Genomic DNA, 56,241 nt, shown 5'->3' on the forward strand with positions numbered 1-56,241 from the left:
AAGCGCGAAATCCGCGCCCGCCATCAACCCAGCGCCACGCCGCCAGGTGGTTCCCTTTTGCACGCCGATAGTGGGTCCCGTTTGGACGCCGATTGACAACTTGGCCTGCCGGCATTGACCCTGCATCTGCCGATAGTGGTGCCAAAGCCGAAAAAATCTCAGTCTTTACATTGTCTGGGACGAGCTCACTTTCGAGGTTGGGTAGATATCCAGAGATACCCGTATAACCAGAAGTGCTTTTGTTGCTTGATCTCCTTACGACGGCTTGTTCGATAGCGCGAGGCAGGCTGTGCGGCCAATCTCGCAGCAGGTTTGCCACTTGTGATAGGGCTTTGGTGTAGGCTTTGCGATCTGTGACGGTAGGCTGGTAACCCCGTTTAAGATGATATGGATCAGGGACAATTTTCAGCAGAAGCAACGCAAGTTCGAACGCCAAGCCTCCGTTCCAATCGGACAAGGGAGTGGGAAGCTGTGACATTGCAGTTTTGTTCGTCTCATCATCGGGATCGATAAGGCCAAGCACTAACGACAGGTCCTCACGGAGTTCTTTTTCGACCGGTGTTCCCTCAAGCAAATCAAGACGTCGGTTGCATCGGTTGCAACGATCGAGTCTGAAGGTTCCTCTCCATTTTTGCACGGTGCCACACTCACAGGTGTCGACCAGATATTGCCAAGTTTCGGTGCAGCAGGGCACCATTTTCAAAGACCACATAGCCCGTAGATGTCGACTGCGACTGGACAAAGGCGATGCCTAAAGAATGATGTATATGTACTTTGGACTTGATGGCGGCACAGAGCGCGAAGAGACCATAAAGACTTCGACAAGTTGTCTGGCAGGCCCGATCGGTTGAGTCCGTTTGCCGTGGATTTTTTGCTCGAAAACCATCGTCAATCTAACTGTTGACGGACCTCAGAGTGCACGCCGGTCACTACGTGCGCCTTCGCGAACCGGGTCTGGCACGGGTCACTTTAACCGATTCAATAAGGCCAAAGAACTTTAACCTTAGTCGCGACCTAACACGGGTGCAGGACAACTTGGGGCAGGGCTGGGGCACTTACAAACTTGGTCCAAGTCAATCACCGACATCCTTGAAAACACTCGCATTTATTGCTAATGATAATCACTTTCGTAATGATGGGGTCAGAGGTTCGAATCCTCTAAGCGGCACCACCTTTTTAAGGTGCTTTCCCTAGCAAAATCATGGGCTTCCTTCGCAAAGGCTTTGGCTTTGAAGGGGGATTTTGTCTGCTGAAAGACGAATAGCTGCACCCCGCCGATATTCAGAATGCCAGTAAGCGACCGTTGCGTCAGCGGGTTGGTCACTAGGGTCAGGACCTATTAATCCCGCCTTCGAGGCGCCGGAATGGCGAACATATCGGGCGGATAGGTGCGCCGGGAAGGCTGGTTGCCTTTCCAAGCAAAAACCTCGAAGGCGGGATTAATAGGTCCTGACCCTAGCTCATAGTAGTAACCATTTTGCGACAAAAGTTAGTGAATTTATCCCTAATGCCGACGTAGTTGGCGCAGGAATCGTGGTATTTCGCGGTCACATTTGAATCGCCGCAGGGGTGCCTGTGTTTCCGGAGTGTCAAAATGGCTACTTTCTATAACCTGCTTGGCAGCCAGAGTTTAACAGGATCGAACCTGCAAGACCGGTTCTATGCGTTCACGTTTAATGATAATCTTGACAATATTCGTGCAGATGCGACGGTTTCGGCATTTAGTTCGGTCACCGCCATCAAAATTTCAGCCACGACTTTCTTTACGATCACCGGCTCTAACATTCAGACATCATCCGATTTCTTTGCGGGCGGCGAGAAGAATGACTTCATCTATGGGTCCAATCTGAATGACGCGATTTTCTTCAATAACGGCATAATAAGCGGGGGCATCGGAAGCTTTTCGTCCATCGAACAGATCGAGATGGGTGCAGGTGATGACATTGTTGATCTATCTGCACGCGGGCCCTCAGGTGTTGATTACGCGCGCAATGTTATCATCCGTGGTGATTCAGGCAATGATACCATCATAGGTGGTGCAGGCATGGACACCATTTATGGCGATAACGGCGATGATCTGATTTTTGGCTGGCGCGGTGCCGACGTTATTTACGGCGGTACGGGCAATGACATTCTTTATGGCGATGATCTCGGTTTCAACGGGATCGCTGGCGATGATTCCCTTTTTGGCCAAGCTGGAAACGACATCCTGTACGGCGGTGCAAGGAGCGACCGGCTTGATGGTGGAGACGGGAACGACACGCTTTACGGCGGTTTAGGCGGCGATGCTTTGTACGGCGGCGCTGATGACGATATCCTGTACGGTGATGACGTTGGTACGTCGGGCAATGACAGGCTTTTCGGCGATGCGGGCAATGACCAGCTCTATGGTGGCAGCGGCAACGATGAAATGCACGGCGGTACCGGCAACGATCTGGCCGATGGCGGTGAGGGCGTTGATGTAATCGACGGTGATAGTGGTGATGACACACTGGTTGGCGGCGCAGGCGACGACGTGCTTGATGGCGGATCCGAAGCCGACACCGCGGTCTATTCCGGTAATCTGAGGGACTATCTGATCGTTGAGAATATCGACGGTAGCTTCACAATCAGCGATACACGCAGCGGTTCTCCGGACGGTAGTGACACTGTCCGCAATGTTGAATTCTTTGCGTTTGCTGACGGGGTTGTTTCGGCAGGCGTCCCCAATAGCCTTCCGGTCATCACATCGGATGGCGGTGGGGCGTTTGCAGCGCTATCAGTCAACGAAAATTTGACTGCGGTTACAACGGTAACTGCAACAGACGCTGAAAGCGGTTCGGCATTGACCTATTCCATTTCTGGAGGCGCCGATGCCAGCCTGTTTACGATCGATCCTGTGACTGGCACGATCAGCTTCATCACTGCGCCAGACTTTGAGAATCCAACAGATTTGGGCGAAGATAATGTGTATGACGTTGTCGTGCGCGCAACCGATGCCAATGGCGGGTTTGACGAGCAAGCTTTGGCCGTTGCCGTAACCGATGTTACGGATGGCTCTTCGCCGGTCATCATCTCGAACGGAGGCGGTGCATCGGCAACCATTTCGGCCGCAGAAAATTCGACGTTTGTTGCAACGGTTGAGGCAAGTGACAGCGACAGCCCGACACTGACCTACTCAATAGTCGGTGGTGCAGATGCAACTTTGTTCAGCATTGATCCGCAAACCGGTGTGTTGAGTTTTGTCAGCGCGCCAGACTTTGAAAATCCAGCCGATTTCGGTCAAGACAACATATATGACGTGATTGTTCAGGCCAGCGATGGAAGCAATCTTGATCAGCAACAGATTGCGGTCGCGGTCAGCAATAGCAACGACAATACCCCGATTATCACGACGGGCGGCGGCGGTAGCACCGCTTCGCTATCGGTGACGGAAAATAGCATCGCGGCGGCTGCAATTGTCGCAACCGATGCGGATGGCGATGCTTTGACGTATTCGATTGTTGGTGGAGAAGATGCCGCCTTATTTACCATTGACCCGCTGACAGGCGCGCTGCTGTTTGCAGCAGCGCCTGATTTTGAAACGCCTGGGGATTTGGACGGCAACAACATTTATGATGTCATTGTTCAGGCTAGTGACGGCACAACAGTGGATCAGCAGCAAATTGTGCTGACCGTCGTCAATGCAAACGACAATAGTCCCGTTATCACCAGCAACGGCGGAGGATTGGCAGCCGCAATCACCATCTTGGAAAATGCCGCAGCGGTTACTGTGGTTGCCGCGTCGGACCTTGATGGCAGCGTGCCGACTTATTCGATAGCCGGCGGCGCAGATGCTGCGTTGTTCAGCATCGATCCTCAATCCGGCGCTCTCATTTTTGCAAATGCACCAGATTTCGAGACCCCGCTCGATCAGGATGGCAACAATGTTTACGAAGTTGTTGTCCGAGCGACAGATGGCATAAACTCGGTCGATCAAACCCTCTATGTCACTGTCGAAGATGTGAACGAAGCTGGCCGGACGATTATCGGATCTTCCGGAAACAATACGATTTCGCCCACCGCCACCAACCTTTCGTTTCAAACCACTGCGCTCAACGACACAATACTGGCGCTTGCCGGCAACGATACAATCGATGGAGGGCTCGGTTCGGATCGCATGGAGGGCGGTCTGGGTAATGATATCTATATTGTCGATCAGTTCTCCGACGATGGAATCGCTGAAAACGACGACTTGGTAATTGAACTGGCTGGAGAGGGCACAGACCTCGTGAACAGCACGGTAAGCTATGTGCTGTCGGCAAATGTCGAAAACTTGACGCTGCTTGGCGCTGCCGCAATTAGCGGAACGGGCAATGATCTGGCCAACATTCTGACGGGCAACAGTGCAAGCAACACGCTCATCGGCGGTGCAGGCGCAGACCGGCTTGATGGCGCTGGTGGTGCCGACATTTTGATCGGTGGTGCCGACAATGATGTCTATTTCGTCGACACTTATTCGAACGACGGCGTTGCAAGCAACGATGATCAGGTCATTGAACTTGCCGGTGGCGGTGTCGACACGGTCAACGCATCTGTTTCATATGATCTTGGTGCCGAAGTCGAAAATCTGACGCTGACTGGGACCAGTTCGATCAACGGCACCGGCAATGGTTTGGCAAATACGCTCCTCGGCAATGCTGCCGCCAATTGGCTTCTCGGTCTTGATGGTAATGATACCATCAATGGAAATGCCGGCAATGATTACATCAGCGGCGGGAACGGCAACGACAGCATCAATGGCGGCAGCGATAACGATGAACTTTATGGCGACGGTGGAGCAGATGTCCTGCTTGGAGCCGCGGGTAATGATCTTTTGGTCGGGGGTGCCGGCAACGACAATCTGAGCGGTCAGGCGGGTGCTGACACGCTGATTGGCGGGCAGGGCCGCGATACCCTGGCAGGTGGAACGGAAAGCGATGTTTTCAGGTTCAATTTTGGCGACACCACCATCTCATCTTCAACCATTGATATCGTCACCGATTTTGTGACGGGTGTAGACAAACTCGACTTGGATTTTGTGCCGGGGGGATTGGCTGCAAATGCTTATTCCGAAGCGGCAATTGGCACCAACGTCTTTGCGGATGCTTATGGCCAGGCTCAATCCATGCTGACGGGCGGAACATCGGTTGTGTTTGTTGCAGGCGCGACGGACGGCTGGTTGTTCTGGGATGCCAACAACGATGCACTGATTGATCAAGCCATTTTGCTAAAGGGGTTGGCATCACCTGCTGCATTCGGATTGATGGATATCATTTAGAATGATCAGAGGCGGGTGCGTACCATGTGCGTTGATGCAAGCAGTCTCCAATTGCCAGATTCGAGGCTAAGTTGAGCAATATCAGAGCGTTGCCTTGGTGAAGCCCAAATAACCCGTTCTTTATTTTTTCCGGGTTAGATTGAGGCATGGAAAAGCAACCATCCTCCGCAGATGCGGCATTGCAGGCGATTGGCATTGCCTTTGGTCAATCGCTTCGGGAAGTGGGTGGTTGGACAGGTTTTTGGAAGCGGACGATCGTCTTCCTTGTATCGGCCTTTGCCTTGTTCATGCCGCCGGTCGCGCTGTACGAACTGTCGCGTGTCAAGGCTGTGCGAAGCTGGCAGACTGCTGAAATGGAACTGCTGGGCGTCGAACGGGTGGTGAACCGGTCGCGTCGGGGCGGTTCGAGTTGGGTCTGGTCGTTCCATGATCCGGCGAGTGGTCGAACCTTCGCGACGAGTGATCTTGAGCCAGGTGATATGCCTTCTTCGGGGCCCGGCTGGTCAACGCTTACGCGCGAAGCCATGGCGTGGCAGCGCCGGGTTGGTCAGCGTGTTGATGTATGGATTTCGCCGGATGGCAATGAAATCTACCCCAGGCAAGGCAGCAATGGCACAATGCTAACCGTGCTTGCTCTTTGCGGGCTATGGTGGGGAGGCCGCGGCATCAACCACTTGCGACGCCGCGTGACAGTTTCGGCCCGCTAACTTCGTCAAGCCAATCCGATCACAAGTGCCGTGGACAAAAAAAGGGCCAGCTTGCGCCGGCCCTTGGAAAGTTTGGGAGAGGATGCCTGAAAGGCAACGTCTGTGTCAGGCATCACGCATTTTGTTGCAAGTGCGAACAACGGCTTAACAATTGCGTTTTATGCAATTGGATGTGCCAACGGGAGGATGGTCCCGTATTTCCACACCCATCAAGCAGCGCGAAGGGTTTGGCGCTGGTGGTGATAGGCATTGTCGCTGGCATCGGTTTTGAACTGGCTGACCAGGTTGCGCAATTCATCGGCAGCGCGCGACAGGTGATGCGCTGCGGCATTGCTTTCTTCCACCATGGCGGCGTTCTGCTGGGTCACGGTGTCGAGCTGGCCGAACGAGCCACTGACGCGTGATAGCTGTGTGGACTGGCGGTCTGCGGCATCAGCAATGCCCGTGATCGCAACGCTGACCGTGCTGATCTGTTGCACGATATCGCCAAGCACGTCGCCGGTTTTGCCGACAAGTTGCACGCCTTGGGCCACTTGTTGTCCCGATGTCTGGATCAGGCTGCGAATGCTGCTGGCAGCGTCTGCGGATCGCTGGGCGAGCGCGCGCACTTCATTGGCGACGACGGCAAAGCCCCGGCCCGATTCACCCGCACGGGCAGCTTCCACCCCGGCGTTGAGCGCCAGCAAGTTGGTCTGGAACGCAATGCCATCGATCACGCTGATGATCTGGCCGATTTCGTTGGCAGACTTCTCGATCTCGGTCATCGCATCAACCGCGCGTGAGACGACGCAGCCGCCTGCTTCGGCAAATGTTTGCGTTTCTTCGATGGTCTTGCGGGTTCCGTTGGCGTCCGCTGCGGTCTTTTGAATGGCAACGGTCAGGTCGCGGGTGGTCGATGAATTTTGCTCCAGCGCGCTGGCCTGCTGTTCTGTCCGCGCCGCCAGATCATCGGATGCAGAACGAATTTCCGAAGCCCCTTGCGCAATTTGCGCGGTCACGGTGGAAACATTGGCAACCAACCGGTTAAGATCACCGGTCGCAGCGTTCATGCTATCGCGCAGCCTTGCATAAGCTGGTGGAAATGCCACGGAGATCGTCGCCGAAAGATCGCCCGCCGCCAGCAAATCGAGGCGGTTGGCCACCGCGTCCATCACCAGACGTTGTTCTTCGGCAACGCGCGCACGCTCGGCCTCAACAACCCGCTCTGCATCTTCTATGGCTGCGCGTGCTGCGGCCTGTTGGCCGATCATGTTCTCAAGCTGCGTGCTTAACAACACAAGCGCGGCGGTTTCGATGATGACAATCGCAGCGTGCAAGAGCACGCGCAGAATATCACCGTCGTCGCCATAGACAAACTGCGGCACGGCAAGGTTGCCAAGAAGGTGGTGCAGCGCGGTCAGGGTTGCTGCCGTTAATATCGCGCGCCAATCGGCCAGGACGACAACCACGGCCAGCATGGCGAAAAAGACCATGTGGAGGTCTATCATCCACGGGAAGCTGGCCCATTGATACAACAGGATCATGGGATATGTGATGACCGCGCCGGCCATTGCGCTTCTGGCCGCAGTGTCGCAACGACCTTGCAACGCCAGCGAAGCTGCGAGTGCTGCAATCACGGTGCTGGCAATGGCGGGCAAGATGCCCGAATTGGCAAAGGCAACCCCGGCCCAGATTATGATGGTGCCTGCCACGCAAACCATGGCCAATGCGCGCATTCCGACTGACCGGATTTTATGCAACTCGTCCATTTTAACGATCATTCCTCGGAGGGCTGATACATGCAGCCGCAGGGACAGATATAGCCAGCGCACCTGCTTTGAGTGCGTTGATGAAAATTTGATCGGGGGCGTGATCCAGAACGACCCCTCCGATAACCGAGCGCCCCAGAACGCGTGCGTCCTTGGCCAAAGCCCATTGCAGCGCACTTTGCCCTGACTGACCGGTTATCGGCAAAAGCAGCACGGCGCTGCCGACGCGCGGTGCAAAAACCGATGCAATGAATACCCCGGCGATGGCGATCGCCAGAATGGTGTCTGGCCGCCATGCGCGCGTTGGTTGAGAGGTGTTGCGGTTTTCCGACATGTGTCAGACTTAGCAAAACGATCTTTCGTTAAGCTTAGGCCCAACTGCGCATAAATACGTGAAGTGTTAGAGGAATAACGAAATTTCGGTCCGATATTAACAGCCAGAGCCCAAACTGTCGCAATTTGGAACATTGCAAAAGTGCAGGGTTCGAGTGGCCTAATCACTAAGGTTCAGTTATTGACTAATCGTCTGTTAACTGTAGAAAAATGCCAAGTGTCGGGAGTTTTGTCCAGGATTTGGGCATGCAGACCGGTTTCACCCAAGAAGTATCACGCGCAGTTTTTTACAGGGCAACGTTTATGCGGACCAACAATCTCCTACGCTTGGCAACGCGCCTGCGGGTATCGATGGCGGCACTTGTTGCGCTTGGCGTGGCGGGCACTTTTACTGAATCCGCAACGCGCGCCATGTTTCTGTTGCCCGATGCCCCGACTGCCGCTTTCGTCAGCGTGGGTGAACCTGCAGTCGCAGCATATTCCGCCGGTTATCTGGTTGAACGCAACCGCGCCAGACCCGGCAATCGTCGGCGTATCGCGCAACGCTCCATCCCCGGTGCTTTGCCAGCAGATGTCGTGACGCAAGACGCCCCTGTTTCAGTTGCTGCGCTGGCACCCAACAACCCTGTGGCCGATGCGGCCCCGGGGGCAGGTGCAGGTTTGGTAAGGCCCGAAACGAGCCCGCTCGCATCTTTGCGGACAATCCCTTCGGATGCGCGGCCTGGCACCTTTGCGGGCATTCCGACCCAAGGAGGAGGTGCCGTAACCCCCGAAACGCCTCCGCCCGCTGTGCCAGAACCACCGGCATGGATGCTGGCACTGGCTGGTTTGGGGCTGCTGGCGGCCTTCAAATATGGCAAGCAGCACCTTGCGTTCAAGCAAGGTCCGGCATTGGCCTAGAGCGCTTTCCGACCAATCTGGCTCACCGTGACGGAGCCGATTTTGGCCGAGTGCAAGGATTGAGGAGGGAGCCATGCCATCGCATAGTGACCGACGAAAGACGCAGCAGTCGGCCAAAAGGGGTCCGCCCCGGAGGGGTTGGCGCAGGAAGCCCCTCGGACAGCGTTACCTTGCTTGGACGGGCAACCAGCCCGCCCTGCACAATGTGCCTTGCCGAGGGGCTTCCTGCGTCAATCACGGTGATCCAGATTGGTCGGAAAGCGCTCTAATTGCCGGGTGATTGGCTTGGCATGCGAATGGTAAGCCGGTCACCTTCAATTTCGATCCGGCCCATATTGGCAAGCGTGTCCATGCCCAGCAGCGGGATGGACATGCCGCTGTTCTGTATTGCCACTGGCACATCTTGCAGCGTGATCCCGGCGGTCTTGAAAGATCTGATCGATGCAAGCTCTACGGTTTGCGGGCCACCCACGGTTGTCGCGGTGGCGTGACTGGTGGCAACGATCCCGGCTTGATCGGCAACGGGGCGCGGCAGGATAACCATGCTCGCGCCGGTATCGATCAGAAATCGGACGGTTGAGCCATTAATTGTCGCGGGCATATAAAAAAACCCGTCAGCCGACCGTTCTACCACCAGCGACCCTGAAGGGTTGGCGATTGGCGCGCTTTTTCCAGATGCGGGCCTTACCGTGTCGATGCCGTAATAATTCCCGACCGGCGCAGGCGACAGCGCGGCTCCGGCGCCAGCGGCAGCCATTATCAGCGCAATCAAGGACGGGAAATTCGACATTCCCAAGGTAATGCCAAAAATCCCCTTGTGAAATGATGCCGGAAACGGGTTAACGCGGGGTTAGTGATGTAAAATTTTGGCGGGCTGAACTGCTGATATTACAGCCTTTTTTGCAAAGGTCGCGCTGGCGCGCCAGCGCGTAGTCAATTGTTCCAGCCCCACGTAGACCACCATTCGGGCCGTCGTGACGCAGGTGAACCCTCTGGCTGGTCCTTCCAGATCAAATATTGGCGATGCAGGTGTTTGTACCAATACCGTTCGGCCATGCCGACAGCGAACATCAGCAAGGCGATAATGGCAAGGGTCCAAGCCGTCCGCACATAGGGCATCCGCACCGTGTCAATCGAGGCGACGATCAGCGTTGGCTTTTGCGCCATTCTGAAGCCTGCATTTCGGTAGAGGCTGATCAGCGGACCGGGCACCGCAGCCGATGCCGCGACGCCGCCGATCTTGCCATTGCGCACCGGTTCTGGCTGGCGAGCATCCACTTCAACAAGAAAACGGATGGGTTGGTTGGGGCCTGTTTGCAGTGGCGCCACTTTCAACGAACGGTCAAAAAACAGGGAGTCCGACCGGTACAGCGCAATCCGGTCCAGCCGCAGGGCGCCAGTCATTTGCACCCGTGTGCCTGATGGAATGGGGCCTTGCGCAGCGGTTGCGTTGAATTGCTTTCCAGTCACGGTCAGTCCGATTGTGCTGGCGTACAAACCCAAAACCAACGCGGAAAAACCGATTGCGGCCGCCACGAACAACAGTTCGCGATAGGCCAGTCTGGACCGGGTGAGCAAAGCTGTCGGCTCCTCAATCAAGAGGTATTCGGTCCGCGCTGACCTTGAGCGGGAAATCAGCACGATGATCAACGGGATTTCGATCAGCAGGGTGAGCAAGGCGATGGTCACCAGCGGGTAAAACCGGCCAAGATTGTTAAATTGCCATTCGGCCAGATAAGCCATCAAGCCGCGATATTCGAAAAGCTGCCATGACAGGCCAAGCGCGACGATAATCGCCAGCACAAGGGCAAAAGTGCCAATCGTATGCGTACGAATAAATCGGCGCTTCTTGCCAGATGGCTGTTGATTTTCCATCGCTATCCCCCCGTCTTCTCGACGCATTATTCTGCCCCAGGACCCATGCCCTGACTATACTTCACGGCGCTTTTTGACCTGCCCTCATTCAACAGGCGAACCATTTCAGCATTAATCTGCTCTTCCAGCCAAATCGCCCGCGCCAGACTTTCCTGCGCAGACGGGTCCAGTGCTGCTGCATTCCGGGCAACAACACGGTACGCTGCGCCATCAATGATGATGGGTTCGTCATCGCGCGAAACAAGCTTGACGAATTCCGCATCAAGCTGCGCTGTATCGATTGTTTTATCAGGTAGACCGCTTGCCTGTCCTGCAACTGGGCTCAGCCTGATTAGTTCCCGTTTGTCGAATGCCCATGGGCGGATGGCTACCAATTGGACCAGTTCGGCATCATTGGGTTTGCGCAGCGTGCGGATGATTTTGCGCCGCAGCGCTGCGACCAGCAACTCTTCGCGGCTACGGCGGAACGCGGCAAGGTATTCAGGATCAGCATCAAGATTTTGGGCATGAGCAGCCTGAACCAGCAACTTCCGGTCAATCACCCGTTCCAACAATGCTTGCGTGCTGATATCTGCCTGGCGTGGCTCTGCTGCAAGATCGCGGCGGGTGATTTCGGTACCACCCAGTTCTGCCAGAACCTGCCCGTCAGGTGCCGCAGGACTGCATCCCGCCAAGACCAAAGAAAGAGCGGCAGCAAGGGGTAGGGTGGGTGCCGGATGGTACATCATTCAGTTCCCAAAAAGTAAGCGGGCGGCGCTGGACGGCATTGTTGCGGCAGCATCTGAGGCAAATTTGCGCAATTGGGCGATCGCAGCCTCGCCCTCAAACTCTGTGGTAGATAGCCGGACGATTACGCCGTCTGACAATTTCCCGGAGAAGAAGCCTTTGAAGATTTGCCGGCGCACTTCCCATTGCGAACGCGGGAATGCATCGGCAACCCTTGTCCAGAACAGCACCGTCTCTTTGCGATTGCCGCGCTGCGCCACCATGATCCGCGCAGGGATGGCCCTGCCAGCAAGGGTGATCGCAATATCTGTAAGGCTGGTGATCGTGAAGCCTGAAGAGGGATAGCAAACTTCGGGACGATGCAATTGCAGCGAATAATTCTGGATCGAACCGTAGGCGATCAAGCAATACAGCGATTGGCCGCCAGCATTGCGATATCCCTTCATCACTTGCGCGTCGTAAATCGCGTTTTCCAGATTGCTGGCAACCGGCAGCACGAAATCAGGCAGGGTCACGCTTTGCCACGTGCCAATCCGGTCCGGCGCGGCCTCTGCAAGGTTGGCAGCCGATGCAGCCACGGCGCGTCGTTCCGGGCGGCTTATCCATGTAAGTCCGGCACCTGCGGTCAACGCAAGGCCAAGCAACATTTGCCGCCGGTCAAACTCCTTCATGCGCGTTTCCTGAGGATTATCGACAATAGGCGGTCGACGCCCAAGCTGAGCAACAATGCCACGACAAAGCTGATGAAGCCCGACATGGGATGGAAAAACGATCCGAGCACGCCAGTCCCGAACCAGTGCACGGCCAGCGCCAGCATCGCCACACGCATCAGGTTTGCGCCGAACGCAATTGGAAAGGCGAAGGCCAGTAACGCCGCGATCCTGATCGGGTTGTCCTTGTGCATCCAGCGTGCATACAAAACGCTGACGGCAACAAGGCTGATCGTGGAACTTAACCCGGCGCAAGCAAGTTCTACCGACAGTTCATATTGATCAACGTAAAGCATATTGCCGCGATAGGCGGCTTCAAACTGTGCCAGTTGCAAGAACCAGCACACATATTGCGCCAGGGCCGTGCCCAGCCAAGCGCCCGCCGAATAGGTCAGGCTATAGGGAAGGGGCAGGACGAGCAGCAGGTAGAGCAGTGAAAACCACAGCCTGCGCAGCACGTCCCAACCATAGAGCCAATATACCGCAGCAACCAGAACGATCCACGCCGCCGTTACCGCCAGTGTTGTAAAAGATACCGCAATCGCAAAGGCATAAACCACCAAGCCGGCCAACATGCCGCCTGCAAAGATAAAGTCGTTACCCTTGGCATAGTGGTCTTGCAGGGCGCGCAGTTCATGCCACAAAATGGCCAGACCAAGGATCAGCGTCAGTGGTCCGACGCTGCCCGCCTCGGTTTGCCAAGCTGTTTGGGCCAGCAGCGCAAACATGGGTGCCGCCCACACCAAAGCAGCGGCGATGACCAGCAGCCAAGGCAGGCGGCTTTTGAGCGTTAGCAATCCGCTATGTGCAAACTCGTGCGAATTCATACACTCCGACGTGTAAGGGCCAAGTTGGCCGTGGTCGGAACTCGCTTATAGGGTCAGTTGAATATTGCTAGTATCCCGATCACAATGCGCGCAAGAAAGAACCCAGAATTCAATCCATTATGCGCGATACTTTGACATAGGTAGCGCTGTTGGGATTAACCTGCCGATTCCAGTTTTTCGCCGGCCAGCATCCACGCTTCTTCGGCTTTTTCCAATTCCTGCGCCAACTTGCCACGACGTTGTGAAAGTTCACTCATTGGCAGTTTGGCAAGCGCGGGGATCGCGGCTGAGGGTTCAAACATCGCCCGGTCAACTTGCGCCAATTCGGCTTGTATTTTGTTGACCGCACTTTCAGCTTCGCTTTGCTTTTTCTTCAGCGCTTTGAATTCATCGCGCGCCATCGCGCGGGCCTTGCGGTCCTGTGATGTGCCTTTTTCCTTGGGCTGGCCTGATTGCCCCGTCTTGGGCTGGTTCCGACCAAGGATGAAGTCGATGTAATTCTCGATATCGCCGTCATAGGGCTTGGCTGTTCCGCCATCGACCAGCACCAGCCGGTCAGCCACCAGTTCCACCATATGCCGATCGTGGCTGATCAGAATGACCGCGCCCTGATAGGTGTTGAGCGCCTGCACCAAGGCTTCGCGCGCATCGATATCAAGGTGGTTGGTCGGCTCGTCGAGCACCAGCATATGCGGCGCATCCCGCGTGACGAGCGCCAGCGCCAGACGAGCGCGCTCTCCGCCCGAAAGCGTGCCAACTTGCGATGTGGCGCGCTGGCCGGAAAAGCCGAAGCGGCCCAGTTGCGCGCGCACCGCGCCGGGCGATTTGCCATCCATCGCGCGGGTCATCAGTTCCAGCGGGGTGGATGCGCCCGCCAGTTCTTCTACCTGATACTGCGTGAAATAGCCGACCTGCATCTTGCCGGTCGCCTGCATCTCCCCGTCCATCGGTGCCAGTTGCGCGGCGATCAGGCGGGCAAGCGTGGTCTTGCCGTTGCCGTTGCGGCCGAGCAGCGCGATGCGATCATCAGGGTCAATGCGCAAGTTCAGCCGTGACAGGATCGGCTTGCCGGGGGTGTAGCCCACCGATGCCAGATCAAGCGTGATCAACGGCGGACGCAGTTCTTCGGGATCGGGAAAATCGAAGCTGAGCGAAGGATCTTCGATCATCGCGGCAATGGGCTGCATCTTGGCCAGCATCTTGGCGCGCGATTGCGCTTGCTTGGCAGTGGATGCGCGCGCGCTGTTGCGGGCGATGTAGTCCTTCAGGCGGCCAGCTTGCGCTTCTTGCGCGGCGCGGGCGGCGGCCTGTTGGGCCAGACGTTCGTTGCGCTGGCGCTCAAAACTGTCATATCCGCCGGGGTACAACGTCAGCTTTCCGGCGTGCAGGTGGACTATGTGATCGACCACGTTGTTCAGCAGATCGCGCTCGTGGCTGATCACGATCAGCGTACCGGGGTACGACTTGAGGAAGTTCTCCAGCCACAGCGTCGCTTCCAGATCGAGGTGGTTCGACGGTTCGTCGAGCAGCATGACGTCTGGAGCCGAAAACAGCAGCGAGGCCAAAGCCACGCGCATTTTCCAGCCACCTGAAAAGCTATCGAGCGGGCGGGCCTGCATTTCTTCATCAAAGCCAAGGCCGATGAGGATGCGGGCGGCGCGTGATGGCGCGCTGTAGGCATCGATCGCCAGCAGCCGTTCATGCACATCGCCCAAGCGGTCAGGATCGGTGCAGACCTCTGATTCTGCTAGCAGTTCGGTGCGCTCGACATCGGATTCCAGCACCGTTTCAAACGGCGATTTAACCCCGTTCGGCGCTTCCTGCGCAATATAGCCAAGCTTGGTGCGGCGCGGCATTTCGACCGAGCCTTCATCCGGCTCGATCTCGCCAATGATCGCTTTGACCAGTGTGGATTTGCCAGCCCCATTGCGGCCGATCAGCCCGACTTTGGCGCGCGGCGGCACCGCCACAGTGGCCCCGGACAGGATATCGCGCCCGCCCAGACGCACGGTAATGCCATTAATCGTCAGCATGAAAGCGCCCAAATGTTGGCGGAAAGGAAGGTGGTGGGCCCGGCAGGATTTGAACCCGCGACCTAGCCGTTATGAGCGGCCAGCTCTAACCACTGAGCTACAGGCCCATCGCCGTCGCCGGTACACAGGCAAGGCCCGATTGGCAAGGCACCCATGGCGACTTTGGCGTCAGACTTGTGCCGCAGCCTTGATGTCGCGCACGCTCGCCGGTTTTACCCCGCGTTTGGCCAGATATGTGAATACGCCGCGCCACCAGTCGTAAAACGCGTCGAGTTCGGCCTCGTTGCGGACATAGGGGGTGTGGCCGGGACAGATTGACGGGCTGTGGAACGAGAAGACAAGGATCGGCAAACCATCATCGATGGCAATGTCGATGCCCTTGATCGCCTCGTCCAGCGTGATGCCTTCCGGGGTCAGCGCGATCCGTTCAAGCAAGCCCAGCCGCGCCAATGCGCCGCGAAGACGGGGTGCGCGCCACAGCGCAGGGTAAATCGCTTTGCCCTGTTGCCGTAGCAAACCCCAGAACACCGTCGTCAGCGGCATTTCCATCAGCCCTTTGGCTTTATCGATCCACCACGGGCGCAGCGGCAAATCACGGAAATTGACGCCGCCGTTATAGCTATAATCAAACCGGGCGCGGACAGACGTATCGATAGTTATTCCGCAATCAGACAGGATCGAAGCCGTGGCCGGGCCAACGCCATACCGTCCGGCCCGATAGATTTGCGGTGCCACGCCAAATGCCGCTTCGATAGTGTCACGCAGTTTGCAAAACTTCGCCCGTTCAAGCGGTTCGGGCAGATTTCCCGAAAAGCTGTTCTGCTCGCTGACCACCTCGTCAAATGGCGGGCTGACCCACGGGTGCAATTGCACGCCCACCTCGGCGCGTCCGGCTTTCACCGCTTCGCCCAGTGCCTCGACTGCCTCGGCAGAAGTGGCGATGGGGTAGTCGATCAGGTACACAGGAACGACGCCCAGCCCTTCGCAGAATTGCTGGAACCGGGCGATGTGCGGCACATGGTCCAGCCCGTGGCTGGTGCGGTCCAGCGGCTTGCTCCAATCGAATTCTTCTTCTGTGTCGACTGTCACCACAAATCGCGTGCCAAATGCCGCGTCAAACCGGACGAAGTCGGCTTCGCTCGGCATGTCGGTGATGTTCGCTTGTTCGCCCAACGTACCCTCCGATCAGCCAGCAAACAAATGCTGGTCGGGAGCCGCATGGGTCTGGGCGGCATGATCAGCGGCCGAATAGGGAAGGCCGATCAACAGGTGGTTATCATCGCGCCGCAACGCGCCGCCACCCGCTTCCAGTTCGGCCCGCGCCAGCCGCAGGGTAAAGCCATTGCCCAGCATTGCCGATGTGGCAAACGCACCCGCACTTGCCGTGGCATCGGGCGCAAACAGCGCGGTATCATCCAGCCGCTGCAACGATGCGGGCAGGGTCAGCGTCAGGGCTGCCAGATCCGGCTGCGCCTCGAACGTAATGGACAAGCGTTCACCGGGGGCAACGCTGGACGCGATGACCGAAAGCACGCGCCAAACCGAACGCTCAACTTCATCGGCGGCAAATGACACGGTGACCGGCTCGGACGGCAGGGTTACGTTCAGCCGAACATTGCGGGCGGCCAGGACAGGCGTCACCTGTTCCACCATTTGCGCAATGATGGCGGCAGCATCAGCTTCGCCAGTGTCGATGGTAAGCGCGCGGCTTTCCAGTTTTACCAAGCGCTCAACCTCTTCAAAGCCTGCCAGCATTTGTGCGGCGTCCGATGCAATGCTGGCGGCCATGGCGCGATATTGATGCGGTGTCTGGCCAAACACCTGCTGCTGGATAACCTCGGCAAAGCCCTGAATGGCGTTGATCGGGGTGCGCAGTTCGTGCAGTAACTGGCGCAGCCGGTCCGCTTCGAATTCGGGCGTGATTTGCGGGGCGGCAGGCGCGGTGAATGCCAAAGCGATGGGGCGGCGCAGGCGAAGCAAGTAGCCGGTAAAGCTGCTGCTATCGCGTGAAAAGCTTGGCGTACCATCGGCCTGCCATTGGCCTGCCACATGGTCGGCCCCGGCAATGGCAAGGCGTCCTGCCGTGATCGGTTGGCGCTTGCGGAATGCGGACGCCATGTCCTCATCGCAGTTTACCGGCGCTGATGGATCAGTGGCAAACAGGCGGCTGCCCACCAGCATTCCAGCCGGATCAACCCCGGCATGAATTACCACGCCTTCAGCATCGGTGCGCATATCAATGAATAGCGGTGGCTTGCGGGCAGGGGTGTGTACGTCACCAAACGGCAGCAGCGGGGCAACGCCATCGGTACGCGGCGGCGGGGACTGGGCATCGCGCTCCTCGCGCTTGCGGCGGAACGCTTCAATTCTGCGGACAATAGCGCCAATGCCCTCTTCCTTGGCCTGTCCTGGGGCCTGTTCTGGCACAACAGGAACAGCGCTTTGCGGTTCAAGTAGTCCCTCAGCCTCGGGAGCAGCGGCAGCCGGTGCAGCCACTTGCAAGGGCGCGTCAGCTTCCGGTTCGGGCAGCAAAAAGTCATTCACGCCAAGCCGCGACAGCACTTCGCGCACCCGTTCGCCCAGATCGGTGCGGTGGCGCAAGAAGCCCCGTGCCGTGGTGGGCAAGCGCGGGATCAGCGCGATCCAGTCATCTTCGGGCAGGCGGGCAGATGATATGATCGCAGACGCAGATCGCGGGCTACCCTGGGCAAAATGATAGACCAGAACGGCGGATCGGTGCGTTGTGCCACGCAATACCGCCGCGCATTCCTCGTCCGAGAGCATCCCGGCCAGCGAATCGATTCGCTCAAGCGCCGTTGCGTGCTGCGTTGACCATGCCGATAATGGCACCCCTCCAACCAGATCGATGAGCTGCCGCAATTGTGTGCGGCCCGCCATTTTTCCGGCCGCGTGGGTGCGCAGCACGGTTTCAAGGCGGTCATCAACGATCATCAAAGTTCCGAAGGTCCATTCCACGAGAGGCCAAAGCGCAACGCCTTGGATGGCCATACCTGACCGAACGGCTTGTTTAACCTACCTAAAGCTAACAAATCGTGGCTGCGGGCAAAAGGTCGCAATCCACTGCGTTGCAATATGAGACGATTGCGATATGAAACAACATTATTAGCGTCGCGTGTTCGATTTTGTGCGGAAACTTGTCATATTGGCTTCTTTCCGAACGTGAATACGGGCGATTGTGAAACGGATTTTCAAAAAGGCTTTTTACCAGTGGACGCGATTGACCGGCGGCTTCTCGCTGAACTGCAGGATGAAGGGCGTGTAACCAACGTCGAGCTGGCGCAGCGTGTGGGGTTAACGGCGCCGCCGTGCCTGCGTCGCGTGCGCGCGCTTGAAGATGCCGGCGTGATCAAGGGTTATCATGCTGAACTTGATGCATCGAAGCTGGGCTTTGCCATCACGGTTTTCGCGCTCGTCAGCCTGAAAAGCCAGGCCGAAGAATCACTGCGCCAGTTTGAAGACCACATGCGCACGCTTGCCGAAGTGCGCGAATGCCACATGCTCAATGGCGAAATCGACTTTATCCTGAAGATCGTCAGCCGCGATCTGCAAAGTTTTCAGGAATTCCTCACCAGCAAACTGACGCCTGCACCCAATGTCGCCAGCGTCAAAACGTCGTTGACGATTCGCACCGCCAAGCAGGTGCCAGGCGTCCCGCTGGAAGATTGAGGCGTTGAATCACTGCGGCGAGCCCGCGGCCTTTTGATGATGGCGAATCACTTCGTCGATCACAAAACGCAGAAACTTTTCAGAGAACTCCGGGTCCAACTTGGCATCTTCGGCCAATTTGCGCAGGCGCGCAATCTGGCGCTCCTCGCGGCTTGGATCGGATGCGGGCAGCTTATTCTGGGCTTTATAAGCGCCAACGGCCTGCGTTATGCGGAAACGTTCGGCCAGAATGTGGATCATGGCCGCGTCGATATTGTCGATCGACTGGCGATAGCCTGCCAGCACCGCGTCTTCGCTCATGTCCTTGTACCCCATCCAATGATTAATCCGCCCGCTACCGCGCAAGATGCATCTTGCCAAGCGCCGCTAGTGACGCCAAGCGACACAGCACGATGACAGCGACCATTCACACCCTGCCGCGCAAGGCCGAACCTTCGCTCACCCCGATGATGGCGCTTGTCGCCGAAGGCATGAACAGCGTCAACGCGGTGATCCTTGACCGGATGCAATCACGCATCCCGTTAATCCCGACATTGGCCGGCCACCTGATTGCAGGTGGTGGCAAGCGCATGCGTCCGATGCTCACTTTGGCCAGCGCATCGCTGCTGGGTTATGGTGGCAGCCGTCATTACAAACTGGCAGCAGCGGTAGAGTTCATTCACACCGCCACCTTGCTGCATGATGACGTGGTTGACGGATCAGACATGCGGCGCGGCAAGAAGACCGCGAACATCGTCTATGGCAACCCTGCCACCGTGCTGGTGGGGGATTTCCTGTTCAGCCGCAGCTTCGAACTGATGGTCGAAGACGGCTCGCTCAAAGTCTTGCGCATCTTGTCAAACGCCTCTGCCGTCATATCCGAAGGCGAAGTCGATCAACTGGTTGCCCAACGCCAGATCGGCACGACCGAGGAAATGTATCTCGATATCATCGCCGCCAAGACCGCGGCCTTGTTCTCGGCCGCCTGCCGTATCGCTGCGGTCGTGGCCGAACGGCCCGAAGCCGATGAGCAAGCGCTTGATTCTTATGGCAAGAACCTTGGCATCGCGTTCCAGTTGGCTGACGATGCGATTGATTATGATTCCGACGCTGCCGAAATGGGCAAAGATCAGGGCGATGATTTCCGCGAAGGCAAGATGACCTTGCCGGTGATCCTTGCCTATGCGCGCGGCAATGCCGATGAGCGCGAATTCTGGCAGGAGGCCATTGCGGGTGACAGGTCATCGGACGCCGACCTTGCCCACGCCATAACGCTTATCCGCAATCATGATGCGGTAAACGCCACCCGCGAACGCGCACGGATGTATGCCCAACGCGCGATCGATGCGATTGCAAGCTTTCCAGCCAGCGCCGCAAAGCTGGCAATGACCGAAGCGGCAGAGTTCGCAGTCGCCCGCCGCTTTTAAGCGCAACTGGAGAGTTCCCATGCAACATCGTCGCCTCGGCAAATCTGCCATTGTCGTGTCTGATATCTGCATGGGCACGATGACGTTCGGCAGCCAGACAGATGAAGCAACAGCCTTGCGCATTCTTGATCGCTGCTACGACGCCGGTATCAACTTTTACGATACCGCCGAAGGGTATCCCGTCCCGCCGGAAGTAAAGTGGGTTGGACGCACTGAAAATATCGTCGGAAAGTGGCTTAAGACCAAACCGCGTGATGCCATCATTTTGGCCACCAAAGTTTCCGGCCCCAGCCACGTCTGGTTCCGCTCACCCTGCCGCGAGGGCATGACTGCGCTTGATCGGCGCAATATCATCACTGCTATCGACGCCAGCCTGACCAAGCTTGGCACCGATTACATCGATTTGTACCAGACTCACTGGCCAGACCACGACACATCTTATGATGAAACCATGGAAGTGCTCGACGAACTGGTGCGCGCCGGTAAAGTGCGCATTTCCGGGTGTTCAAACGAAACCAGTTGGGGCCTGATGAAATCAATCAGCGCAGCAGAACGCCTTGGCACTGCGCGCTATCAGACCATTCAAAACAATTTCAGCCTTAACAACCGCCGTTTCGAAGACGAATTGGCGCAAGTTTGCCGGATGGAAGGTGTGAGCCTGATCCCCTATTCTCCGCTGGCGGGCGGGGTGCTTTCGGGCAAATACAATGGCGGGGCGCGTCCCGAAGGTGCGCGCATTACACGCTATCTCGCCATGGAAGGTCGTCAGGCCCAAATGGGTCACCGCTTCTTGAACGGCCGTTCGCTCAGTTCCACCGAACGTTTCATGGCAATTGCTGCAGAAGCCGGGATCGATCCCGTCACATTTGCGGTGGCGTGGTCCAAACAGCACGATTTTGTCGCCTCGACCATTGTCGGAGTGAGCGCGGAGGATCAACTCGATCCGATCCTTGCCGCCGCTGGCCTTGTCCTGCCTGCCGAAGTGATGGCAGCAATTGACAAAGTTTCGCGTGAAATCCTTTATCCTATGGGGTGAGGGACCGTCGGGATGATTGCTATACCAGCACCTTCCCCGGTAATGCACCGGGTGTGAGCAACCTGCCGATCCATGCTGTCCTGCCAGACCTGCTTTCTGCCCTGCGCGCGCGGCAAAGCGCGGTTCTGATCGCGCCACCCGGAGCGGGCAAAACCACCGCCGTTGCCCCCGCCTTGCTGGCCGAGCCGTGGTGCACCGGTCAGGTCATCCTGCTGTCGCCCCGCCGCGTTGCCGCGCGCGCTGCGGCGGAACGTATGGCCGAATTGCTGGGTGAAGAAGCCGGCGGCACCATCGGCTATGTCACCCGGCTTGATGCCAAACGCTCTGCCAGAACGCGGGTTCTGGTGATGACCGAGGCGATTTTTGTCGCCACGATCCTTGGTGATCCCGAACTTTCCGGCACATCTGCGGTGCTGTTCGATGAAGCCCATGAACGCCACCTCGACAGCGATCTGGGCCTTGCACTGGCAATCGAGGCGCAAGGCGTGCTGCGTGAGGACCTGCGGCTGGTCGTCATGTCGGCCACCATTGACGGCTCACGCTTTGCCACTTTGCTTGATGGCGCGCCCGTGATTGAAAGCGAAGGCAAGGCCCATCCGCTGACAATTAAATGGCTGGGTACGCGGCCCGATGTGAAGATCGAACCCGCGATGGCCTCTGCCATCCAGACGGCGTGGCGTGATGAAACCGGCGATATCCTCGCCTTCCTGCCGGGCGTTGCGCAAATTGAACGCACTGCTGCTTTGCTGGCCGAAAAATTGCCCACAGCGCTGGTCCTGCCACTTCACGGTCAGGTTGAACCAGCCGCGCAACGCACTGCAATCAAACGCGATTCCCAAGGTCGCCGCCGCATCGTGCTGGCCACCAGCATCGCCGAAACTTCGCTCACGCTGGATGGCGTTTCGGTCGTGGTTGACGCAGGCCTTTCGCGCCGTGCGGAATTTGACAAGGCCGCTGGCGTCACCCGCCTTATCACTACGCGCGCCAGCCAGGCCTCTGCCGCCCAACGCGCTGGCCGCGCCGCCCGACAAGGGCCGGGCGTTGCCTATAGGTTGTGGGAAGAGGCCGCCCATGCAGGCCGTCCCGCCTTCGATCCGCCAGAAGTCACAACCAGCGATCTTGCTCCGCTTGCGCTGACACTGGCGCAATGGGGAGCAGGTGATCCGGTGGCGATGGCGTGGCTCGATGCGCCGCCTGTGCCCGCATTGAGTGCAGCCAGGGCAGCGCTACAGGCGCTCGGTGCGCTTGACGGGGAAGGGCGGATTACCCCGCACGGTCAGGCCATGGCACGGCTTTCGATGGAACCGGCGCTGGCCCATATGCTCCTGTTTGCTGCCGAGCGCGGGCAAGCCAATGAAGCCGCACGGCTGGCGCTGTTGCTGCAGGAACGCGGCCTTGGTGGGCGGGGGGAAGACCTTGGCCGCAGGCTGGATCGTTGGGCGGGAGAGCGCGGCAACCGCGCCGATGCCTCGCGCAAACTCGCCGCGCGCTGGGCTGACACGGCGGCCAAAGTGTTGCGCCACACCGCGCCCGCTGCCGAAGGTAAGCCATCGGTCCCCACCGCTATCCTGCTTGCCGAAGCCTTCCCCGACCGGATCGCGCGCGCGCGCAGTGCATCGGGCGAGGAATGGCAATCGACCGGCGGGCGGGGCTATCGGCTTGACCCTGTATCCCCGCTTGCCACTGCCAAATGGCTGGTAATCGGCGATGCCCAAGGTGAGGCCAAAGGCGCAAGGATTACCGCCGCGATGGCGCTGGAAGAAGCAGAAGTCCTGCGCCATCTCTCGCACCGTATGGATGAGCGGCATTCGCTTTCGTGGAACGCCACCGAAGGCCGCGTAGAGGCCCGGCTGGAGCGTCGGCTCGGTTCCATCGTGCTGGCACGTGTGCCCGATCCTAAGCCTGATCCCGACGCCGTAGTTGCGCTGCTCATCGCGCAGGTCCGGGACATTGGCCTGTCTCTCCTGCCTTTGTCCGATGCCAGCAAAGCCCTGATCGAACGGGCGGGATACGCAGGGTTGCAGGCGCTGTCCGAAGCGGGTTTGCGGGACACGTCGGAAGCATGGCTGGCCCCGCTCCTCACTGGCCGTCGTGATTTCGCATTATCGCCGGGCAAGTTGCACGATGCGCTGCTATCACGGCTCGATTGGAGCGAGCGGCAGGAGCTTGAGCGGCTCGCCCCTGCTGAATACCGCTCGCCCGCCGGAACAACCCACGCCATCGATTATGCGCACGAAGGCGGCCCTTGTGTCGAATTGCGCGTACAGGCGCTGTTCGGCGTTGATCGTCACCCTTGTGTCGGCCAACCGCCGCGCCCGCTGCTGCTGTCATTGACCAGTCCCGGCGGCAAACCGATCCAGGCCACCGCGGATTTGCCCGGGTTCTGGCGCGGTTCGTGGAAGGACGTGTGCAAGGACATGAAGGGCCGTTATCCGCGCCACCGTTGGCCTGATGAACCATGGACCGAAGACCCCAGCCTCAAAACCAAGAACGCCTTCAACCGTTCGCGCTGATCAAAGGCGATTCCCGCTCTTGATTCTGTGCGCGATTCGACGCAGTGCAGCATCCATGTCAGCACGCATCTATCAACGCCCGAAAAACGCCATGCAGTCCGGCAAGGCCCGGACCAGCGATTGGCTGCTTGAATTCGAAGCATCCGAGGCCAAGCGCCCCGATCCCCTGATGGGCTGGGCAGGTTCGGGCGATACGCAACAGCAAGTGGTGTTGAAGTTCGAAACCGCAGAAGATGCGCAGGCCTATGCCACCCGCTATGGCATCGAAGCCCACGTCATCCCGACGCCAGTTCGCAAGCTGAAGCTGCAAAGCTACGCCGACAACTTCCGGTAAGCCGCACCGGATTGGGCGGCTGACGAGAACTTATCCGCGCATCAGCCCGCGTACGAAATCGATCAAGCCCGTCTGCCGGGTGCGCTTCATGCGTTCAGCCGCCAGAATCTCGCGGACTTTTTCAAAACACACGTCCACATCGTCATTGATCACGACATAGTCATAGCCGTCCCAGTGGCTTATCTCTGCCTGAGCGCGGGCCATGCGCGCGCTGATGACGTCGGCTGCATCGGTGCCCCGTCCTGTCAGGCGGCGGTTCAATTCTTCAAGGCTGGGCGGCAGAATGAACACCCGCACCACGTCGGCTTGCGCTTTCTGGTGCAACTGCTGCGTGCCCTGCCAGTCAATATCGAACAGCACATCGCCGCCCGCTTTCAGCCGGTCACGGATTTGCGCCTTGGGCGTGCCATAGCAATTGCCAAAGACCGTAGCCCATTCATAAAACGCGTTTTCTTCAACCATGCGGTCAAATTCGGCTTGGTCGACGAAATAGTAATCCTGCCCCTCAACCTCACCGGGCCGGATCGGCCGCGTAGTGACAGAAACCGACGCGGCAATTTCATCGTCTTCGCCCAGCAGCTTGCGCGCAATCGTGGTTTTTCCGGCCCCGGAAGGCGAGGACAGAATGAACATCAAGCCCCGGCGGTGGAGCGTATCGTCGTGCGGAATGGTCGTGGGCATGGGTGCTAGTGGCGCAACCGCAGGCCAATGGTCAAGCTGTGTTCCATCGCATTCAGAGCTTGCGGTATGCGCACATGCCCTTGAATAGGGGCGCGATGGAGCATTCGGTCATCCTTGATCCCGCATCAGCGCGCGCCTTTCTGGATGGCCGCAAGACGCAACTTCGCGTGATTGCCGGGCATCGGCTGGGACATTTGCCCCTCGGCACAAGGATTTATGGAAAAGAAGCCTGCGCACCCGGACGTTTTCAAAATGGCGCGGAAATCCTAACCGACCTGAAACGCGCCCAGTTTGTGGCATTTGCAGATGGCTGGCGGCAGGACCGCGATGGACATCGCTGGCAAGCAAAGCCGCCGCAGGATCCGAACGAGATGTGGATCAGCGCGGTGCATATGCCGGATTGGGCCTGCCGTGTGGTGCTGGAATTGTGCGGAGTGTCAACAGAACGGTTGCAAGATATCCGGCGCCCCGCGCTGCTGGCCGAAGGCGTTGCCCCTGTCTTGGGCGGATTGCTGTGGCGTGGCCCAAAGCCTTTGCCGGGACTACATAGATCAGCGCACCGGGCGTTTACAGCCCATTGGGACACCACCCATCCTGTTCCGGGCCTGCGTTACGCCGATAATCCGGCGGTATCGGTTTTGGAGGTCAGGCTGGCCGACTAAGCCTTCTTGCCGCGCTCAATCTGCTCTTCAACGGCCACTGCGCCAGCGGCCTCAGACTTTGCGCGATGCCTGCGGTCGTAAAGCGTCTTGGCCAGCATACCGCCGCCAACGATGATCGCACCGGGGACTGACCGCGTGGCAATGCGGGCAATCGCCGTGCCAACCAGTGATTGCATCATCGTGCGGCCTTTGATCACCCGTGCCGCTTTTTTCGATCCGAGCTTGCTGCCGACAATGCCTTTTTCCACGCCATGGCGCAGCAGTGCTGCGCCGGCACGTAACGCCACATCGGCAATGATCAGGTTGGTCATCGGATTAGGGCTGGGCGCAGGGACTTTGTCGACGGCATTTTTGGCGGTATCGATAGCCGTGCCACGCTTTTTGATCATGCCTTTGCCCTTACGAACGGGCCGCAGCCCTACTTTTTCTTGCCGAAATCCACTGTGACGACGTTTGACCCGTCATCACTGCGTTCAACGCTAGTGTCATCGCCCAGTTCCGGCGAATCGTTTTCAGCTGCGTCGACCGGTTCCGCCTCATCATCGACAACCGCCTGGAATTGCAGGCCGAAATCGACCGCAGGATCAACAAATGCGGTGATTGCCGAAAACGGGATCAGCAGCATCGACGGGATCTGGTTGAACGAAAGGCCAACGCTGAAACGGTCATCCTCAACCTTCAGGTCCCAGAACTTGTTTTGCAGGACAATGGTCATTTCGTCCGGAAAACGCTCACGCAAGCGCTGGGGAATGTCCACGCCCGGAGCACCGGTTTTGAACGTGATATAGAAGTGGTGCATGCCCGGAAGCATGCCGCCACCGGCGGCAACCTGGCCCAGCACACGGCCAACAACCGCGCGCAGGGCCTCCTGCACGATTTCGTCGTAGGGGATCAGACTGTCGGGTGCATCGCTCATGACGCCACAACTGGCCTCGGCGGCGGTTCCGGTCAAGTGGGGACGGTGATTGATTCTCAAGAAGAGGGGCGTATAGGCGCGTTTATGCGCACAGGATCGATCACGCGGAAGACCGAAGAAACCGACATTGCCGTGTCGGTGAACCTCGATGGCACTGGCACTTACAAAATAGAGACCGGAATCGGCTTTCTCGATCATATGATCGAGCAGTTCAGCCGGCATTCCCTTATCGACATAGAATGCCGCGTGCGGGGCGATTTGCACGTTGACCAGCACCACACCACCGAAGACAGCGCCATCGCGCTGGGGCAGGCGATTGCGCAGGCGCTGGGCGATAAAAAGGGCATCACCCGCTACGGTCACACTTATTCACCGATGGATGAGGCATTGTGCCGGGTTGCGCTCGATATTTCGGGCCGTCCGGTGCTGGTGTGGAAGGCCGCGTTCACGCAGCCACGTCTGGGTGAGATGGACACAGAACTGTTTGAACACTGGTTCGCGTCGATTTCACAGGCGGCAGGCATTACCCTGCACATCGAAAGCCTTTACGGATCGAACAATCACCACATCGTCGAAGGCATTTACAAGGGTTTTGCCCGCGCGATGCGTCAGGCAATAGCGATTGATCCGCGCAAGGCTGATGCGGTGCCATCCACCAAGGGCATCCTCGGTTCGGGATCACTGGAGGGCTGATGTTCATCGTATCACTTCGCTACACGCGGCCATTGGAAGAAGTCGACGCACTGCTGGCACAGCACGTTGAATGGCTGCGAGCGGGGCATGCCGCCGGTCACTTTCTGGCTTGGGGGCGCAAGGTTCCGCGCGATGGAGGCATGTTATTCATGCGGGCAGACAGCCGCGCCGATGCGGAAGCGCTTGCGGTCGAAGATCCCTTCGTCAAGGGCGGTGTTGCCGAGGTTGAGGTAATTGAGTTTGCGGCGGGCTTTGCCGGACCGGGGCTTGAGGCGTTGCAGGCGTGACGACAATTGCGCTGGTCGATTATGGTGCGGGCAATATCCGCTCGGTTGAAAACGCGCTGAAAGCGGCAGGCGCGCAAGGCGTGGTTGTTACCGCCGATCCAAACGTCGTTCGCGCCGCTGATCGCATCGTTTTGCCGGGTGTCGGTGCATTCAAGGCCTGTGTGGGCGCACTTAGGGGCGTGTCCGGCTTGGTCGAGGCGATGGAGGAGCGCGTATTGGTAGGCGCAGCCCCCTTCCTTGGCATTTGCGTGGGTATGCAATTGCTGGCGGATCGCGGTGTTGAACATGGCGTCACCAACGGCCTTGGCTGGATTGCCGGCGAAGTGCGCGTGATCGAACCGGCAGACGCGACGATCAAGGTTCCGCACATGGGCTGGAACGATGTTGAACCCATGCGTCATCACGGCGGGGCCGAACTGATCGAACCGGGCGAGGCCTATTTTCTCCACTCCTACCACTTCGTGCCCGAAGAAGGCGCAAGCATCGCCGCGATGAGCGATCATGGCGGCGGGATCGTGGCAGCAGTGGCGCGCGACAACATTCTGGGTGTGCAATTCCACCCTGAAAAGAGCCAGGCTTACGGACTTGCCCTTTTGGCGCGCTTCCTTGAATGGAAGCCCTGACGGGTTGGCCTGAGGGAACATAAACGGGCGGCGCAGCTTACCTTCCGTAGTGAAGGAGGCTGTAAGCCTGATGACCCGTTTCCCGATTGATCGTCTTGTTTTTACGCCATTTATGGTGGACTTGGGCCGATCTCCGCTTGCCGGACACTTCACAGCCGAAACATATGTGCTGGGTGCGTTCAATCCCGGCATGACGGTGCTGCCCAATGGCAATATCCTGCTGATGGTCAGGGTGGCTGAGGCCCTGCGGACGCCAGTGCACGATGGCAAGGTCCATGCTATCCGCTGGCATGATGGCGGCTATGTGATCGACGCTTGGCGACTGGAATTGGTCGATACCGCCGATCCCCGCAAATTCATGCTGCATGGCGGCGGGTGGAAAGTCATGGCGCTGACATCGCTATCGTGGCTTTTGCCCGTAGAGATGTCGCCCGATGGATTGGACGTGATCGCCGTCCATTATGACAAGGCAATCGCCCCGCAAGGCACTTACCAGTGCTATGGCATTGAAGATGCGCGCATTTCAAAGATGGGCGAGGGGGCGTATCTGATGACGACCTGTTCGGTCAGCCCGGAACGCCATTCAACCACGCTTTATTCATCGCAGAACGGTCTGGACTGGAAATTCGAAGGCATCGTGCTGGACCACCAGAACAAGGACATGCTGATCTTCGAAGGCCTGATCAAAGGGGAGTATTGGGCGCAGACGCGGCCCTTGGGCGATCTGTATTTTGCCTATCCTCCCGGCAGCGAATGGCGCGCGGGACCGTCCATCAATCTTGCCACATCGCCTGACGCTTTGCACTGGCGTCCGCACATCAACCCCGGCATCCGCCCGCATTCCGGCACGGCCGCAACGGCGCGGATTGGCGGCGGTGCACCTCCGATCCTGACTGAAATCGGCGGGCGCAAAGGCTGGCTGTCATTGTGGCACGGGGTTGAGCCAAAGGAGATCGTCGGGATTTATCGCACGTACTGGTCGCTGCTCGACCCCGTTGATCCTTCGGTCATCATTGCAAGCAGCCACACGCCGCTGCTTTTGCCTGACGCAGAACTAACTAAACCATTGGAAGATATGATTTATATTCGCGATGTCGTGTTCACGACCGGTATTGCAGAGGCGGGCGACCGCTTCATCGTGGCATCGGGCGAGGCCGATCTCGCCTGCCGGATAACCCACGTCCCCGCGCATGTATTTCATCAGGTTTGAATTCCCGGGCGGGGGCTAAGTGCATTTGCGTGATGCCCGATCCGGTGCTAGGCGCGCGGTCCATGATCGTCTTTCCCGCCATTGACCTGAAAGCTGGCCAGGTCGTCCGCCTCGCCGAAGGAGACATGGATCGCGCGACCGTTTACGGCGACGATCCGGCCCATCAGGCAACGCTGTTCGCGCAAGCCGGTTCGCAGTTCCTCCACGTTGTCGATCTCGATGGCTCGTTCGCCGGCCGCGCTGAAAACCGCGAAGCTGTAGAAGGCATCCTCAAGGCATTCTCGGGCCACGTCCAGCTGGGCGGCGGCATCCGCACCCGCGCCGCGGTTGCGGGCTGGTTCGACCTTGGCGTTGCCCGCGTTGTCATGGGCACGGCAGCCTTGAAAGACCCGCAGTTCGTCAAGGACATGGCCAAAGAGTTTCCGGGCGGCATCGTGGTGGCGGTTGACGCGCGCGATGGCATGGTGGCCACCGAAGGCTGGGCCGATGTGTCTGACGTCTCGGTGGTCGATCTTGCCCGCCGCTTTGAAGATGCAGGCGTTGCCAGCCTGTTGTTTACCGACATTGGCCGCGATGGTCTGTTAAAGGGCGTGAACATCGACGCGACGGTTGAACTTGCACGCCGCGTGGACATTCCGGTGATTGCCAGCGGCGGCGTGAAAGGCATCGACGACATTCGCATGCTGAAGATTCACGAAGTCGATGGCATCGAAGGCGTGATTACGGGCCGCGCGTTGTTTGAAGGGCGGCTCGATCTGGCCGCCGCGATTGCAATGGCAGAGGCTTGAGATGACCGTCCGCGTCCGCGTCATCCCCTGTCTCGATGTCCGCGATGGCCGCGTGGTCAAGGGCGTGAACTTCGTCGATTTGCGCGACGCGGGCGATCCGGTGGAGCAGGCGCGGGCCTATGACAAAGCGGGCGCAGACGAACTGTGCTTCCTCGACATTTCCGCAACCCACGAAGGGCGCGGGACGCTGCTTGATGTGGTCGCGCGGACGGCAGAGGTCTGTTTCATGCCGCTGACCGTCGGTGGCGGCGTCCGCGCGGTCGAGGATGCGCGGGCGTTGTTACTGGCAGGGGCAGACAAGGTTGCGGTCAATTCTGCGGCAGTTGCCCGGCCAGAACTGGTGCGCGACATTGCCGAGAAGTTTGGCGCGCAATGCGTGGTCGGCTCAGTCGATGCGCGGCGCGTGGGGCCGGGGCGGTGGGAAATATTCACGCACGGCGGACGCAAAGGCACCGGGATCGATGCACTGGCCCATGCGGTGAAACTCGCTGAACTTGGCGCGGGCGAACTGCTGGTCACGTCGATGGACGGCGATGGCACGCAAAAGGGCTATGACCTTGAATTGACGCGCGCCATTGCCGATGCCGTGCCGGTTCCGGTGATCGCCAGTGGCGGCGTGGGGACGCTTGACCATCTGGTAGCGGGCGTCACGCAGGGCCATGCCAGCGCCGTACTGGCAGCTTCGATCTTCCATTTCGGCACCCATTCCATTGCGCAGGCCCATGCCGCCTTGCGCGCAGCGGGCTTGCCCGCGCGTTCGTAACTGCCGCGCGCGTCCCGTAATGGGTCATTAACTATCGTACGTAAGGGCTTATACCGAATCGCGTCGTCTGGCAGAGGATTTGCCGAACCATGTAGGTTTGGCAAAACAGGTCTTTCCCAGTGCTTCGCATTTCCCTTACCGTCTTTGCCGCATTCGTCGCCGCTACTCCAGCTTTGGCGCAAACTGCCGGCATTTCCATTCCGGAACCGAGCGATGGCGCATTGTTCGCCATCGGCGTGGTTGGCTTGGTTGTGGGCAGGCAGGTCGCCCGCAAGCGCAGGTAAAGACGGCTGGCTGGTGCGCGAACGGCTTGACCGGCGCGCCGAGGCAATCCATGCCGCAACCCATGGAACATGCTACCGGACACGGCGATATTCTCGCGCGGCTTGAGGCCACAATTGCGCAGCGGCGGATGGGTGATCCCACTGCAAGCTATGTCGCAAAACTCAACGCCAAAGGCATTGCCAAAATCGCGCAAAAAGTGGGCGAAGAGGGCACCGAGACAGTGATCGCCGCGCTTGCCGGTGATCGGGCCGAATTGGTCGGAGAAGCCGCCGATCTGATCTTCCACCTGATGGTGCTGCTGTCTGCCAAGGATGTTCCTCTGGCCGAGGTTCTGGCAGAATTGCAGCGCCGCGAAGGCACTTCAGGCATTGTGGAAAAGGCCGGCAGGAGCAATTGAACCATGGCTGTTGACGCGACGCAACCTTATGACGACCAGAACATTTTTGCGAAGATCCTGCGTGGGGAAATTCCCAACAAGACCGTCTATCAGGACGAATTCGCGCTGGCGTTTCACGATATCAACCCGCAAGCGCCAACCCACGTTCTGGTGATCCCCAAGGGTGCCTATGTCAGCTGGGATGATTTTTCGGCCAAGGCAAGCGATGCCGAAATTGCAGGGTTTGTGCGCGCTGTGGGCTTGGTTGCACGGCAACTTGGGCTGGTGGAACCGGGCTATCGTCTGCTTGCCAATACGGGCACGAACAGCCATCAGGAAGTGCCGCACCTGCACGTTCATCTGTTTGCAGGACAGCCGCTCGGCCCCATGTTGGTGCGCTGAAGCGGATTTTCATGCAGGTAAGGCGTTAACCAACCCTTGCCCTAGGAGTCATCGCAAGGGTAGAGTCCCCGGCGAATGACCTTACCCCAGCCGCCTTCCGGCCGTTTTGACGGCAACCAGCACTTGTTTGCTGTCCGCGTCTATTTTGAAGACACGGACCTTTCCGGCGTTGTCTATCACGCAAATTACCTGCGCTGGTTCGAACGCGCCCGGTCAGACATGCTTCGCTTGCTCGGGATAGACCAGCGTGCCGCCCACGAGGCGGGTGAGGGCGCATATGCTGTCAGCGCGCTTGATTTGCGGTACTTGCGTCCGGCCAGGTTGGACGATGCCGTGCTGCTGCGCAGCCATGTTGCCGAACTGTCCCCTGCATCGTGCCGCATTGTGCAGCGTGCGTTCAGGGACGAAACGCTTTTGTGTGAAGCCAGAGTGCGGGTGGCATTCGTCGCTCCAAATGGTCGTCCACGTCGCCAGCCACGCGAATGGGTGGCTGCATTTCAAACTATTGTTAGCCAAGTTGAAGGACCTGACACCCCATGACGTTCGAGTTGTTAAGCCAAGGTGTTTCCTTCGCGCCGACATCGCTCAATCCGTTGCAGCTGTTTCTCGACGCGGATTATGTCGTGCAAGCCGTCATGGCCGGGCTGGTTCTGGCAAGTGTGTGGGTGTGGACAATCATTATCAGCTTCTCGCTTAAAATGGGCAGCGTTCAGCGCAATTGCGACAAGTATGAACGCGAGTTCTGGGAAGCGCGCGACATTGACCAGTTCCAAAAAGACAACAAGGGCCGCGACTTGCCTTCGGCGCGTCTGGTGAATGCCGCGCTGGCCGAATGGCGGCGCTCAACATCGGGCAAGTCGATTGACCGCGAAGGTACGCGCCAGCGGCTGACAAGCGCGCTGGAAGGCGCGGTGGTTACCGAAACCGATGCATTGGCCAGCCGCCTGAACTTTCTCGCGACGGTTGGATCGGTTGCGCCGTTCGTGGGCCTGTTCGGCACGGTTTGGGGCATCATGGACAGCTTTTTCAACATTGGCGCGCAGCAGAATTCCTCACTTGCCGTAGTTGCCCCCGGCATTTCGGAGGCACTTTTTGCCACGGCGATCGGCCTGTTTGCCGCCATTCCCGCGGTCATTGCTTACAATCGCTTTTCATACCGCGTGAACCGTTTCGAAACCCGGCTCTATCGCTTTGCCGATCGCTTTCACGCCTCGCTCAGCCGCGAATTGGAGGTTTGAGCTATGGCCATGTCCGTAGGGTCAGGGGGTGGCGGTCGCGGGCGTCGTCGTCGTGGCGGTCGCACAGCGTTGAGCGAAATCAACGTCACGCCATTTGTCGACGTGATGCTGGTGCTGCTGATCATCTTTATGGTGACCGCGCCCATGCTGGCTTCGGGCGTTCCGGTTGATCTGCCGGACAGCAAGGCCGAACCGCTTGATCAACAGCAAGACCAGATCACTGTCTCGATTGATGCGCAAGGTGCGGTATTTCTTGATGATGAGCAGCTTTCTCCAGGTGAATTGACAGACCGGCTTGCTGGGCTTGATCGCGGTGCCAAGCCACCGTTGGTAACGCTGCGGGCAGACCGCGTGCTCGATTGGGGCCGCGTTGCCGCGGTGATGGGTGAATTGAACGCAGCGGGCTTCAAATCGATTTCGCTGGTCACCAACAGTTCAACCGCTCCGCAATAAGTTGGCCACTATGCGAGACTCCACCGCAGGCGGACTGACGTGGCAAGAAGGCGCCGGGCTTACGCTTGCCGCCGCAGCGCATGTGGCCCTGCTTGTTGCTTTTTCCCTCGCGCCGCCGGGCAAGAAAATCCAGCCGCCGCCACAACCGATCGAAATCACGTTTTCGGAAGAAGTCTCGGACCAATCGACTTCGCCCGATCCTGATGCGCAGGCGGCGCCCGATGTTGCGCCTGAATTGGGTGAGCCACAGCCTGAACTGGACCCTGTGGAGGAACCTGCGCCTGCGCCGCCAACTCCGCCAAAGCCTGCGGTGCCCAGGCCTGTACCGCCAAAGCCTCAGCCAGTGCCGCCACGGCCAGTGCAACGCCCGCAGCCTTTGCCGTCCCGGCCAGCGCCGCCCAAGCCTGTGGTTAAGCAGCAGCAATCACCGGCCCGACCAGCACCAGCCAAGCCTGCCGCAAAGCCCGCCGTGACGAAACCTGCGGCCAAACCGGCAGAATCCAGCCCGCGCCGCCGTCCTGATGCGCCCAGTGGTGCAAGCCGGATCGGATCGGACTTTCTTAAAGGCGTTCCTGCGGCCAGCGCTCCCGGCACGGCCAAAACGCCCCCTGCCGCGACTGTTGGTCCCGATGTCCGTTCGTCGCTGGCCAGTTCGCTTGCGCGCCAGATCAAAGCGCATTGGGCCGGGCCGCAAGGCGTCGATATTGACAAGCTGGTCACGGTGTTGGCGTGGGAGCTTAATGCCGATGGCAGTCTTGCCGGACGACCGCGGCTGGTGAGCCAGACCGGGATAACTCCGGCAAACGAAGCACAGGCCAAGCGCCACGTTGAGCTTGCAATCCGTGCAGTTCAGCTTGCGGCCCCTTTTGATTTGCCAGCAGAATATTACAGCAACTGGAAGCGGATATCTGCTTTCCGGTTCGACAAGAGGTTGTCCCAATGAAGTTGCGTTATCTTTTCCTGTGCGCGGGACTGCTGTCGGCTCCGGCGATGGTGGTGGCTCAACAGACCGCTTTACCGGCTTCAAAAGCGGCGAAGGCTGGACCGGAAGATGAAGGGCTGACCGGTTCGGTGACCGATGAAAGTGAATGGCAGGACCTCGGCATCGCCATTCCGGCATTCCCCACCAACGCCAGCGTAAGCACTGCCGCCGAAGGTGGCACCACCGAGGCGTTGGGGCGCAATGTTGCACGGGTGGTGTTCAACGATCTGAAGAACAACGGCCTGTTCAAGCCGGTTGGACCGGATGCGTTACCGGCAATAGACCTTGCGCAAGTGTCTGCACCTGCGTTTGATGGCTGGCGCGGACGTTCGGCTGAAATGCTGGTGCAGGGCTTTGTGAAGGCCAATGACGATGGTCGCCTGACGGTGGGGTGCTATCTTTATGATGTCGCGCTGGGCAGCGAGCTGGCGCGGCAGGGGTATGTAGTAAAGCCCGAAGAATGGCGGCGCGCGGCACACAAGTGCGCCGACATGGTCTATTCGCGCCTGTCCGGAGAAAGTCCGTTCTTTGACAGCAAGATTGCCTATATCGCGGAAACCGGCCCCAAAGACCGTCGCCGCAAGCAATTGGCGATCATGGATTCAGATGGCGCGAACCATCGCTTCATCACGAACGGGCAGGCAACCGCCCTGACCCCGCGCTATTCGCCCGATTACAGCCAGATCGTTTATCTGAGCTATATCAACGGTGCGCCGCGTATTTACATCTACAACATCGGCACCGGCCAACAGAAGCTGGTCACATCCAGCAATAACCCGACGTTTTCGCCGCGCTGGTCGCCTGATGGCAAGTGGATCCTTTATTCAATGGCAATTGCCGGGAACACCGACATTTACCGGATTTCGGTTCACGGTGGGCAACCAGTCAAGCTGACCGATTCGCCGGGACTGGATGTGGGCGGGTCCTATTCGCCCGATGGCAGCAAGATCGTGTTTGAAAGTGACCGGTCCGGCGGACAGCAGATTTACGTAATGAACGCCGATGGATCGAACCAGAAGCGTATAAGCTTTTTTGGCGGGCGCGCGGCAACACCGGAATGGTCACCGCGCGGGGACCAGATTGCCTTCACGCATATCGCGGGCAACTTCCGCATTGCCGTTACCACGCCATCTGGTGGCGATATGCGTTTCCTGACAGACAGTTGGCAGGATGAAGCGCCGACATGGTCACCCAATGGTCGCATTGTGCAGTTTTTCCGAACCCAGCGTGGCAATGGCAAGACTGGTGTGTGGCAGGTCGATTTGACCGGCCGTAACGAGCGGAAACTGAATACCCCCGTTGACGGTTCTGATCCATCATGGGGCCCCGTTCTGCCCTGAAATTGACGCAACAAAGGGTAATGACCGTTACTTGCCAACAAGGGGTTCTCGTATCACCATGCACCGACCATCTTCTTACCTCCTCAAGGAGAAATTCATGTCTCGTTCGCTGATGATTGCAGGCCTTGCCGCCGTCACGCTTAGCCTTGGCGCTTGCGCAACCAAGCCCAAAGAACTGCCGCCTGAGCCAGGCACAGCCAACACCACCCAAACCACCCCGCCGCCGATGCAGCAGCCAACCGGCCCCGTTCCGGGCAGTCAGGGTGACTTTATCGCTTCGGTCATGTCTGACATGATCACGTTCGACACGGACCGGTATAATATCGATGCATCGGACCAAGGCGTGCTGCAAAGCCAGGCGCAGTGGCTGGGGCGTTATCCCGCCAAATCGATTACCATCGAAGGCCATGCCGATGAACGCGGTACGCGCGATTATAACATCGCCTTGGGTGACCGCCGTGCCAATGCCGCGAAGAATTATCTGGTGAGTTTGGGGATTGATCCTGCCCGCATTTCTGTTGTCAGCTATGGCAAGGAACGCCCGCTGGCGATCGGATCTGACGAGGAATCATGGGCGCGCAACCGTCGCGCTGTTACGGTTACGGTGAACTGAAGAAGCCCGTTCGGCACAGGCCGGGGCCGATTGCGGTTCGGGTCTGTGCCGATATTGTCCTGCATCCCATCTTGACGTTTGGTGGCAGGTCGGGCTTTGCACATTCATATGGCACGTAATGGACGATCATCGGATTGGGGCTTTCCGCGCTGGCGCGGGTATCAAGGCGCGCGCGAGGCTACTCCAGTGCGGCTGTGCGACCGCGCAGGCTGCGATGAGAAGGGCGATTGTCCTGCGCCCAAATCACCCAACAATCCCGATCGATGGTACTTCTGCCCGAAACATGCGGCGGAATACAACGCGGGCTGGAATTACTTTGAAGGCCTGAACAAGGAAGAGGCCGAGCAGCGGGAAGCCGAAGAACGCGGCGAGGGTGCAGGTTACCGACAGGCAGCTTGGGCCGAATGGGGCGGATCGGGCGATGGCACCCGCAGCCGTGATGAACTGCGCGCGCTTGAAATGCTGGGCCTTGATCCTGATGCCGATTTTGACGCGGTCAAAAAGGCTTGGCGCAGCAAAGCCAAAGAGGTCCACCCCGACGTACGACCGGGCGACAAGGCGGCGGCTGAACAATTCCAGAAGCTGCAAGTGTCCTACGAAGTGCTTCGCGCAGCAGAAGACCGGCGCGAATGGAAGGGCAATCCTTCAGACTAATTCTTCGTCCAGCATGGCCATAACGCGCGCTTCGTCAGGGAATTCTTCTGCAATCCACCGCGCTTCGATGGTTCGCAACATGCGCGCGACTTCCGGGCCTGCGCTGATCCCCCGCGCGACGATTTGTCCGCCTTTCAACGGAAAGCGCGGAATTTCCCAGCCATCAAGTGCCGCAACGGAAGCACCAGCCAGTAGCAACCGGTCACGCGCTTCTTCGATGCCGATGCGGTAGGCAAGGCCACGTGGGTGATCGCATTGACCGTCCCGTGCCGCAGCAGCGCCAAGCCGTTTGCGCTGCGTAATCGACAGGCGCAACCGGGGCGCGACTTGTTCTGCCACAGCGGGATCAGCGGGTAACAGTGCGGCAAGACGGCGCAAGGCCACGCCTTTAACGCCAAGCGCTTGTTCGTGGGCTGTCAGCGCGGTCAGTGCATCCAGTCCAGCCGGGGTCACTTCAGGCAATACTTGCTCCAATACGCCCAGTTCCGCCATCCGCCGCACAGTAGGGGCCGGATCGGGCAGGCCGAGCAGGTTGAGCAATTCCCAGCCCACGCGTTCGCGCGAAAGGCCCATCATGCCAGGTGCCAGCTCGCTTACCGCCGCTTCTGCCTCGGCGTCGGCGGGGATTGAGCCAAAGCGCGCCTGAAAGCGGAAGTAGCGCAAGATACGCAAGTAATCCTCGCGGATGCGCTGGCGGGCATCGCCGATAAAGCGGACGTGCTTCGCCGCCAGATCTGCAAGTCCGCCGTGATAATCGAACAGTTCCAGTGTACGCGGGTCGGCATAGAGCGCGTTGATCGTGAAATCGCGGCGCGCGGCATCATCTTGCCAATTGGTGGAAAAGGCCACCGTGGCGTGGCGGCCATCGGTGGAAACATCGCGGCGCAAAGTGGTGATCTCTACCGGCCCGCCTGCGACAACCGCCGTGACGGTGCCATGCGCAATGCCGGTGGGTACGCACTTTATCCCGGCAGCGGCAAGGCGCGCGGCAGTTTCCTCAGGCAGCAGCGTGGTTGCCATGTCGATGTCTTTGGCGGTGATGCCCAATACCGTATCGCGCACGACGCCGCCCACCCAGCGGCAGTTGCCCTGCGCCTCTGGATCGAGCGCTGCGACCACTTTGGCCAGATCGTCACGACAGGTCCAATCGGCGGCGGGCAAATGGTCAACCATGCCACATGATCCGCTTGGACAAGTTTGAGATAATCGCGGCGGTTACGCCCCAGATGCGGTGTTCATGCCACATAATCTCGATGTACCGTCCCGCATGGCCGTTAAATTCGGCGTCCTTGGTCATGTGTTGCAAGGGACTAAGGACAAAGCCCAGCGGTGGTTCAAACCAATCAGCGACTTCGGCGGGGTTGGGCAAAAGCGGCAAATCAGCAGGGATCATCGCAAGCACGGGCGTGATGTCATAACCCGTCCCGGTGCGAAACCGGTCTGTCGCGCCAATCACGGTGACATCCTCTGGCCGGATACCAAGCTCTTCGTTCGCTTCACGCAGGGCGGCCTCGATGGGTGTTTCGCCCGGATCGATCTTGCCACCCGGAAAAGCGGCTTGACCGGGATGTGCGCGCATGTGCGATGGTCGATGAATGAGCAGCACACCGGGGCCGTCGGGGTGATTGCCGCGATCTGTTACCGCAATCAGCACGGCGGCAGGGCGCAAGGGGTCTTGTGGCATTGGCCGCCAGTCTTCGTACAAGTTTTGCGCAGGCGTGCGGTGCCCGTCTTCGTAAAGCTTGGTCAGACGATTGAGCAGGGTCACGCAGCCGGCACCAGATTGAAGCGTTGCCCCATGCTCTCCACCGCCAGATTGCCATCGCCCTGCGCCAGCGCATATTCGATCAACTGGCCATAAGTGCTGCGGTTAAGCCGCGCTTCGGTGCCGTGGCGAACCGACAAATAGAAGGCAGGCACCTCGGCCGTGCCCGCAATGCGCAAAGGATGATCCGGTCCGCATACCACCAGATCGTCAGAATTCAGCCGAAAGGTAAGGGCCGGGCGGTCATTTCCGTCCCGCTTTTCCTGCATATCCGTAGCGATGAAGGCGGCATCCTCGACGATAATCGACAAGCGTTGAAACGGAGTGACCAGCCAATGCTGACCACCTGCATCGCGCATCAACAACCCCGAAAATGCGCGAACCATGGCAGGACGGCGGATCTCGCCACCTTGATGATACCATTTCCCATCCGCTGCGATGCGCATTTCGCTGTCGCCGATCTCTTGCGGGTTCCACTGGTCTAGCGGCGGTATTTTGCGCGCGGCAACCTGGGTGGCCAGTTCGGCAAGACTCAGTTCGGCTAATTCTGGAGGCGGGACATATGGCATATCCTGCCGATGCCAGATCAGATCAGCGCCGCCAAGGCCCCAAGGTGCCCTCTTGCGGCAGGATTGCGGGATTGGCCGTGCGGCACAGCAATCTGTGCTGTTCATACGGCCCGGGAAGCGTCCATCCGCCGGTCTGTGTATTGGAAAAGCCGAAGAAGCGCTCGTAGTATTCCGGATCGCCTATCAGCACTTGAGGCAAGGGCGCGCGCGGATCGATCGCCGTCAGCGCTGCTGTCATCAATGCTTTGCCAAAGCCGTGGCCTTGCATATGCGGCAGCACCGCCACTGGCCCCACCATGATCATCGGGTGGGCACGGCCTTGAGGGTCAGTCAATGCGACGGGCCAGCACTGGATTGATCCGGCAAGCATGTCATCATCATCCAACGCGGCAAACGACAAATTGCCCAGCGCTTCCATGCCTTCACGCACTTTATAGGCCGTTCGCTGATGCCGGGCCGGTTCGAACGCCTGATCAAGCAATTGCTCGATCATGGCAGGATCAACGTCGGTCAGCGGGATGATCTTGGACAAAGGCGGCTTCCCTTAACGCGGTGCGGCCCATTGGCCTTGTGTGCTGGTGCGGAATCAGCGGGTGTGCGCCCGATAGCCGTCACCGCTTGCCGTCGCAAGGTTCGCTGGTTCTAACTTTCGGCAAAGCTGAATGGTTCGGCTGCCCTGCGATAATCATCGGGCAGGATGTCGCGCCCGATCGGGGGTTCTGCCCGCGCGGTGCATTGCGCGCGATGGCACAAGCGGCAAGTGATGCCGATGGGCGTCGCATTTGCGGTTTTGGGATCAGCGCCTGCAGCATAGATCAAGCGCGAGGCATGATCGGCCGCGCAAGCCAAGGCAATGGCGCGTGTTGTCGTCGGCTGCTCAAACCCGCCGCCGCCCGATGTCACCGTTCGCGCGATTGAGAAGAAGCGCTGGCCATCGGGAAGTTCCAGCCATTGCGTGGTCACTGTGCCCGGTGTGCAGAACACATCATGCACGCTCCACAAAGGGCATCCGCCGCCGTGAGCAGCGAAAGGGAAGCCAGCGCCATCAAGCCGTTTTGAGACATTGCCCGCAGCATCCACACGGATGAAGAAGAACGGCACGCGTTCTTGTCCGGGCCTGTTCAACGTGGTCAACCGGTGTGCCACTTGTTCAAAGCTTGTCCCGAACAGGCCCGCAAGCGCCTCGATGTCATAGCGGCGCGCATCGACAGCACGGGCAAAGCGATCATAGGGCATCAGCAACGCCGCCGCCGCATAGCCCGCCAGCGCGCGCCTAACCAGATTGGCGGCAGTCTCGCTGGCAAAGCTTTCGCCCCTCAGAACGGCTGATATTTCGGTTCGCAGCGCTGTATAGGCAATATGCTGCATTACGTGCCACGTTCGGCTTGAAGGCGGTAGCGTGTCATCAATGAGCAATTGTTCATTGTGCCGGTCATAGCGGCGGATGGCGTCCATCATTACATCGGGCGGCATCAGGCGCACGCGCACGCCTTGTTTGCGCAGCCATTCTTGCGCACCGCCCGCCTTGTCGATCTCGCCAGCGAGTTCTTCGGCCTTTGAATCAAGGGTGGGGAAGTAATTGCGCCGCGCCGCCATGAAACGCCGTGCTTCGCCTATCGGATCTGTCGCGCTGCTGCCGGGTTCGGCGTGGCGCTGATCGGCCAAGGCTTGTTGTTCGCGCTGCCACGCACCGTAAAGCCGCAGCAGGGCCTCGGTAACGCCGGGAAAGCTTGCGGCGACATCGGCCACTTCCAGCGGTGGCAAATCGATGTCGGCGAAGATCGGATCACGCAGCGAATCGGTTAAGCGGTGGGCGTAATCATCACGGTCGTCCGCTGCGAGATCGGCCATGTCGAGTTTGTAAGCGCGTGCCAAGCGGATGAGCAGGTCGGCGGTCAGGGGCCTTTGGTTGCGTTCGATCAGCGCGATGTAGCTGGGCGAAATGCCCAATTCATCGGCCATAGCCTGTTGGGTCAGGCCGAGTTCGCGACGCAAACGCTTGAGACGGGGGCCAAGGTAGAGCGGGCGTGAAGACATGACAGATGACCTTGTGCGGGCTGTACAACTTTACAAGCATATTCTGTAAAGTTTGACAACATGACTACGCGAGCCATTTCCACGGCCTGTTTGCAGGCGTAGCGAAATTCCAGACGAACAAAACGCCGAGCAAGGGAATCGGATCATGACTTACCAGCAGAACATCGCCGAGGCGCGCAAGGCCATCGCCCCGTTTGAAAAGACATGGGATGGCATCGAAGCCGCATCGGTAGCGCGCATGCGCCTGCAGAACCGTTTTCTGACCGGCATCGACATTGCGCGCTATACCGCCAAGATCATGCGCCGCGACATGGCGGCTTATGATGCCGATCCTGCCAACTACACGCAGTCGCTGGGGTGCTGGCACGGGTTCATCGGCCAGCAGAAGATGATTTCGATCAAGAAGCACTTCGGCACCACCAAAGGCCGTTACCTGTACTTGTCCGGCTGGATGGTTGCCGCACTGCGCAGCCAGTTCGGCCCGCTGCCAGACCAGTCGATGCACGAGAAGACCAGCGTTTCGGACTTGATCGAAGAGCTTTACACGTTCCTGAAGCAAGCAGACGCCCGGGAACTGGGTATGATGTTCCGCGAACTTGATGCGGCCAAGGCTGCTGGCGATGCGGTAAATACGCACCGTCTGCTGTCGAAGATTGATGCCTTTGAAACGCATGTTGTTCCGATCATTGCCGATATCGACGCTGGTTTTGGCAATGCCGAGGCGACGTATCTGCTGGCCAAGAAGTTCATTGAAGCAGGTGCATGCTGCATCCAGATCGAAAATCAGGTTTCGGATGAAAAGCAGTGCGGCCACCAGGACGGCAAGGTTACCGTTCCGCATGAAGACTTCCTCGCCAAGATCCGCGCCGTTCGTTATGCCTTCATGGAATTGGGCGTTGATGATGGCGTGATCGTTGCCCGCACCGACTCGCTCGGCGCTGGCCTGACCAAGCAGATCGCGTTCACTCGTGAACCCGGCGATCTGGCTGACCAGTACAACAGCTTCCTTGATTGCGAAGAGGTTGATCCGGCAAACCTTGGCCATGGCGACGTGCTGATTGCCCGCGATGGCAAGTTGATGCGCCCCAAGCGTCTGGCATCGAACCTGTTCCAGTTCCGCGAAGGAACGGGCGAAGATCGCTGCGTGATGGACAGCATTGCTTCGTTGCAAAACGGTGCGGATCTGCTGTGGATCGAAACCGAAAAGCCGCATATCGGCCAGATCGGTGGTATGGTGCGCCGCATCCGCGAAGTCATCCCCAATGCCAAGCTGGTGTACAATAACTCGCCTAGCTTCAATTGGACGCTGAACTTCCGTCAGCAGGTGTTCGATGCCTGGGTGGAAGCGGGCAAGGACGTAAGCGCCTATGACCGCGCCAAGTTGATGAGCGTGGATTATGACGGCACCGCTTTGGCCGATGAAGCTGATGAACGTATCCGCACCTTCCAGCGCGATTCAGCGGCACAGGCCGGCATCTTCCACCACCTGATCACGCTGCCGACCTATCACACGGCTGCGCTCAGCACGGATAACCTCGCCAAGGAATACTTCGGTGAGCAGGGCATGCTGGGTTACGTCAAGGGCGTGCAGCGCCAGGAAATCCGCCAAGGCATTGCTTGCGTGAAGCACCAGAACATGTCCGGTTCGGACATCGGTGATGATCACAAGGAATATTTCGCCGGTGAAGCCGCGCTCAAGGCTGGCGGCGCTGCCAATACGATGAACCAGTTCGCTGCCTGAGGGTAGCAAGACAATCTGACACACAGAAAATTCGCGGCAATTGCGCCACGAAGATCCAAGGAGAGTGACTATGGCTGAACCTGCTCGTGCCCGCGCGGTCCTTTCGACCGAGGACTTCAAACTGATCCGCGAAGCTGTGCTGCACTATTTGAAGGTGATCGAGGACCAGCCGGAATCGGTAAAGTTCTCGCACCTTTACCACCGGCTTGGCAGTGCCATGGGACGCTGATCCCGACTGCCTGAACGGACCTTTCCTGGGGAGGAAAGTCCGGCCCGCCGCACTCAGAGATGAGCGCGGCGGGCCAATTTTTTGGCTTAGGCGTTCACAAGGCCGCGTACGACGCTTTCGAACAGGGCGCGGCCATCGGTGCCGCCCTGCGCTGTTTCAATCATGCGTTCGGGGTGGGGCATCATGCCCAGCACGTTGCCGCGCTCGTTGAGGACGCCTGCGATGTTGCGGGCCGAGCCGTTGACCGGTTCGGCATAGCGGAAGGCGACGCGGCCTTCGCCTTCGATCCGGTCAAGCGTCTGGTCGTCGGCGAAATAATTGCCATCGTGATGCGCGACCGGGATCGTGATTTGTTGACCTGCGGTATAGCCTGCGGTGAAAAGCGACTGCGCGTTTTCAACCGTCAGCTTCACATCGCGGCACACGAAGCGGATGCCAGCATTGCGCATCAATGCACCGGGCAAGAGGCCTGCTTCGGTCAGCACCTGAAAGCCGTTGCAGACGCCGAGTACCGCAACGCCGCGTTCCGCCGCGCGGACTACAGCCTGCATGACGGGTGAGCGGGCGGCCATTGCGCCTGAGCGCAAATAATCGCCGTAGGAAAAGCCGCCGGGCAGGGCGATGAAGTCCAGGCCATCGGGCAGATCGGCATCGCCGTGCCAGACGCGGTGGACGGTTCCACCGCAGACCTGTTCGACGGCAACGGCCATATCGCGGTCACAATTGGAGCCGGGGAAAGTGATGACGGCAGAAGTGAAGGCCATAAGGTAAGCTCCTGCTCAGGCGGCCTTTTCGATGCGGTAATTCTCGATCACCATATTGGCGAGGAGTTTACGGCACATTTCGTCGAGCGCCTCATCCGTGGTGGCATCGGCCACATCGAGTTCGATCACGCGGCCTGCGCGTACATCGTTGACGCCACCAAAGCCCAATCCTTCGAGCGCATGATGGATGGCGCGGCCCTGCGGATCGAGGACGCCGTTCTTGAGGGTGACAATGACGCGGACCTTCATCGCGGAGCCTTTCGGACGCTGGGGTTAAGAATCTTCGCGCGGCCTATGCAACTGTGCAGCCGTAAGGGCAAGGTTTGAGTGGCGGGATTGATACAGTTTACGGTGTCGAGAGCCAAAAGGTCGGCCCCTTTGGCTGCGGTTGTGCCGGATAAGGGTGAAGGGCGGTGCGGCATCATTAGCAAGGCTACTTGCGTTAAATGCGTAAGTAGGAAAACGATGATGTTCCAAGCGATTGCGAAGGTAAGATGCTGATAAGAGGGAAGCATAACTCCCTCCCTTGCGGCGGCGAACCGGGCTTTACCACCCATCGCACCCCACGCGAATTGTCCGGTCGCCGCCGCTTCTTTTTCATCCTGGCAGGTTTACATGACTGATGCGTCAGTTACTGTTGCCCCATGCCAAGAGTGACCCCGACCGACCGCCGCGAGCGGATTCTTGATGCCGCGCGCGAGGAATTTGCCGAGCGTGGCTTTGCCGCAAGCCGGATGGAGGACATTGCCAAACGTGTCGGCATAAGCCGTGCCGCGCTTTATCTGGCGTTCGATAGCAAACAGGCTTTGTTCTGTGCGCTGGTGTCTGAAGTAATTACCGACGTTATGCCCAAGCTCTTGCCCAACGATTATGGCGCATTGCCCGCTGCTGCGCTTTTGCGCGGGTTCATCCGCATAGCGATGGTAAAGATGGCCAGCCCCGAAACGGCTTTTTTGCCGCGCCTGATTGTCGGCGAGGGACGCAATTTCCCTGAACTTGCAAGGTTTTATCACGAAACGGCACTGATCTGCGTACTGGGTGCGGTGGAGCGGTTGATCATTCACGGTGTAGGGCGGGGTGAGTTTACCTGCGCCGACCCGAAGATGGCATCGCGCACGGTTGCCAGCGGGATCATCTTTGCCGCGCTGTGGTGCAATGTGTTCGAGCCGGTGGGGGCCGAGCCGATGAACACCGAATGGATGGCCGAATGCCATGCAGAACTGATTTTGGCGGGTTTGCGGAAGGTTTAGGTTTAGCCTTGCGTTTCGAGATGGGCCTGCGACGTTAGCGTGCCGGCGCAGCCGCGCCTTCTGGCAAAACCAGAATTTGCACGGACTTCTCGGGGCCTAGATACCGCCTGGCCATTGCTTGCAGATCAGCCGCTGTCAGTTTTTCCAAACGGGCGCGGGCGGTTTTGGCGCGGGTCAGGCGGTCCGTCTGGGTTTGGGCGCGTTCGGCAAGGTTCATCCAGCCACTGTTGGATTTGAGAGCATTATCGATACGTTCGAGCATGGGTGCGCGGGCGCGTTGGATGATGTCGGCATCGACCGCAACGGTGGTAAGAGCGTGCATGGTTTCATCAAGAGCCGCGCGGGTATCGGCGATGTCGGCCACGTCAACCGAGGCAGATATCGCGAACGTGCCGTAGCCGGTCCAGACGCGGCTAAGGCTGCCCGATGCGCCGGGACTGTAGGCTTTGCCCAGCTTTTCGCGCACGGTATCAAGCACTTCGATCTGTGCGACTTCAGTCAGCAGGGCGAGCACCATGGCCTCTTCTGGATCGCTGTCATCGCGCGTGGGCCAGACATAGCGGACGATGGCCTGATTGGCCTCGCCGGTATGACGCACCACGGTGAGGCCGCGCCGAGCGGTGAAAGGGCGCTGGCGTTCGGCGATATAGGGGCGGAAATCGGGTTCACGCGGGGGCAGAGCGCCGAATGTGCTGGCAACTGCGGCAATGGCCGCAGCTTCATCGATATCGCCAACGATCGCTATTTCGAGTGCTCCGTTGGTCAACCGGTCGGTTATCGCATCGCGCAACTTTCCATATGACAGCGCGGCATAGGCCTCTTGCGGTTGCAAGGTGAAGCGCGGATCATTGCCCGAAAGGATGCCGCCAATGGCATTACCCAGCGCAGCACCCGGTGAGGATCGAAGGCGGGCAAAGAAATTGGCGATGTTCTGGCGGTAAACCGTTTCACCTTCGGGCCGGTAGCCGGGATCGGTAAGCATGGCGGTGTAGAGCTGCAATTGCAGCTTGAGATCGCGCGGGGTGGTGGTGATGCTGCTTTCGAAAGTGTCGCCGCCAACGCCGAGGCCCATCGCCACGGACCGCCCGGCGAGCAGGGTTTGCAAATCGTCCTCGCTGTGTTTGCCCAAGCCGCCGCGCGCGAGCATGCCGGTCATTTCGGTCGCAAGCGGGTTTTCGCGCGTATCAAGCAATTCACCGCCATCCAGATTGAAGCTTATGTCCACTCGGTCTTTGGCAAGAGCGGTGCGCTTGAGGTTGAGCCGGACGTTGTTGGCAAAACGGATGGTGCGGATGCCGAACAACGGTTCGGTGGTATCCGATACAATGGCGCCGGGCGGGCCAAAATCGGTGTAGGCAAAGGGGGCAGGGTTGGGGATTTCGCCTGCGGGAGCCTTGGCGCGGGTGGCCTTGTCCCACGTTTGCCCAAGCGCCTCTGCGCCCTCTTTGGGGGCAGTGCGACCCTGCCAGCGGATCAACGGAGACTTGAGCGGTACGGCCTCTTCGCGCAACACTGCCATGACAGCTTTAGGCGTGATCGTTCCTGCGAACTGGTTGAAGCGGGCAAGGCCGGATTCGGGCGTGGTTGGCACGGTGTCATCACGGATGAGCGCGAGGGCTGCGCCGACAAGGGCACCATGGGAACGGGTGTCTGCCCCGGCTGCGGCGTTTTCAAGGCCGGTGCGGATGTTGGCAAGCTGTTCGTTGATTTCGGTCTGGGTTAAGCCGCCCGCCATGGCGCGGGCATAGACGCCCGCCGCAGCGGCAAAGCCGCGTTGCCATCCGCCATCGGTGGTATCGACAATCAGATTGGTGGTGCGACCGATTTTGAACACTTCGCTGGTGCCGAACCCCGCGCCGCGAAAGGGCGGGTTGACCGTGCGTGTCATGCGCTGGAAGCGGCGGTTGATGACGCCGTAACCGATCTGGCGCAGCAGGTTGCGGCGGCGGTTAGCTATTGTGTCCGGTTCATCCAGCCATGGGCCGTGGCGCGATGCAGTGACGCGCTCGGACAGCGGCGGGTCGAGATGGATATCGACTGCCGACTTTTGTTTGGGCAGGACTTTGCCCTGATCGGGGCGCGGGGTTTCGGTGCGGGGCTGCCAGTTGTCGAAGCGGGTGCGAATAGCCTGTTCGACCATATCAGGATCGAAATCCCCGACGACGATCATGGTGGTCTTGGACGGCACATATTCGCGCACCCAGAAGGCTTTGAGCGTTTCGGCGGTGGCGGCGTTCAAAGTATCAACCGTGCCGATGGGCAAGCGTTTGGGATATGTGGCTTGCGGATAGAAGAACGCCAGCTGGTCTTCGAGATTGGTGCGCTGCCAGCCCTGGCCATCGCGCAATTCGGACAGGACGACGCCACGTTCGCGCTTTACGGCTTCCGGATCGAACGTCAGTTCGCTGGCGGTTTCGCGCATGAGCATGAGCGCAGTATCAAGCAGTTTGGGGTCATTCTTGGGCAGATCAAGCATGTAAAGCGTCTGCTCGAACGAGGTCTGCGCGTTGGTATCCGCGCCGAACGATAGGCCATTGCGTTCCAGCAGCTTGATCATCTCGCCTTCGGGGACATTGGTCGAGCCGTTGAAGGACATATGCTCGACAAAATGGGCAAAGCCACGCTCGGTTTCGCGTTCATCCAGCGATCCGGTGTCGATATTCATGCGCACTTGCGCCGTGCCAGCGGGCGTTGCGTTGCGCCGGATGATGAAACGCAGGCCGTTATCGAGCTGGCCGTAGCGAAACGCGGGATCAGGGGGCAGGTCGCTTTGCTGGAACGCCCACGTGGGTTTGGGGGCGCTGGTGAGGGGCGTGAGTTGGGTGGCGCAGGCTGAGAGAGTTAAAGCAACGGCGAGGGGTAGCAGGCGGTGGATCATTGCAGCAGGGTGTGCCCGAAACCGAAAACCATGGCAAGCTTGGCGGTAAGGTTGCAAATATATTGAAGTAATATCTAATACGAGTTATAGTTAATGCATTAAAATAAGGAGAATTATATGAACATATCCATTGCTAAAAAATATTACGATGAATTTATAGAATGGTGTAGTGATAACGAATTCGAGGTGGGAGCTGTAAAAACTTTCATCGATGGGGAAAATCTTCATTTGAAATTCTCAAATAAAGAAGATGCAGTTTTGGCTATTTTAAAGTTTATTTAAAGAAACCCCCTCCGTTACCGAAGGGGGTTTGAATCAAGTGCTAGCGTGGCAAGCTTACTTCTTCCCGCGCAACTTGCGGTGAGCACCGAGGTCGAAGACTTCGCTGGGGCCGCCGTCGGTTTCGAGCAGGCCGAGGCGGCGGGCTACTTCCTGATAGGCTTCTTCTTCGCCGCCGAGGTCCTGGCGGAAGCGGTCCTTGTCAAGCTTTTCGCCGGTGGTCATGTCCCACAGGCGGCAACCGTCGGGGCTGATTTCATCGGCGAGGATCACGCGGGCGAAATCGCCGTCCCAGATGCGGCCGAATTCCAGCTTGAAATCCACTAGGCTGATGTTGATCGCCGCGAACATTCCGCACAGGAAATCGTTCACGCGGATGGCCATCGAAGAAATGTCCTGCATTTCCTCGTTGCTGGCCCAGCCGAAGCAGGCGATGTGTTCTTCGGCAATCAGCGGATCGCCCAGCGCATCGTCCTTGTAATAGTATTCGATCAGGGTGTGCGGCAGTGGCTCACCCTCTTCGATGCCGAGGCGCTTTGAAATCGAACCGGCGGCGATGTTGCGCACGACAACTTCGATCGGGATGATTTCGGCCTGACGCACCAGCTGTTCGCGCATGTTAAGGCGGCGGATGAAGTGCGTGGGAATCCCGATGTGGGCGAGGCGGGTGAAGACATATTCGCTGATGCGATTGTTGATCACGCCCTTGCCGTTGATCGTGCCACGCTTTTGCGCATTGAACGCAGTGGCGTCATCCTTGAAATACTGGATGATCGTGCCCGGTTCGGGGCCTTCGTAAAGGATCTTGGCCTTGCCTTCGTAGATCTGGCGGCGACGAGACATCATCTTGCTTCCTGCACGGCGCCGGGGTTCGCATCCCGGCCGGAATAAGAAACCCCGGCATGGCGTGGAGGCGACTCCATCGCTTTTGCCGGGGCGTTCAAATGGCACTTAGGGGAAAAGCGGGAAAAGTGCAATTGCGTGTGCGACGGTGATTTTATGACCCCTAAGAGTGCGGGGCTTCCCTTGGATGCAACTGTGCGGTTAAGACGGGTTATCGTTTCGAAGGAAACCATCTTTCATGTCGAATGATGCTGCCGAACAGGTGCACCGCCAGTTCCTTGATGCGCTGGACAGCGGGATGGTGCAGCGGCGATCCAATCTGGGGTTGGCGGACGTAGGGCTTGCGCCGGACCGGGCCGCGGCGCTGTTCCGTTCGCAAGCGCTGTCGCGCCAGTTGGACAGGTTGAGCCGAAAATTGCAGGCGCGCGGCGAGGGTTTCTATACCATCGGATCATCCGGGCATGAGGGCAACGCTGTGCTGGCTGAAGTGCTGCGCACGGATGACATGGCCTTTTTGCATTACCGCGATGCCGCGTTCCAGATTCACCGCGCGTATCGGGTGCCGGGGGAAAATCCCGCGTGGGACATGCTGTTGAGCTTTGTGGCGAGCGCGGACGATCCGATATCTGGCGGGCGGCACAAAGTTCTGGGATCGAAACGGTTATTCATTCCGCCGCAGACATCGACCATCGCCAGCCATTTGCCCAAGGCGGTGGGGACGGCGTTTTCCATCGGGATCGCGCGCAAGATGGGGTTTGATGATACGCTGCTGGCCAAAGATGGCGTAGTGCTGTGCAGTTTTGGCGATGCGAGCGCGAATCATTCGACTGCACTGGGCGCGATCAACACGGCTTGCTGGGCCGCGTTTCAGGGCACGCCGATGCCGATCATCTTTTTGTGCGAAGACAATGGTATAGGAATTTCGACGCGAACGCCATCGGGGTGGGTCGAGGCGAACTTTTCAACCCGCGCCGGGCTACATTATGTGGCCTGTGACGGGTCTGATTTGGTTGACACGATGCGTGCGGCGCGAGAAGCTGAAAGCATCGCGCGGAAGCAGCGCAAGCCGGTGTTCCTGCATATGAAGACGGTGCGGCTCTATGGCCACGCCGGTAACGATGTGCAGCTTGCCTATCGCAGCAAGGATGAAGTGCGGGCCGAAGAAGAGCGCGACCCCTTGCTGGCAACCGCCGCGCTGTTGATCGAGGAAGGCGTGATGAGCGCAGCCGAGGTGCGTGGCGAGTATGACGCGATCGAGGCGACGCTGGAGAGGCAAGTCGAACTGGCCATCGCGCGCCCCAAGCTGCGCGATGCGCGCGCGGTTATGGCAAGCATTGTGCCGCCTGCACGAGCGTTGCCAGACACGCCCGCCTTATCGCCAGCCGGACCGAGACGATCCAGCATCTTTGCCGATGATGCAGCCGCGATGGAGAAGCCGCAACATATGGCCAAGCTGTTGAGCTGGGCGCTGGCAGACGTGCTGTTGGAACATCCGAATGCGATTGTCTGCGGTGAGGATGTGGGGCCGAAGGGCGGCGTTTACGCGGTGACGCAGAAGTTGCACCAGCGGTTTGGTTCAGCCCGCGTGATCAATACCTTGCTGGATGAACAGGCGATTTTGGGACTGGCGATTGGCGCGGCGCACAACGGCTTGTTGCCGCTGCCGGAAATCCAGTTTCTGGCCTATGTCCACAATGCCGAGGACCAGATCAGAGGCGAGGCGGCAACGCTTCCGTTCTTTTCCGATGGGCAGTTTACCAACCCGATGGTGGTACGGATTGCCGGTTTGCCATACCAAAAGGGCTTTGGCGGGCACTTTCATAATGACAATTCGCTTGCCGTTTTCCGCGATATTCCGGGCGTAGTCTTGGCGGTACCATCAAGCGGGCGCGATGCGGTGGCGATGCTGCGAGAATGCGTGCGGCTGGCGCATGAAGAACAACGCGTCGTCGTTTTTGTCGAACCGATTGCGTTGTATATGACACGTGATTTGCACGAGGCAGGGGACGGCTTGTGGGCGAGCGTTTACCAGCCGCCGGGTGAAGCCGCGATTGGCTTTGGCGAGATTGGTGTTTCAGGGGCCGGCACTGATCTGGCTATCGTGACGTATGGCAACGGGTTTTACCTGTCATTGCAGGCGCAGAAGGTGCTGGCGCAGCAAGGCGTTGCGGTACGGGTGATTGATCTGCGCTGGCTGGGGCCGGTGAATGACGATGCGGTAGTAGCGGCTGTTGCACCGTGTGCTCATGTGCTGCTTGTTGACGAATGCCGGATTACCGGATCGCAAAGCGAAGCGTTGATGGCGCTTATGGCGGAGCGTTTGCCGGACAAGGCTGCGGCACGGATAGCGGCGCAGGACAGCTTTATCCCGCTGGGGCGGGCGGCGACGCATACATTGCCAAGCCGGGACGGGATCGTTGCAAAGGCGTTGGAGATGGTGCGGCACAATAGTCGCCATTAAAGGTTAGGCATCTCAAATCCCTGAGTAAGCCATCGATACTGTTGGTGTTTCTTGGCTGAGGCACAGGTTCAGCGGTTCTTGCGCTAAAACACCGCGTGATCGCCGCGTTCGGGCGCGGCAGTGCCATCAAGGACGGCGCGGTAGTAATCGAACAGGGTCTGGCTACCGGTTGATGGCGTAGCGGCGGCATCATAGCGTCCGGTATGGGGATCGCGCACCAACATCGATTCTGTGGCGTAATAGCGGCCAATGCGGGCCAATTCGGCCTTTGTTGCCAATGCAGGTATGATCCGGCCAAAAGCGCCAAGGACTGCCGCGATTGTGCTTAGCAGTGCCACGGGCACAGCGCGAAAGCGTGGCTGCTGGCCCAGAATGGCGAACAACGCCTCACCCTGCTGGCGGGGCGTGATGGCATCACCGGGCCCGCCGATGGGCAGGATGCGGTTCCAGCGATCTTCGGTGTTCAGGCAACCAGCGATGTATTCTGCCAGATCAGCGTCGCTGATGGGTTTGCACGCGGTCAATTCGCCATCACCGAAGATCAGGAAAGGGCGGCCTGCTTTAACCCGTTCAATCTGGCCAGAAAGCGATTTGAAAAAGGCAGTAGGCCGCACGATTGAGTAGCACAAACCCGATGCGATCAGGGCCGCCTCGAACGCCAGTTTGGCATGCTGGAATGCCAATAGCGGTTTCTGCACGCAAATGGCCGAAAGCAGAATGAAATGGCCCACGCCTGCTTGGCTTGCCGCATGCAGCACGTTGAGGTTGGCAGCATGGTCTATTGCCCAGGCATCAACAGGCGTACCGTTGCGCGAGGCAAGGCATGACACGACGGCATCAAATCGTTCACCGCAAAAGCCATCGCGCGCCAGTGATGCAGGATCGGTGACTTGGGCCTGACGGGTTGTGGCTCCGGCAAACGATGCGGCAGAGCCGGTGGCAGGCCGCACGATACAGACGACGTCGTGCCCGTGCGCAACCAGTGCCGCCACAGTGGCACGGCCAATCGTACCAGTGGCTCCGACAACGCAAACGCGCATTTTGGAATCGTCAGGGCGCACAGGGTATCTTTCGCTTCGGGCTTGCTTGATGGCCGCCAACCTAGCCCGCCATGTCAGCCATGCAATGGCGAACATGGGACGTGAAGCAGAAGCTGCGCATGGCTTGTTGTAACCGGCTGCAAAGCGCTGCGTACCGCGCGAAAACCTGCCCAGGACCTTATGCGCCAGGTACCGACAGGCCAAGCTCGGGCCGGGACAGATGCGATTAAATAGTGATCGGAGAATGTGGTGCCGGGGACGGAACCGCGAAAATCGCATAATTATTTGATATAATTATATAAATATGAGTTCTGTTTTTCGCATGGCCCCCAATGTGGCCCCCAGCGGACAAACCTTGCCCCATTTTATCCACCGGTCTGTTCGCGTTTGCGCGCCGTTGAACGTGGCTGCCCAGCCGATCTATCGAGCGCTTATTCTATTCGTTCAGACTGGTTTATCCGAGTCATATAGGTGGCGCTGGAAACCGCGAAAAGTGTTGCGGATTTCGGCCACGCTGCCCAGTTCGCGCACCGCGTCTGATGGTGTGCCATAACGCAAGTTCAGAAGATCGGGCAACTTGTCCATGCCCAGTTCCTCTTCGCCTTCGGCAATGTATTGCGAAAGGACGAAGTCTAGGAAGGCTTGGCGCTTGGCGTCCTGATTGGCGAGGATGCCTGCGCGGTGGGTTTCGGCACGTTCGGCGCGCTTCAACGGGTGGCGGGTGTGGGCGATGTAGTTCAGCACGTCGAACAGATCGGACTCTTCGGCGTCGATCATCTGGCGCACCAGTGCCAGTTGCGCGCCGTCAAAGCCACGTTCGGCCAAGCCTTCGATCAAGGCGGCGCGGGTTTCGGGGTCGCTCCAGATGTGGCGCAGTTCCTCTTCGTCGCGGAACAGTTCGGGCAATTTGCCGAACAGGCTTTCCACGAACTGCGCGGCGGAAATCGGTTTGCCCGATGCGTCCCAGAAGGTCGACGCGCTCATATGCTGGAACACGCGCTCTTTGCCGTCTGCCAGCTTGATTACAAGCATCTGGCGCGGCTGGTCGTCTTCGGGGTCGTCAGGGCCGCCAACAGGTGGATCGCCTTCCGGCCTTGGTCCACGCGGGTCGCCCGGCGGGTCTGGCTCTCGCGGTTCGCCGTCCCAGTCTGGATCGTTGAACAGTTCATAGGCTTTCACGAAGTCATAGATCGTGAAGTAGTCCTTGCCGTCGAACAGGCGGGTGCCGCGCCCGATGATCTGCTTGAACTCGATCATGTTGGTGACAGGGCGCATCAGCACGATGTTGCGGATGTTGCGCGCATCAACGCCGGTAGAAAGCTTCTGCGAGGTTGTCAGGATCGTGGGGATCGACTTTTCGTTGTCCTGAAAGGCGCGCAGCCATTCCTCGCCCTTGGCCCCGTCGTTCGCGGTTACGCGCACGCAATAGTTCGGGTCGGTGCTGGTCTTGGCCTGATTGATCAGATCGCGCACCACGGCGGCGTGGGCTTGCGTCGCGCAGAACACCAGCGTCTTTTCGCGCTGGTTGATGCGGTCCATGAAGATTTTCACACGATAGCGTTCGCGCGCTTCGATCTCGATCTTCCGGTTGAAATCGCCTTCGACGTAGCGCCTGCCTTCTTCCACTTCGCCGCCTGCGATCTCGTCGCCGGGAGTATAGACGTAATCGTCAATTGTGGTGCCCAGTTCCACCACCTTGAACGGCGTCAGATAGCCGTCGTTGATGCCCTCTTTCAGTGAATAGGTGTAAACCGGATCACCGAAATAGGCGTAAGTATCGACGTTATCGCGGCGCTTGGGCGTGGCGGTCAGGCCGATCTGCACGGCTGGCTTGAAATAATCGAGGATGCCGCGCCATTCGCTGCCGTCCTTGGCCCCGGCGCGGTGGCATTCGTCGATCATGATGCAATCGAAGAAGTCTGCCGGATAGTCATGATAATTGAACGCCGGTTCTTCTTCGGTTCCGCCATCGGTTAGCACTGACTGGAAGATGGTGAAGAACACGCTGCCATTCTTGGGCACGCGGCCTTTCTTGCGGATTTCGGCGGGCGTTATCCGCACCAGCGCATCATCATCGAAGGCGGAAAAGCTGTTATAGGCCTGATCAGCAAGGATGTTGCGGTCTGCTAGAAACAGGATGCGCGGGCGGCGTGCCGGTTCGGCCCCGCTGCGCCAGTCATTCAGGTTCCAGCGCGATTGGAACAGCTTCCACGCGATCTGGAAGGCCACGGCGGTTTTGCCAGTGCCGGTGGCCAGCGTCAGCAGAACGCGGTCCGTGCCCGCTGCGATGGCCCCCAGCGCCTTTTCGATGGCGTTGTATTGGTAATAGCGCGGATCGAACTTGCCGCCGGTTTCATAGGGCACGGCGGCGAAGCGATCACGCCAGGCATTGGCGTGGGCAAAAGTGGCGTCCCACAATTCCTGCGGGGTGGGCCAGCGATCCACCGCACATTCCGCCCCGGTAAGCATATCGATGCGGTAAATCGCATGGCCATTGGTGGCATAGGCAAAGCGGGTTTGCAGGCGTTCGGCATAGTCTTTGGCCTGATCCACGCCTTCGCCCACGCCAAGGCCCGCGCGCTTGGCTTCGACAGCGGCCAGCTTGGTGTTGCGATAGACCAGCACATAGTCCGCCGCCTTGGCCTTGGCCCGTTTGCCCGAACCCAACAGCCGCCCCGGCGCGATCACTTCGCGACGCGTGCGGCTATCGCCATCCACGCCCCAGCCAGCGGCGGCCAGCGCGGGATCGATCAGTTCGGCGCGGGTTTCGGCTTCATTCATCGGATCAGGTCAGTTCCCCGGCGAAGGCTTTTTGCAGGAGGGATTGTTTGAGTTCGGTGAAGGTGGCAAGTTTTTGATTATAGCTCGCTTCCAATTTTCCAATCTCGTTACGTGATTTCTCAAGCTTCTCAACCAGCCGGACCTGTTTGAACCTAGGCGGGAACCTGACTTTGACGTTTTGTAGCATTTTGATCGTAAACTGCTGCAATGCGGCCCCCGATTGTGTCTGCTGATAGTGCTTCTTCATCTTTCCGGATTGAAGGTAAAAAAATAGGTATTGCGGCATGATTTCATCGCTGCATCTTAACCACGCAATCTGAGAGTTAAGATTCGCACCATCCAAGTCCTCTCCGATTATTGCCACTTTTCCTATTTCACCTCGGTTTGTGAATAGGACATCACCAGTCTTTAAATGTCCCTTTTTCAATTCTCGGTGCTTATCAGGTGAGATATACAAAACGTCATTTAATGATATGTTGCCATCTTGAATATTTGTCGAACGTAAAAATGGAACGCCGAAAGGCA

Annotated in this window: 57 protein-coding genes and 1 tRNA gene (1 of these 58 only partly in view); 30 read left to right on the forward strand and 28 right to left on the reverse strand. The window is 58.8% G+C overall.

The window, feature by feature from the left end; translation table 11 throughout:
* On the reverse strand, positions 1–712 hold a 712-nt coding region (locus tag B7Y89_RS11710; protein WP_292938686.1), incomplete at its 3' end, for a hypothetical protein.
* Between the two features lie 882 nt (positions 713–1,594).
* Here B7Y89_RS11710 and B7Y89_RS11715 point away from each other — a divergent pair.
* Complete coding sequence (locus B7Y89_RS11715; protein WP_292938687.1) at positions 1,595–5,278, forward strand: cadherin domain-containing protein; 3,684 nt, start codon at positions 1,595–1,597, stop codon at positions 5,276–5,278.
* Positions 5,279–5,424: 146 nt separating this feature from the next.
* On the forward strand, positions 5,425–5,985 hold the full coding sequence (locus B7Y89_RS11720) for a hypothetical protein (protein WP_292938688.1): 561 nt from the start codon (positions 5,425–5,427) through the stop codon (positions 5,983–5,985).
* Between the two features lie 209 nt (positions 5,986–6,194).
* Here B7Y89_RS11720 and B7Y89_RS11725 read toward each other — a convergent pair whose 3' ends face one another.
* Complete coding sequence (locus tag B7Y89_RS11725) at positions 6,195–7,733, reverse strand: methyl-accepting chemotaxis protein (protein ID WP_292938689.1); 1,539 nt, start codon at positions 7,731–7,733, stop codon at positions 6,195–6,197.
* 1 nt (position 7,734) lies between these two features.
* On the reverse strand, positions 7,735–8,067 hold the full coding sequence (locus B7Y89_RS11730) for a hypothetical protein (RefSeq protein ID WP_292938690.1): 333 nt from the start codon (positions 8,065–8,067) through the stop codon (positions 7,735–7,737).
* Between the two features lie 302 nt (positions 8,068–8,369).
* On the opposite strand from B7Y89_RS11730, the gene B7Y89_RS11735 reads away from it, so the two are divergent.
* The gene (locus tag B7Y89_RS11735; protein ID WP_292938691.1) at positions 8,370–8,966 is read left to right on the forward strand and encodes a PEP-CTERM sorting domain-containing protein; all 597 of its coding nucleotides are present in this window, start codon (positions 8,370–8,372) and stop codon (positions 8,964–8,966) included.
* 265 nt (positions 8,967–9,231) lie between these two features.
* Here B7Y89_RS11735 and B7Y89_RS11740 read toward each other — a convergent pair whose 3' ends face one another.
* The 9 genes from B7Y89_RS11740 to B7Y89_RS11780 all read right to left on the reverse strand — a co-directional run bounded on the left by B7Y89_RS11740 (position 9,232) and on the right by B7Y89_RS11780 (position 18,089).
* The gene (locus B7Y89_RS11740) at positions 9,232–9,723 is read right to left on the reverse strand and encodes a retropepsin-like aspartic protease (RefSeq protein ID WP_292938692.1); all 492 of its coding nucleotides are present in this window, start codon (positions 9,721–9,723) and stop codon (positions 9,232–9,234) included.
* A 176-nt stretch (positions 9,724–9,899) separates the two neighbouring features.
* Positions 9,900–10,841, reverse strand: a complete 942-nt coding sequence (locus tag B7Y89_RS11745) for a hypothetical protein (protein ID WP_292938693.1) — start codon at positions 10,839–10,841, stop codon at positions 9,900–9,902.
* Between the two features lie 26 nt (positions 10,842–10,867).
* Positions 10,868–11,515, reverse strand: coding sequence for a hypothetical protein (locus B7Y89_RS11750; protein WP_292938694.1), 648 nt, complete (start codon positions 11,513–11,515; stop codon positions 10,868–10,870).
* A gap of 54 nt (positions 11,516–11,569) precedes the next feature.
* A complete protein-coding gene (locus tag B7Y89_RS11755) occupies positions 11,570–12,238 on the reverse strand; it encodes an exosortase C-terminal domain/associated protein EpsI (protein WP_292938695.1) in 669 nt (222 codons plus the stop codon).
* On the reverse strand, positions 12,235–13,074 hold the full coding sequence (locus B7Y89_RS11760) for an exosortase/archaeosortase family protein (RefSeq protein WP_292938696.1): 840 nt from the start codon (positions 13,072–13,074) through the stop codon (positions 12,235–12,237). Before B7Y89_RS11760 ends, B7Y89_RS11755 begins: the two co-directional genes overlap by 4 nt.
* A gap of 185 nt (positions 13,075–13,259) precedes the next feature.
* Positions 13,260–15,137, reverse strand: coding sequence for an ABC-F family ATP-binding cassette domain-containing protein (locus B7Y89_RS11765; protein ID WP_292938697.1), 1,878 nt, complete (start codon positions 15,135–15,137; stop codon positions 13,260–13,262).
* Between the two features lie 31 nt (positions 15,138–15,168).
* Positions 15,169–15,244, reverse strand: a tRNA-Ile gene (locus B7Y89_RS11770).
* A 61-nt stretch (positions 15,245–15,305) separates the two neighbouring features.
* The gene (locus tag B7Y89_RS11775) at positions 15,306–16,283 is read right to left on the reverse strand and encodes a polysaccharide deacetylase family protein (RefSeq protein ID WP_292938740.1); all 978 of its coding nucleotides are present in this window, start codon (positions 16,281–16,283) and stop codon (positions 15,306–15,308) included.
* A gap of 39 nt (positions 16,284–16,322) precedes the next feature.
* Complete coding sequence (locus B7Y89_RS11780; RefSeq protein ID WP_292938698.1) at positions 16,323–18,089, reverse strand: histidine kinase dimerization/phospho-acceptor domain-containing protein; 1,767 nt, start codon at positions 18,087–18,089, stop codon at positions 16,323–16,325.
* 276 nt (positions 18,090–18,365) lie between these two features.
* Between B7Y89_RS11780 and B7Y89_RS11785 the strand changes: the two genes are divergently transcribed.
* The gene (locus B7Y89_RS11785) at positions 18,366–18,824 is read left to right on the forward strand and encodes an Lrp/AsnC family transcriptional regulator (protein ID WP_292938741.1); all 459 of its coding nucleotides are present in this window, start codon (positions 18,366–18,368) and stop codon (positions 18,822–18,824) included.
* A 9-nt stretch (positions 18,825–18,833) separates the two neighbouring features.
* Here B7Y89_RS11785 and B7Y89_RS11790 read toward each other — a convergent pair whose 3' ends face one another.
* Complete coding sequence (locus B7Y89_RS11790; RefSeq protein ID WP_292938699.1) at positions 18,834–19,124, reverse strand: chorismate mutase; 291 nt, start codon at positions 19,122–19,124, stop codon at positions 18,834–18,836.
* Between the two features lie 92 nt (positions 19,125–19,216).
* On the opposite strand from B7Y89_RS11790, the gene B7Y89_RS11795 reads away from it, so the two are divergent.
* Genes B7Y89_RS11795 through B7Y89_RS11810 form a run of 4 tightly spaced genes read left to right on the forward strand, consistent with a single transcriptional unit; the run spans position 19,217 to position 24,113 of the window.
* Positions 19,217–20,230: a polyprenyl synthetase family protein gene (locus B7Y89_RS11795; RefSeq protein WP_292938700.1), complete on the forward strand. Its 1,014-nt coding sequence runs from the start codon at positions 19,217–19,219 to the stop codon at positions 20,228–20,230.
* Between the two features lie 19 nt (positions 20,231–20,249).
* Complete coding sequence (locus B7Y89_RS11800) at positions 20,250–21,266, forward strand: aldo/keto reductase (RefSeq protein ID WP_292938701.1); 1,017 nt, start codon at positions 20,250–20,252, stop codon at positions 21,264–21,266.
* A gap of 53 nt (positions 21,267–21,319) precedes the next feature.
* A complete protein-coding gene (gene hrpB, locus B7Y89_RS11805; RefSeq protein WP_292938742.1) occupies positions 21,320–23,779 on the forward strand; it encodes an ATP-dependent helicase HrpB in 2,460 nt (819 codons plus the stop codon).
* A 55-nt stretch (positions 23,780–23,834) separates the two neighbouring features.
* Positions 23,835–24,113, forward strand: coding sequence for an ETC complex I subunit (locus tag B7Y89_RS11810; protein WP_292938702.1), 279 nt, complete (start codon positions 23,835–23,837; stop codon positions 24,111–24,113).
* Positions 24,114–24,143: 30 nt separating this feature from the next.
* Here the strand turns inward: B7Y89_RS11810 and gmk are convergent, their stop codons facing one another.
* Positions 24,144–24,794, reverse strand: a complete 651-nt coding sequence (gmk, locus tag B7Y89_RS11815; protein WP_292938703.1) for a guanylate kinase — start codon at positions 24,792–24,794, stop codon at positions 24,144–24,146.
* 74 nt (positions 24,795–24,868) lie between these two features.
* Between gmk and B7Y89_RS11820 the strand changes: the two genes are divergently transcribed.
* Positions 24,869–25,456, forward strand: a complete 588-nt coding sequence (locus B7Y89_RS11820; protein ID WP_292938704.1) for a hypothetical protein — start codon at positions 24,869–24,871, stop codon at positions 25,454–25,456.
* Here B7Y89_RS11820 and B7Y89_RS11825 read toward each other — a convergent pair.
* The gene (locus B7Y89_RS11825; RefSeq protein WP_292938705.1) at positions 25,453–25,845 is read right to left on the reverse strand and encodes a hypothetical protein; all 393 of its coding nucleotides are present in this window, start codon (positions 25,843–25,845) and stop codon (positions 25,453–25,455) included. The genes B7Y89_RS11820 and B7Y89_RS11825 overlap by 4 nt on opposite strands.
* 29 nt (positions 25,846–25,874) lie before the next feature.
* Positions 25,875–26,372 (reverse strand): ClpXP protease specificity-enhancing factor SspB, encoded by a 498-nt coding sequence (locus B7Y89_RS11830; protein WP_292938706.1) that lies wholly within the window; start codon positions 26,370–26,372, stop codon positions 25,875–25,877.
* Between the two features lie 84 nt (positions 26,373–26,456).
* Between B7Y89_RS11830 and hisB the strand changes: the two genes are divergently transcribed.
* From hisB to B7Y89_RS11910, 16 genes are all read left to right on the forward strand, one after another.
* Complete coding sequence (gene hisB, locus B7Y89_RS11835; RefSeq protein WP_292938707.1) at positions 26,457–27,065, forward strand: imidazoleglycerol-phosphate dehydratase HisB; 609 nt, start codon at positions 26,457–26,459, stop codon at positions 27,063–27,065.
* Complete coding sequence (locus B7Y89_RS11840) at positions 27,065–27,352, forward strand: YciI family protein (protein WP_292938708.1); 288 nt, start codon at positions 27,065–27,067, stop codon at positions 27,350–27,352. The genes hisB and B7Y89_RS11840 overlap by 1 nt, the downstream gene beginning before the upstream one ends.
* Entirely contained in the window at positions 27,349–27,975 is a 627-nt protein-coding gene (gene hisH / locus B7Y89_RS11845) for an imidazole glycerol phosphate synthase subunit HisH (protein ID WP_292938709.1), read from the forward strand. The genes B7Y89_RS11840 and hisH overlap by 4 nt, the downstream gene beginning before the upstream one ends.
* A 70-nt stretch (positions 27,976–28,045) precedes the next feature.
* Positions 28,046–29,185 carry a glycosidase gene (locus tag B7Y89_RS11850; RefSeq protein WP_292938710.1) on the forward strand — a complete coding sequence of 380 codons (1,140 nt, stop codon included), beginning with the start codon at positions 28,046–28,048 and terminating at the stop codon, positions 29,183–29,185.
* Positions 29,186–29,247: 62 nt separating this feature from the next.
* Entirely contained in the window at positions 29,248–29,973 is a 726-nt protein-coding gene (hisA, locus tag B7Y89_RS11855; protein ID WP_292938711.1) for a 1-(5-phosphoribosyl)-5-[(5-phosphoribosylamino)methylideneamino]imidazole-4-carboxamide isomerase, read from the forward strand.
* Between the two features lies 1 nt (position 29,974).
* Complete coding sequence (gene hisF / locus B7Y89_RS11860; protein WP_292938712.1) at positions 29,975–30,736, forward strand: imidazole glycerol phosphate synthase subunit HisF; 762 nt, start codon at positions 29,975–29,977, stop codon at positions 30,734–30,736.
* A gap of 119 nt (positions 30,737–30,855) precedes the next feature.
* A complete protein-coding gene (locus B7Y89_RS11865; RefSeq protein ID WP_292938713.1) occupies positions 30,856–31,020 on the forward strand; it encodes a hypothetical protein in 165 nt (54 codons plus the stop codon).
* 62 nt (positions 31,021–31,082) lie between these two features.
* Positions 31,083–31,418, forward strand: coding sequence for a phosphoribosyl-ATP diphosphatase (locus B7Y89_RS11870; protein ID WP_292938714.1), 336 nt, complete (start codon positions 31,083–31,085; stop codon positions 31,416–31,418).
* Positions 31,419–31,421: 3 nt separating this feature from the next.
* Positions 31,422–31,799 (forward strand): histidine triad nucleotide-binding protein, encoded by a 378-nt coding sequence (locus B7Y89_RS11875; RefSeq protein WP_292938715.1) that lies wholly within the window; start codon positions 31,422–31,424, stop codon positions 31,797–31,799.
* A gap of 75 nt (positions 31,800–31,874) precedes the next feature.
* Positions 31,875–32,339: a YbgC/FadM family acyl-CoA thioesterase gene (locus tag B7Y89_RS11880; protein ID WP_292938716.1), complete on the forward strand. Its 465-nt coding sequence runs from the start codon at positions 31,875–31,877 to the stop codon at positions 32,337–32,339.
* Positions 32,336–33,037, forward strand: a complete 702-nt coding sequence (gene tolQ / locus B7Y89_RS11885; protein WP_292938717.1) for a protein TolQ — start codon at positions 32,336–32,338, stop codon at positions 33,035–33,037. Before B7Y89_RS11880 ends, tolQ begins: the two co-directional genes overlap by 4 nt.
* A gap of 3 nt (positions 33,038–33,040) precedes the next feature.
* Entirely contained in the window at positions 33,041–33,490 is a 450-nt protein-coding gene (locus tag B7Y89_RS11890) for an ExbD/TolR family protein (RefSeq protein WP_292938718.1), read from the forward strand.
* A 10-nt stretch (positions 33,491–33,500) separates the two neighbouring features.
* On the forward strand, positions 33,501–34,433 hold the full coding sequence (locus B7Y89_RS11895; protein ID WP_292938743.1) for a hypothetical protein: 933 nt from the start codon (positions 33,501–33,503) through the stop codon (positions 34,431–34,433).
* A complete protein-coding gene (tolB, locus tag B7Y89_RS11900) occupies positions 34,430–35,812 on the forward strand; it encodes a Tol-Pal system beta propeller repeat protein TolB (protein ID WP_292938719.1) in 1,383 nt (460 codons plus the stop codon). The genes B7Y89_RS11895 and tolB overlap by 4 nt, the downstream gene beginning before the upstream one ends.
* Positions 35,813–35,909: 97 nt before the next feature.
* Positions 35,910–36,425: a peptidoglycan-associated lipoprotein Pal gene (gene pal / locus B7Y89_RS11905; protein ID WP_292938720.1), complete on the forward strand. Its 516-nt coding sequence runs from the start codon at positions 35,910–35,912 to the stop codon at positions 36,423–36,425.
* Between the two features lie 108 nt (positions 36,426–36,533).
* A complete protein-coding gene (locus B7Y89_RS11910) occupies positions 36,534–37,079 on the forward strand; it encodes a J domain-containing protein (RefSeq protein ID WP_292938721.1) in 546 nt (181 codons plus the stop codon).
* Here the strand turns inward: B7Y89_RS11910 and B7Y89_RS11915 are convergent.
* The 5 genes from B7Y89_RS11915 to B7Y89_RS11935 form a co-directional block, all read right to left on the reverse strand.
* Complete coding sequence (locus B7Y89_RS11915; protein ID WP_292938722.1) at positions 37,071–38,252, reverse strand: CCA tRNA nucleotidyltransferase; 1,182 nt, start codon at positions 38,250–38,252, stop codon at positions 37,071–37,073. The two genes, B7Y89_RS11910 and B7Y89_RS11915, sit on opposite strands and share 9 nt — an antisense overlap.
* A complete protein-coding gene (locus B7Y89_RS11920; protein WP_292938723.1) occupies positions 38,245–38,847 on the reverse strand; it encodes a CoA pyrophosphatase in 603 nt (200 codons plus the stop codon). Before B7Y89_RS11920 ends, B7Y89_RS11915 begins: the two co-directional genes overlap by 8 nt.
* Positions 38,844–39,413 (reverse strand): DUF1285 domain-containing protein, encoded by a 570-nt coding sequence (locus B7Y89_RS11925; protein WP_292938724.1) that lies wholly within the window; start codon positions 39,411–39,413, stop codon positions 38,844–38,846. The genes B7Y89_RS11920 and B7Y89_RS11925 overlap by 4 nt, the downstream gene beginning before the upstream one ends.
* Before the next feature lie 22 nt (positions 39,414–39,435).
* Positions 39,436–39,945 carry an N-acetyltransferase gene (locus B7Y89_RS11930; RefSeq protein WP_292938725.1) on the reverse strand — a complete coding sequence of 170 codons (510 nt, stop codon included), beginning with the start codon at positions 39,943–39,945 and terminating at the stop codon, positions 39,436–39,438.
* A gap of 110 nt (positions 39,946–40,055) precedes the next feature.
* The gene (locus B7Y89_RS11935) at positions 40,056–41,450 is read right to left on the reverse strand and encodes a helix-turn-helix transcriptional regulator (protein WP_292938726.1); all 1,395 of its coding nucleotides are present in this window, start codon (positions 41,448–41,450) and stop codon (positions 40,056–40,058) included.
* Positions 41,451–41,595: 145 nt separating this feature from the next.
* Between B7Y89_RS11935 and B7Y89_RS11940 the strand changes: the two genes are divergently transcribed.
* Both B7Y89_RS11940 and B7Y89_RS11945 read left to right on the forward strand, forming a co-directional pair.
* Positions 41,596–43,191 (forward strand): isocitrate lyase, encoded by a 1,596-nt coding sequence (locus B7Y89_RS11940; protein ID WP_292938727.1) that lies wholly within the window; start codon positions 41,596–41,598, stop codon positions 43,189–43,191.
* A gap of 70 nt (positions 43,192–43,261) precedes the next feature.
* Positions 43,262–43,420, forward strand: a complete 159-nt coding sequence (locus tag B7Y89_RS11945) for a hypothetical protein (protein WP_197274478.1) — start codon at positions 43,262–43,264, stop codon at positions 43,418–43,420.
* Between the two features lie 86 nt (positions 43,421–43,506).
* On the opposite strand, the gene purQ is transcribed toward B7Y89_RS11945, so the two are convergent.
* On the reverse strand, positions 43,507–44,184 hold the full coding sequence (purQ, locus tag B7Y89_RS11950; RefSeq protein ID WP_292938728.1) for a phosphoribosylformylglycinamidine synthase subunit PurQ: 678 nt from the start codon (positions 44,182–44,184) through the stop codon (positions 43,507–43,509).
* Positions 44,185–44,199: 15 nt separating this feature from the next.
* Positions 44,200–44,433, reverse strand: a complete 234-nt coding sequence (purS, locus tag B7Y89_RS11955; RefSeq protein WP_292938729.1) for a phosphoribosylformylglycinamidine synthase subunit PurS — start codon at positions 44,431–44,433, stop codon at positions 44,200–44,202.
* Between the two features lie 404 nt (positions 44,434–44,837).
* Here purS and B7Y89_RS11960 point away from each other — a divergent pair, with 404 nt between their 5' ends.
* Positions 44,838–45,434 carry a TetR/AcrR family transcriptional regulator gene (locus B7Y89_RS11960; RefSeq protein WP_292938730.1) on the forward strand — a complete coding sequence of 199 codons (597 nt, stop codon included), beginning with the start codon at positions 44,838–44,840 and terminating at the stop codon, positions 45,432–45,434.
* A 34-nt stretch (positions 45,435–45,468) separates the two neighbouring features.
* Here the strand turns inward: B7Y89_RS11960 and B7Y89_RS11965 are convergent, their stop codons facing one another.
* Positions 45,469–48,312 (reverse strand): M16 family metallopeptidase, encoded by a 2,844-nt coding sequence (locus B7Y89_RS11965; RefSeq protein WP_292938731.1) that lies wholly within the window; start codon positions 48,310–48,312, stop codon positions 45,469–45,471.
* Positions 48,313–48,429: 117 nt separating this feature from the next.
* On the opposite strand from B7Y89_RS11965, the gene B7Y89_RS11970 reads away from it, so the two are divergent.
* Positions 48,430–48,594, forward strand: a complete 165-nt coding sequence (locus B7Y89_RS11970) for a hypothetical protein (protein WP_292938732.1) — start codon at positions 48,430–48,432, stop codon at positions 48,592–48,594.
* A 54-nt stretch (positions 48,595–48,648) separates the two neighbouring features.
* Here the strand turns inward: B7Y89_RS11970 and purC are convergent, their stop codons facing one another.
* The gene (gene purC, locus B7Y89_RS11975) at positions 48,649–49,434 is read right to left on the reverse strand and encodes a phosphoribosylaminoimidazolesuccinocarboxamide synthase (protein WP_292938744.1); all 786 of its coding nucleotides are present in this window, start codon (positions 49,432–49,434) and stop codon (positions 48,649–48,651) included.
* Positions 49,435–49,672: 238 nt separating this feature from the next.
* On the opposite strand from purC, the gene B7Y89_RS11980 reads away from it, so the two are divergent.
* Positions 49,673–51,895, forward strand: coding sequence for a thiamine pyrophosphate-dependent enzyme (locus B7Y89_RS11980; protein WP_292938733.1), 2,223 nt, complete (start codon positions 49,673–49,675; stop codon positions 51,893–51,895).
* A gap of 83 nt (positions 51,896–51,978) precedes the next feature.
* Here the strand turns inward: B7Y89_RS11980 and B7Y89_RS11985 are convergent, their stop codons facing one another.
* The 3 genes from B7Y89_RS11985 to B7Y89_RS11995 form a co-directional block, all read right to left on the reverse strand.
* Positions 51,979–52,935: an NAD(P)H-binding protein gene (locus tag B7Y89_RS11985; RefSeq protein WP_292938734.1), complete on the reverse strand. Its 957-nt coding sequence runs from the start codon at positions 52,933–52,935 to the stop codon at positions 51,979–51,981.
* A gap of 444 nt (positions 52,936–53,379) precedes the next feature.
* Positions 53,380–55,716: an EcoAI/FtnUII family type I restriction enzme subunit R gene (gene hsdR, locus B7Y89_RS11990; protein ID WP_292938735.1), complete on the reverse strand. Its 2,337-nt coding sequence runs from the start codon at positions 55,714–55,716 to the stop codon at positions 53,380–53,382.
* A gap of 4 nt (positions 55,717–55,720) precedes the next feature.
* A protein-coding gene (locus B7Y89_RS11995; protein WP_292938736.1) for a restriction endonuclease subunit S crosses the window boundary here: on the reverse strand, positions 55,721–56,241 show its 3' end. Its footprint extends 628 nt past the window's final position; only the last 521 of its 1,149 coding nucleotides appear in the window; the start codon falls outside the window, past its right edge; its stop codon occupies positions 55,721–55,723.

The sequence above is a fragment of the Novosphingobium sp. 32-60-15 genome, from assembly GCF_002280675.1.
Taxonomy (GTDB): Bacteria; Pseudomonadota; Alphaproteobacteria; order Sphingomonadales; family Sphingomonadaceae; genus Novosphingobium.

Excerpts from the sequence above, each read along its gene's own strand:
- B7Y89_RS11715 (WP_292938687.1), top strand. The coding sequence starts at position 1,595 with ATGGCTACTTTCTATAACCTGCTTGGCAGCCAGAGTTTAACAGGATCG.
- B7Y89_RS11720 (WP_292938688.1), top strand. The coding sequence starts at position 5,425 with ATGGAAAAGCAACCATCCTCCGCAGATGCGGCATTGCAGGCGATTGGC.
- B7Y89_RS11725 (WP_292938689.1), bottom strand. The coding sequence starts at position 7,733 with ATGGACGAGTTGCATAAAATCCGGTCAGTCGGAATGCGCGCATTGGCC.
- B7Y89_RS11730 (WP_292938690.1), bottom strand. The coding sequence starts at position 8,067 with ATGTCGGAAAACCGCAACACCTCTCAACCAACGCGCGCATGGCGGCCA.
- B7Y89_RS11735 (WP_292938691.1), top strand. The coding sequence starts at position 8,370 with ATGCGGACCAACAATCTCCTACGCTTGGCAACGCGCCTGCGGGTATCG.
- B7Y89_RS11740 (WP_292938692.1), bottom strand. The coding sequence starts at position 9,723 with ATGGCTGCCGCTGGCGCCGGAGCCGCGCTGTCGCCTGCGCCGGTCGGG.
- B7Y89_RS11745 (WP_292938693.1), bottom strand. The coding sequence starts at position 10,841 with ATGGAAAATCAACAGCCATCTGGCAAGAAGCGCCGATTTATTCGTACG.
- B7Y89_RS11755 (WP_292938695.1), bottom strand. The coding sequence starts at position 12,238 with ATGAAGGAGTTTGACCGGCGGCAAATGTTGCTTGGCCTTGCGTTGACC.
- B7Y89_RS11765 (WP_292938697.1), bottom strand. The coding sequence starts at position 15,137 with ATGCTGACGATTAATGGCATTACCGTGCGTCTGGGCGGGCGCGATATC.
- B7Y89_RS11775 (WP_292938740.1), bottom strand. The coding sequence starts at position 16,283 with ATGCCGAGCGAAGCCGACTTCGTCCGGTTTGACGCGGCATTTGGCACG.
- B7Y89_RS11780 (WP_292938698.1), bottom strand. The coding sequence starts at position 18,089 with ATGATCGTTGATGACCGCCTTGAAACCGTGCTGCGCACCCACGCGGCC.
- B7Y89_RS11790 (WP_292938699.1), bottom strand. The coding sequence starts at position 19,124 with ATGAGCGAAGACGCGGTGCTGGCAGGCTATCGCCAGTCGATCGACAAT.
- B7Y89_RS11795 (WP_292938700.1), top strand. The coding sequence starts at position 19,217 with ATGACAGCGACCATTCACACCCTGCCGCGCAAGGCCGAACCTTCGCTC.
- B7Y89_RS11800 (WP_292938701.1), top strand. The coding sequence starts at position 20,250 with ATGCAACATCGTCGCCTCGGCAAATCTGCCATTGTCGTGTCTGATATC.
- B7Y89_RS11810 (WP_292938702.1), top strand. The coding sequence starts at position 23,835 with ATGTCAGCACGCATCTATCAACGCCCGAAAAACGCCATGCAGTCCGGC.
- gmk (WP_292938703.1), bottom strand. The coding sequence starts at position 24,794 with ATGCCCACGACCATTCCGCACGACGATACGCTCCACCGCCGGGGCTTG.
- B7Y89_RS11820 (WP_292938704.1), top strand. The coding sequence starts at position 24,869 with ATGCCCTTGAATAGGGGCGCGATGGAGCATTCGGTCATCCTTGATCCC.
- B7Y89_RS11825 (WP_292938705.1), bottom strand. The coding sequence starts at position 25,845 with ATGATCAAAAAGCGTGGCACGGCTATCGATACCGCCAAAAATGCCGTC.
- B7Y89_RS11830 (WP_292938706.1), bottom strand. The coding sequence starts at position 26,372 with ATGAGCGATGCACCCGACAGTCTGATCCCCTACGACGAAATCGTGCAG.
- hisB (WP_292938707.1), top strand. The coding sequence starts at position 26,457 with ATGCGCACAGGATCGATCACGCGGAAGACCGAAGAAACCGACATTGCC.
- B7Y89_RS11840 (WP_292938708.1), top strand. The coding sequence starts at position 27,065 with ATGTTCATCGTATCACTTCGCTACACGCGGCCATTGGAAGAAGTCGAC.
- B7Y89_RS11850 (WP_292938710.1), top strand. The coding sequence starts at position 28,046 with ATGACCCGTTTCCCGATTGATCGTCTTGTTTTTACGCCATTTATGGTG.
- hisA (WP_292938711.1), top strand. The coding sequence starts at position 29,248 with ATGATCGTCTTTCCCGCCATTGACCTGAAAGCTGGCCAGGTCGTCCGC.
- hisF (WP_292938712.1), top strand. The coding sequence starts at position 29,975 with ATGACCGTCCGCGTCCGCGTCATCCCCTGTCTCGATGTCCGCGATGGC.
- B7Y89_RS11870 (WP_292938714.1), top strand. The coding sequence starts at position 31,083 with ATGGAACATGCTACCGGACACGGCGATATTCTCGCGCGGCTTGAGGCC.
- B7Y89_RS11875 (WP_292938715.1), top strand. The coding sequence starts at position 31,422 with ATGGCTGTTGACGCGACGCAACCTTATGACGACCAGAACATTTTTGCG.
- B7Y89_RS11880 (WP_292938716.1), top strand. The coding sequence starts at position 31,875 with ATGACCTTACCCCAGCCGCCTTCCGGCCGTTTTGACGGCAACCAGCAC.
- tolQ (WP_292938717.1), top strand. The coding sequence starts at position 32,336 with ATGACGTTCGAGTTGTTAAGCCAAGGTGTTTCCTTCGCGCCGACATCG.
- B7Y89_RS11890 (WP_292938718.1), top strand. The coding sequence starts at position 33,041 with ATGGCCATGTCCGTAGGGTCAGGGGGTGGCGGTCGCGGGCGTCGTCGT.
- B7Y89_RS11895 (WP_292938743.1), top strand. The coding sequence starts at position 33,501 with ATGCGAGACTCCACCGCAGGCGGACTGACGTGGCAAGAAGGCGCCGGG.
- tolB (WP_292938719.1), top strand. The coding sequence starts at position 34,430 with ATGAAGTTGCGTTATCTTTTCCTGTGCGCGGGACTGCTGTCGGCTCCG.
- pal (WP_292938720.1), top strand. The coding sequence starts at position 35,910 with ATGTCTCGTTCGCTGATGATTGCAGGCCTTGCCGCCGTCACGCTTAGC.
- B7Y89_RS11910 (WP_292938721.1), top strand. The coding sequence starts at position 36,534 with ATGGCACGTAATGGACGATCATCGGATTGGGGCTTTCCGCGCTGGCGC.
- B7Y89_RS11915 (WP_292938722.1), bottom strand. The coding sequence starts at position 38,252 with ATGGTTGACCATTTGCCCGCCGCCGATTGGACCTGTCGTGACGATCTG.
- B7Y89_RS11925 (WP_292938724.1), bottom strand. The coding sequence starts at position 39,413 with ATGCCATATGTCCCGCCTCCAGAATTAGCCGAACTGAGTCTTGCCGAA.
- B7Y89_RS11935 (WP_292938726.1), bottom strand. The coding sequence starts at position 41,450 with ATGTCTTCACGCCCGCTCTACCTTGGCCCCCGTCTCAAGCGTTTGCGT.
- B7Y89_RS11940 (WP_292938727.1), top strand. The coding sequence starts at position 41,596 with ATGACTTACCAGCAGAACATCGCCGAGGCGCGCAAGGCCATCGCCCCG.
- B7Y89_RS11945 (WP_197274478.1), top strand. The coding sequence starts at position 43,262 with ATGGCTGAACCTGCTCGTGCCCGCGCGGTCCTTTCGACCGAGGACTTC.
- purQ (WP_292938728.1), bottom strand. The coding sequence starts at position 44,184 with ATGGCCTTCACTTCTGCCGTCATCACTTTCCCCGGCTCCAATTGTGAC.
- purS (WP_292938729.1), bottom strand. The coding sequence starts at position 44,433 with ATGAAGGTCCGCGTCATTGTCACCCTCAAGAACGGCGTCCTCGATCCG.
- B7Y89_RS11965 (WP_292938731.1), bottom strand. The coding sequence starts at position 48,312 with ATGATCCACCGCCTGCTACCCCTCGCCGTTGCTTTAACTCTCTCAGCC.
- B7Y89_RS11970 (WP_292938732.1), top strand. The coding sequence starts at position 48,430 with ATGAACATATCCATTGCTAAAAAATATTACGATGAATTTATAGAATGG.
- purC (WP_292938744.1), bottom strand. The coding sequence starts at position 49,434 with ATGTCTCGTCGCCGCCAGATCTACGAAGGCAAGGCCAAGATCCTTTAC.
- B7Y89_RS11980 (WP_292938733.1), top strand. The coding sequence starts at position 49,673 with ATGTCGAATGATGCTGCCGAACAGGTGCACCGCCAGTTCCTTGATGCG.
- B7Y89_RS11985 (WP_292938734.1), bottom strand. The coding sequence starts at position 52,935 with ATGCGCGTTTGCGTTGTCGGAGCCACTGGTACGATTGGCCGTGCCACT.
- hsdR (WP_292938735.1), bottom strand. The coding sequence starts at position 55,716 with ATGAATGAAGCCGAAACCCGCGCCGAACTGATCGATCCCGCGCTGGCC.